The sequence below is a fragment of the Gemmatimonadota bacterium genome (genome assembly GCA_009838645.1).
In the GTDB taxonomy this organism is placed as follows: domain Bacteria; phylum JAAXHH01; class JAAXHH01; order JAAXHH01; family JAAXHH01; genus JAAXHH01.
Genome location: VXRC01000048.1, coordinates 1 through 57,671, shown reverse-complemented (window position 1 = coordinate 57,671; position 57,671 = coordinate 1). Strand labels below are relative to the sequence as shown.

Annotated in this window: 52 protein-coding genes (1 of these 52 running past the window's edge); 34 read left to right on the top strand and 18 right to left on the bottom strand. The window is 63.4% G+C overall.

Translation table 11 applies throughout. The annotated features are described in order from the left end of the window. The 8 genes from F4Y38_13725 to F4Y38_13690 all read left to right on the top strand — a co-directional run. A protein-coding gene (locus tag F4Y38_13725) for a signal recognition particle protein (protein MXY50343.1) crosses the window boundary here: on the top strand, positions 1-487 show its 3' end. 851 nt of this gene lie to the left of the window's left edge; the window shows 487 of its 1,338 coding nt (coding positions 852-1,338); the start codon falls outside the window, past its left edge; it ends in the stop codon at positions 485-487. Positions 488-502: 15 nt separating this feature from the next. Next, entirely contained in the window at positions 503-787 is a 285-nt protein-coding gene (gene rpsP, locus F4Y38_13720) for a 30S ribosomal protein S16 (protein ID MXY50342.1), read from the top strand. A gap of 85 nt (positions 788-872) precedes the next feature. Next, positions 873-1,385 (top strand): 16S rRNA processing protein RimM, encoded by a 513-nt coding sequence (gene rimM, locus F4Y38_13715; GenBank protein ID MXY50341.1) that lies wholly within the window; start codon positions 873-875, stop codon positions 1,383-1,385. An 11-nt stretch (positions 1,386-1,396) separates the two neighbouring features. After that, on the top strand, positions 1,397-2,197 hold the full coding sequence (trmD, locus tag F4Y38_13710) for a tRNA (guanosine(37)-N1)-methyltransferase TrmD (protein ID MXY50340.1): 801 nt from the start codon (positions 1,397-1,399) through the stop codon (positions 2,195-2,197). A 38-nt stretch (positions 2,198-2,235) separates the two neighbouring features. Beyond that, complete coding sequence (locus F4Y38_13705) at positions 2,236-2,580, top strand: 50S ribosomal protein L19 (GenBank protein MXY50339.1); 345 nt, start codon at positions 2,236-2,238, stop codon at positions 2,578-2,580. Positions 2,581-2,582: 2 nt separating this feature from the next. Further along, entirely contained in the window at positions 2,583-3,227 is a 645-nt protein-coding gene (locus tag F4Y38_13700; GenBank protein ID MXY50338.1) for a ribonuclease HII, read from the top strand. Between the two features lie 126 nt (positions 3,228-3,353). Next, the gene (locus F4Y38_13695) at positions 3,354-3,728 is read left to right on the top strand and encodes a YraN family protein (protein MXY50337.1); all 375 of its coding nucleotides are present in this window, start codon (positions 3,354-3,356) and stop codon (positions 3,726-3,728) included. Positions 3,729-3,813: 85 nt separating this feature from the next. Continuing rightward, on the top strand, positions 3,814-5,013 hold the full coding sequence (locus tag F4Y38_13690) for a hypothetical protein (GenBank protein ID MXY50336.1): 1,200 nt from the start codon (positions 3,814-3,816) through the stop codon (positions 5,011-5,013). Between the two features lie 46 nt (positions 5,014-5,059). Here F4Y38_13690 and pyrC read toward each other — a convergent pair whose 3' ends face one another. Together pyrC and F4Y38_13680 are read right to left on the bottom strand one after the other, a co-directional pair. Beyond that, on the bottom strand, positions 5,060-6,067 hold the full coding sequence (pyrC, locus tag F4Y38_13685; GenBank protein MXY50335.1) for a dihydroorotase: 1,008 nt from the start codon (positions 6,065-6,067) through the stop codon (positions 5,060-5,062). Positions 6,068-6,145: 78 nt separating this feature from the next. Next, positions 6,146-7,228: an aminomethyl transferase family protein gene (locus F4Y38_13680; protein MXY50334.1), complete on the bottom strand. Its 1,083-nt coding sequence runs from the start codon at positions 7,226-7,228 to the stop codon at positions 6,146-6,148. A 232-nt stretch (positions 7,229-7,460) separates the two neighbouring features. On the opposite strand from F4Y38_13680, the gene F4Y38_13675 reads away from it, so the two are divergent. The 4 genes from F4Y38_13675 (at position 7,461) to F4Y38_13660 (ending at position 13,210) form a co-directional block, all read left to right on the top strand. Further along, complete coding sequence (locus F4Y38_13675) at positions 7,461-9,059, top strand: glycine--tRNA ligase (GenBank protein MXY50333.1); 1,599 nt, start codon at positions 7,461-7,463, stop codon at positions 9,057-9,059. Between the two features lie 86 nt (positions 9,060-9,145). Continuing rightward, positions 9,146-10,318 (top strand): Gfo/Idh/MocA family oxidoreductase, encoded by a 1,173-nt coding sequence (locus tag F4Y38_13670; protein ID MXY50332.1) that lies wholly within the window; start codon positions 9,146-9,148, stop codon positions 10,316-10,318. A 47-nt stretch (positions 10,319-10,365) separates the two neighbouring features. After that, positions 10,366-11,367, top strand: coding sequence for a sugar phosphate isomerase/epimerase (locus tag F4Y38_13665; GenBank protein ID MXY50331.1), 1,002 nt, complete (start codon positions 10,366-10,368; stop codon positions 11,365-11,367). A 106-nt stretch (positions 11,368-11,473) separates the two neighbouring features. Continuing rightward, positions 11,474-13,210, top strand: a complete 1,737-nt coding sequence (locus F4Y38_13660) for a peptide ABC transporter substrate-binding protein (GenBank protein MXY50330.1) — start codon at positions 11,474-11,476, stop codon at positions 13,208-13,210. Positions 13,211-13,312: 102 nt separating this feature from the next. Here the strand turns inward: F4Y38_13660 and F4Y38_13655 are convergent, their stop codons facing one another. The 10 genes from F4Y38_13655 to F4Y38_13610 form a co-directional block, all read right to left on the bottom strand. Continuing rightward, on the bottom strand, positions 13,313-14,179 hold the full coding sequence (locus tag F4Y38_13655; protein ID MXY50329.1) for a phytanoyl-CoA dioxygenase family protein: 867 nt from the start codon (positions 14,177-14,179) through the stop codon (positions 13,313-13,315). 27 nt (positions 14,180-14,206) lie between these two features. Then, positions 14,207-16,090, bottom strand: a complete 1,884-nt coding sequence (locus F4Y38_13650) for a hypothetical protein (protein MXY50328.1) — start codon at positions 16,088-16,090, stop codon at positions 14,207-14,209. A 3-nt stretch (positions 16,091-16,093) separates the two neighbouring features. Beyond that, positions 16,094-16,990, bottom strand: coding sequence for a tyrosine recombinase XerC (locus F4Y38_13645; protein MXY50327.1), 897 nt, complete (start codon positions 16,988-16,990; stop codon positions 16,094-16,096). Positions 16,991-16,996: 6 nt separating this feature from the next. Next, positions 16,997-19,318: a type I DNA topoisomerase gene (topA, locus tag F4Y38_13640; protein MXY50326.1), complete on the bottom strand. Its 2,322-nt coding sequence runs from the start codon at positions 19,316-19,318 to the stop codon at positions 16,997-16,999. Positions 19,319-19,373: 55 nt separating this feature from the next. Continuing rightward, a complete protein-coding gene (locus F4Y38_13635) occupies positions 19,374-19,844 on the bottom strand; it encodes a DUF494 domain-containing protein (protein ID MXY50325.1) in 471 nt (156 codons plus the stop codon). A 147-nt stretch (positions 19,845-19,991) separates the two neighbouring features. Next, complete coding sequence (locus F4Y38_13630; GenBank protein MXY50324.1) at positions 19,992-21,014, bottom strand: hydrogenase expression/formation protein; 1,023 nt, start codon at positions 21,012-21,014, stop codon at positions 19,992-19,994. Between the two features lie 46 nt (positions 21,015-21,060). Continuing rightward, on the bottom strand, positions 21,061-21,363 hold the full coding sequence (locus F4Y38_13625; protein ID MXY50323.1) for an HU family DNA-binding protein: 303 nt from the start codon (positions 21,361-21,363) through the stop codon (positions 21,061-21,063). Then, the gene (locus tag F4Y38_13620; GenBank protein MXY50322.1) at positions 21,360-21,989 is read right to left on the bottom strand and encodes a class II aldolase/adducin family protein; all 630 of its coding nucleotides are present in this window, start codon (positions 21,987-21,989) and stop codon (positions 21,360-21,362) included. Before F4Y38_13620 ends, F4Y38_13625 begins: the two co-directional genes overlap by 4 nt. Positions 21,990-22,149: 160 nt before the next feature. Then, positions 22,150-23,613 carry a hypothetical protein gene (locus F4Y38_13615; protein ID MXY50321.1) on the bottom strand — a complete coding sequence of 488 codons (1,464 nt, stop codon included), beginning with the start codon at positions 23,611-23,613 and terminating at the stop codon, positions 22,150-22,152. Next, positions 23,562-24,434, bottom strand: coding sequence for a glycosyltransferase (locus F4Y38_13610; protein MXY50320.1), 873 nt, complete (start codon positions 24,432-24,434; stop codon positions 23,562-23,564). The genes F4Y38_13615 and F4Y38_13610 overlap by 52 nt, the downstream gene beginning before the upstream one ends. A 251-nt stretch (positions 24,435-24,685) precedes the next feature. On the opposite strand from F4Y38_13610, the gene F4Y38_13605 reads away from it, so the two are divergent. The 14 genes from F4Y38_13605 to F4Y38_13540 all read left to right on the top strand — a co-directional run bounded on the left by F4Y38_13605 (position 24,686) and on the right by F4Y38_13540 (position 39,877). Next, on the top strand, positions 24,686-25,777 hold the full coding sequence (locus F4Y38_13605) for a bifunctional oligoribonuclease/PAP phosphatase NrnA (protein MXY50319.1): 1,092 nt from the start codon (positions 24,686-24,688) through the stop codon (positions 25,775-25,777). A 69-nt stretch (positions 25,778-25,846) separates the two neighbouring features. Beyond that, complete coding sequence (locus F4Y38_13600) at positions 25,847-26,671, top strand: 6-pyruvoyl tetrahydropterin synthase (GenBank protein MXY50318.1); 825 nt, start codon at positions 25,847-25,849, stop codon at positions 26,669-26,671. Positions 26,672-26,676: 5 nt separating this feature from the next. Continuing rightward, positions 26,677-27,228, top strand: a complete 552-nt coding sequence (gene folE / locus F4Y38_13595; GenBank protein MXY50317.1) for a GTP cyclohydrolase I FolE — start codon at positions 26,677-26,679, stop codon at positions 27,226-27,228. Between the two features lie 77 nt (positions 27,229-27,305). After that, on the top strand, positions 27,306-28,751 hold the full coding sequence (locus F4Y38_13590) for an FAD-binding protein (GenBank protein ID MXY50316.1): 1,446 nt from the start codon (positions 27,306-27,308) through the stop codon (positions 28,749-28,751). Between the two features lie 24 nt (positions 28,752-28,775). Then, positions 28,776-30,140 (top strand): FAD-binding oxidoreductase, encoded by a 1,365-nt coding sequence (locus F4Y38_13585; GenBank protein ID MXY50315.1) that lies wholly within the window; start codon positions 28,776-28,778, stop codon positions 30,138-30,140. An 18-nt stretch (positions 30,141-30,158) separates the two neighbouring features. Continuing rightward, positions 30,159-31,418 (top strand): DUF362 domain-containing protein, encoded by a 1,260-nt coding sequence (locus F4Y38_13580; protein ID MXY50314.1) that lies wholly within the window; start codon positions 30,159-30,161, stop codon positions 31,416-31,418. 48 nt (positions 31,419-31,466) lie between these two features. Further along, positions 31,467-32,474 carry an RNA polymerase sigma factor RpoD/SigA gene (locus tag F4Y38_13575; GenBank protein MXY50313.1) on the top strand — a complete coding sequence of 336 codons (1,008 nt, stop codon included), beginning with the start codon at positions 31,467-31,469 and terminating at the stop codon, positions 32,472-32,474. A gap of 99 nt (positions 32,475-32,573) precedes the next feature. Beyond that, complete coding sequence (locus F4Y38_13570) at positions 32,574-33,500, top strand: M23 family metallopeptidase (protein ID MXY50312.1); 927 nt, start codon at positions 32,574-32,576, stop codon at positions 33,498-33,500. 160 nt (positions 33,501-33,660) lie between these two features. Beyond that, positions 33,661-34,539: a M23 family metallopeptidase gene (locus tag F4Y38_13565; protein MXY50311.1), complete on the top strand. Its 879-nt coding sequence runs from the start codon at positions 33,661-33,663 to the stop codon at positions 34,537-34,539. Positions 34,540-34,781: 242 nt separating this feature from the next. Then, positions 34,782-35,507 carry a hypothetical protein gene (locus F4Y38_13560; GenBank protein ID MXY50310.1) on the top strand — a complete coding sequence of 242 codons (726 nt, stop codon included), beginning with the start codon at positions 34,782-34,784 and terminating at the stop codon, positions 35,505-35,507. A 65-nt stretch (positions 35,508-35,572) separates the two neighbouring features. Continuing rightward, on the top strand, positions 35,573-36,979 hold the full coding sequence (gene miaB, locus F4Y38_13555; protein MXY50309.1) for a tRNA (N6-isopentenyl adenosine(37)-C2)-methylthiotransferase MiaB: 1,407 nt from the start codon (positions 35,573-35,575) through the stop codon (positions 36,977-36,979). Positions 36,980-37,299: 320 nt separating this feature from the next. Next, on the top strand, positions 37,300-37,908 hold the full coding sequence (locus tag F4Y38_13550; GenBank protein ID MXY50308.1) for a superoxide dismutase: 609 nt from the start codon (positions 37,300-37,302) through the stop codon (positions 37,906-37,908). Between the two features lie 59 nt (positions 37,909-37,967). Then, positions 37,968-39,095, top strand: coding sequence for an alcohol dehydrogenase catalytic domain-containing protein (locus F4Y38_13545; protein ID MXY50307.1), 1,128 nt, complete (start codon positions 37,968-37,970; stop codon positions 39,093-39,095). Further along, a complete protein-coding gene (locus F4Y38_13540; protein ID MXY50306.1) occupies positions 39,092-39,877 on the top strand; it encodes a sugar phosphate isomerase/epimerase in 786 nt (261 codons plus the stop codon). Before F4Y38_13545 ends, F4Y38_13540 begins: the two co-directional genes overlap by 4 nt. Before the next feature lie 35 nt (positions 39,878-39,912). Here F4Y38_13540 and thiD read toward each other — a convergent pair whose 3' ends face one another. The 6 genes from thiD to F4Y38_13510 form a co-directional block, all read right to left on the bottom strand. Beyond that, complete coding sequence (gene thiD / locus F4Y38_13535; GenBank protein ID MXY50305.1) at positions 39,913-41,259, bottom strand: bifunctional hydroxymethylpyrimidine kinase/phosphomethylpyrimidine kinase; 1,347 nt, start codon at positions 41,257-41,259, stop codon at positions 39,913-39,915. Between the two features lie 25 nt (positions 41,260-41,284). Next, complete coding sequence (locus tag F4Y38_13530) at positions 41,285-42,796, bottom strand: AAA domain-containing protein (GenBank protein MXY50304.1); 1,512 nt, start codon at positions 42,794-42,796, stop codon at positions 41,285-41,287. A gap of 240 nt (positions 42,797-43,036) precedes the next feature. After that, positions 43,037-45,037 carry a hypothetical protein gene (locus F4Y38_13525; protein MXY50303.1) on the bottom strand — a complete coding sequence of 667 codons (2,001 nt, stop codon included), beginning with the start codon at positions 45,035-45,037 and terminating at the stop codon, positions 43,037-43,039. 84 nt (positions 45,038-45,121) lie between these two features. Then, entirely contained in the window at positions 45,122-46,051 is a 930-nt protein-coding gene (locus F4Y38_13520) for a sugar phosphate isomerase/epimerase (protein ID MXY50302.1), read from the bottom strand. A gap of 2 nt (positions 46,052-46,053) precedes the next feature. After that, positions 46,054-46,380 (bottom strand): hypothetical protein, encoded by a 327-nt coding sequence (locus F4Y38_13515; GenBank protein ID MXY50301.1) that lies wholly within the window; start codon positions 46,378-46,380, stop codon positions 46,054-46,056. 109 nt (positions 46,381-46,489) lie between these two features. Continuing rightward, positions 46,490-46,846 carry a cupin domain-containing protein gene (locus F4Y38_13510; protein MXY50300.1) on the bottom strand — a complete coding sequence of 119 codons (357 nt, stop codon included), beginning with the start codon at positions 46,844-46,846 and terminating at the stop codon, positions 46,490-46,492. Between the two features lie 470 nt (positions 46,847-47,316). On the opposite strand from F4Y38_13510, the gene F4Y38_13505 reads away from it, so the two are divergent. The 8 genes from F4Y38_13505 to F4Y38_13470 form a co-directional block, all read left to right on the top strand. Further along, positions 47,317-49,794: a hypothetical protein gene (locus F4Y38_13505; GenBank protein ID MXY50299.1), complete on the top strand. Its 2,478-nt coding sequence runs from the start codon at positions 47,317-47,319 to the stop codon at positions 49,792-49,794. Between the two features lie 67 nt (positions 49,795-49,861). Then, positions 49,862-50,725, top strand: a complete 864-nt coding sequence (locus tag F4Y38_13500) for a carbon-nitrogen hydrolase family protein (protein MXY50298.1) — start codon at positions 49,862-49,864, stop codon at positions 50,723-50,725. 104 nt (positions 50,726-50,829) lie between these two features. Continuing rightward, a complete protein-coding gene (locus F4Y38_13495; protein MXY50297.1) occupies positions 50,830-51,327 on the top strand; it encodes a histidine phosphatase family protein in 498 nt (165 codons plus the stop codon). Between the two features lie 114 nt (positions 51,328-51,441). After that, the gene (locus tag F4Y38_13490; GenBank protein MXY50296.1) at positions 51,442-52,143 is read left to right on the top strand and encodes an alpha/beta hydrolase; all 702 of its coding nucleotides are present in this window, start codon (positions 51,442-51,444) and stop codon (positions 52,141-52,143) included. A gap of 64 nt (positions 52,144-52,207) precedes the next feature. Next, a complete protein-coding gene (gene rmuC, locus F4Y38_13485; protein ID MXY50295.1) occupies positions 52,208-53,635 on the top strand; it encodes a DNA recombination protein RmuC in 1,428 nt (475 codons plus the stop codon). A gap of 258 nt (positions 53,636-53,893) precedes the next feature. Next, positions 53,894-55,147, top strand: a complete 1,254-nt coding sequence (locus F4Y38_13480; protein MXY50294.1) for an ATP-binding protein — start codon at positions 53,894-53,896, stop codon at positions 55,145-55,147. Between the two features lie 308 nt (positions 55,148-55,455). After that, positions 55,456-57,021 carry a type I restriction-modification system subunit M gene (locus F4Y38_13475; GenBank protein ID MXY50293.1) on the top strand — a complete coding sequence of 522 codons (1,566 nt, stop codon included), beginning with the start codon at positions 55,456-55,458 and terminating at the stop codon, positions 57,019-57,021. Continuing rightward, positions 57,018-57,671 (top strand): restriction endonuclease subunit S (locus F4Y38_13470; GenBank protein ID MXY50292.1); only part of this gene is annotated, 654 nt, incomplete at its 3' end. The genes F4Y38_13475 and F4Y38_13470, both read left to right, overlap by 4 nt.

Sequence of the window (57,671 nt, the reverse complement as noted above, 5' to 3'; positions counted from 1 at the left end):
GTTCCACCCCGAACGGATGGCGTCCCGGATCCTGGGGATGGGCGACGTGGTCTCCCTGGTCGAGCGCGCGCAGGCCGCCATCGACGTGGAGGAAGCGCGCAAGCTCGAAACGAAACTGCGCAAGCAGACCTTCGACCTCGAGGATTTCCGGTCGCAGCTCCAGCAACTGGGCAAAATGGGTTCCATGCAGGAACTGGTCGAGATGATGCCGGGTTTGAACAAGAAGGCGATGAAGGATATGGACATGGATGAGAAAGCGCTCGTTCGCATGGACGCCATTCTGAGTTCCATGACCAAACACGAAAGGGCGCGCCCCGTGGTCATCAACGGCAGCAGGCGCCGCCGGATTGCGCGGGGAAGCGGCACGAGCGTACAGGAGGTGAACCAGTTACTGAAACAGTACAACATGATGCAGAAGATGATGAAGCAGTTGAACCGGCCGGGCGCCCTCGAGCGGCTCGGCCAGAGTATGCTGCCTTTCAGGTAGCCTAAGGAGCGGAACATGGCAGTGGCCATACGGCTTCGCCGCACGGGAGCCAAGAAGAGACCCTTTTACCGGATCGTCGTTACGGACAACCGGACCCGCCTGGGTGGTAAGTACATCGAGAGCCTGGGTTACTACAACCCCATTTCGCCGGAACAGCTGGAGATGGACGTGGACAAGGCCGTCGACTGGCTCAACCGCGGCGCCAGGCCGAGCGAAACGGTGCGGTCTCTCCTGGTGAAGAGCGGCGCGATTCAGAAGTGGCGCGGCGACAACGAGGAGACGGCCGAAACGGCCGAGTGACCTGAAGCGGATCGGCCGCCGGTACGCCAGTGCGACCGAGAGCGTCGAAGCGGATCGGCCGCCGGTACGCCAGGGCGGGGTGTAATTGAGCGAAGACCGGATCAATATCGGATTCATCCGCAAACCCCACGGCCTCAAGGGCTACGTCCGCGTGGAAGGTTTGTCGGACGCTCCAGACCGGTTCGCGGACCTGGACCGGATCGGCGTGGAACTGCAGGACGGCCGGCGGGAGTCGCTGGAGATCGAACGCTGCAGCCGCGACGGGAACGGCTGGCGGATGAAATTCCGCGGGATCGATACGACGGAGCACGCGGAACGGCTCCGCGGCGCGTACATCCAGGTGCCCGAAGAAGCCGTCGCCCCGTTGCCCCGTGACGCGTACTATGTCTTCGAACTCGAAGGCTGCGCAGTCGTTTCCGACGAGGGCGAAGAGATCGGAATCCTTCGCGAGGTGATGTCCATGCCCGCGAACGACGTGTTTGTGGTGGACACGCCAAACGGGGAAGCGATGATCCCGGCGGTCCGGGAGATCGTGGTGGAACTCGATCCCGGCGAAGACAGGGTGGTCATTCGGAAGATCCCGGGGTTGATCTCGTAGCGGAACAGACCATGCGTATCGACATTCTTACGGCTTTCCCGGGTGTATTCGCGGGACCCTTCGGGGAGAGTATAGTGGGCCGGGCGTGCCGGCGGGACCTGGTGGACGTCTTCGTCCACGACCTGCGGGCGTTTACGACGGACCGCCACAAGACCGTCGATGACTATGCCTACGGCGGAAGTCCCGGCATGGTGCTCAAGGCGGAGCCCGTATTCAGGGGCGTAAGACATCTCCGGCGACAGGTTGACGCGTCGTCCCGGGCGTCCCGGGCTGACCAGGCTGACCAGGTTGACACGTCGTCCCGGACTGACCGCTCCCGTACCGTGCTGTTGTCGGCCGGGGGCAGGCCCTTCGTGCAGGATACGGCCAGGTCCTTCGCGGAACTGGACCAGCTGGTCCTCATCTGCGGGCATTACAAGGGCGTCGACGAACGGGTGGCCACGGGCCTGGGCGCCGAGGAGTACTCTGTGGGCGATTTCGTCGTCACCGGCGGCGAGATACCGGCCATGATGATCGCGGACGCCGTGATCCGTCTCCTGCCGGGGGTCCTGGGCGAAATGGCTTCCGCGGTCACGGATTCGCACTACGAAGGACTGCTGGGCAACGCCGTGTACACGCGGCCGGAGAACTACCAGGAGTGGCGCGTGCCCGAGGTGCTGCTTTCCGGGCACCATGGACGCATCGAACGATGGGAAAGGCAGGACGCCCTGAAGAAGACGTACCAGCACCGTCCCGAGTTGCTGGAAACCGTGGAATTGACCGGAGAGGATCTGACCTATCTGAGAACCCTTCAACGGAACGAAAACGGGTAGCACACCCGTGGTCGTTCGAAAGGACGGAAGTTTCAAACATGAACGCACTAGACACGATCACCCAGGACCAGTTGAGGACCGACCTGCCGGAGTTCCGTGCCGGAGACACCATACGGATGGAGGTCAAGGTCCGCGAAGGCGACAAGGAACGCGTACAGCTCTTCCAGGGCGTTGTTATCCAGCGGTCCGGCCACGGCATCGGCGAGACCGTCACGGTCCGCAAGATCTCGCAGGGGATCGGCGTCGAGCGCATCTTCCCCCTGCATTCGCCGTCGGTTGGTAAAATCCAGGTGTTGCGCAAGGGCAAGGTACGGCAATCACGAATCTACTACCTGAGGAAGCTCAAGGGCAAAGCCGCCCGGATCGCCGAGCGGCGCAACTGAGCATGGACAAGGGCGACGCGGAGCGGGAGAGACTCCGGGCCATGGCCCGCTTTGAACGGTCCCTCCTCGGTCATGACGCGCGGTCCGCGGCCGGTGTCGACGAAGCCGGACGGGGCGCGCTGGCCGGCCCCGTGATCGCGGCCGCCGTGATGTTGCCGGATGATGCCGTGATTCCGGGCCTGGACGATTCGAAACGCCTTACGCCCGCCAGGAGGGATGTCCTCTACGAAAGGATCACGGCCATTGCCACGGCCATCGGCGTCGGCCGGTCCGACCCGGCCGCGATCGACACCGTGAACATCCGCCGGGCGAATCTACTCGCCATGAAAGCAGCCGTGGAGGCCCTCTCGCCGCCTCCTGGCCATCTGCTCGTCGACGGGATAGACCCCATCGACTGGCAGGGCCCCCAGACTACAGTGGTGGGAGGCGATGCACGCAGCCTCTGCATCGCGGCCGCGTCCGTCATCGCGAAGGTTACGCGGGACCGGATCATGATCGCGTGCGACCCGGACTTTCCCGAATACGGCTTCGCCCGTCACAAGGGTTACGGCACGGCGGCGCACCTGGCCGCGCTCGAGGACCATGGTCCGTCGGCCGTGCATCGCCGCTCCTTCCTGCGGAAGAGATTCGATTTCACCTCCGTCTGACCACCGGCCCGCTTCATATGTACGGCAGGTCATCCCGCATAGCTTCCGCGTAGATCCCGCGTAGATCCCGTGTAGATCCCGCGTAGATCCAGGGCATTCATCCCAGGCATTCATTCCGAAGGCATTATGACCGCATCGAAGCAAGTCCTGGGCTCACACGGCGAGTCCATCGCGGAGACATTCCTGCGCCGGAAGGGCCACGCCGTGCTGGCCAGGAATTACCGGGACCCCGTCTCCCGGTGCGAAATCGACCTCATCACCCGGGACGGCGACGAACTCGTCTTCGTGGAGGTCAAGGCCGGAACCGGACACCGGTTCGGCGATCCTCATTCCTGGGTGGACGGGAGGAAACAGCGACATATCGCGCGGACCGCCCGCCGATTCCTGCAGGAAAGGAACTGGTACGAGACGCCATGCCGTTACGACGTCATCGGAATCGACCTCTCGCAGAATCCTCCCGGGGTAACGCACCTGGAGCACGCGTTCTGGAGTGCCGTCTGATGTGTTGCGACCACCTTGGGGCGAATCTGAGGCGGTGGTCCTCTCTTTGCGGGCGACCGGGCCTTGAAACTCCGGACGGGTTGTTATGCTGAGTTTACGCAAATCGCTGAAAATCCTCGTCGCGGCCGGCTTCCTGCTTTGGATCGCCGATGGATACCTGCTCATGCGGTCCGAGTCTCCCCGCCCTGCGCCGGACCCAGCGGCCGGCACCGCGGCCTCGACCGGACCAGGCGGCGGCGCGCGCTATTCCGGCGCCATTCACATGCATTCCACCTACTCCGACGGCGGAGGCTCGGTCGCGGATATCGTCCGGGCGGGGCAGAACGCGGGACCGGATTTCCTCGTTCTGACCGATCACGACACCATGCAACCCCTGCTCGACGGCCACCAGGGGTATCATGACGGCCTGCTCCTGCTGGTGGGTGAAGAGGTCAACACCAGCGCGGGCCACCTGCTCTCCCTCGGTGTGGGCAGAGATGTGAGTCAGGACGGCCCTCTGGGGCTCCCGGCGCTCGTCGAGGAAATCTCCGAATCGGGCGGCGTGTCCATCGCGGCCCATCCCACGGGCCGCCGGCCCTGGACCGACTGGACCCTGGAAGAGATGGACGGCCTGGAAGTGCTCAACGGGAACAGTGAATGGCGCGACGACAGTGTGCTGGAACTGTTGCGGGCCGTAGTTTTCCTGCCGTTCATGCCCGACGAGGTCTTCAACAGCCTCATCGACCGTCCCGACGAGGCCATCCGCCTCTGGATGCATCGCGTGCGGCGTCAGCCGGTGACCGTGATCGGCAGCCTGGATGCCCACGAGCGCATTAAGCTCTGGGGAGATCGCCACCTGTCCTTCCCCACCTATGAACGCATGTTCGGACTGATCCGGACTTACGTGATCACCGGCACGGAATTGACCGGCGACGCCGGGGTCGACGAGGAGATCCTGGTGAACGCGATCCACCGCGGCAGCTGCTACGTGGTGCTGGAAGGATACGAACCGGCTCCCGGTTTTTCCTTCGAGCTTACGATGGGGCCGGAGACAAAGTCCATGGGGGCCAGTGTCGCGTACCAGGAGGGTGGCCGTTTGCACGTGAACGCGCCGTCATCGGGACCGGTGCGCATACGTTTGTACAGAGACGGGGTGCCACTGATCGAGACGGAAGGTCATGAGTTGTTCGTGGAGGTCCCCGGTCCGGGGGTCTATCACACCGAGGTCTACCAGTTGCGCGGCACCCTGTTGCGCGGCGAGCGTCAGAGGCTCTGGATCATATCGAACGCCATCCGGGTGGAGTAGACTGCGGCGATCCTGCCTGCGGCCAGGCTCACACTTCCCGGTCCTTCTATCGTACCTCCGCCACATTCCAGTCCAGTTCCCGCCCAGGATACATGGGGATGACGTCGCCGTACCGCTCTGGGATGACCGCCCCGGCCTTCTCGAACACCACGGTTTTTACCGGCGGCTCGACACCGTAGATCCGCTTCGCGTTGTCCGAGACGAAGGCCTGCAGCCGGTCCAGCGCGCCGTGTTCTTCGAAGAGTCCGACGAGCATCTGCAGGGCGATGGGCGCGGTGAAGACCCCCGCGGCGCAGCCGGCGCACTCCTTTTTGTCGACCGGGTGGGGCGCGGAGTCGCTGCCGAAGACGAGCCCGGGGTGGGCATCGAGGGCCAGCGCGAGGAGCGCGTCGCGGTCTTCCGGCCGCTTGGCGATGGGCTTGCAGAAGAGATGGGGGTTGAGCAGACCGCCCGCCACGTCGTCCAGGGTGATCAGCAGGTGCTGCAGGGTGACGGTGGCGGACAGATTCTCGTGACGGTCCAGCAGTACGGCGGCTTCCCGGGTCGTGATGTGTTCCATGACGATGTGCAACCGGGGAAAGCGCGTGGCCAGGTCTTCGTAGACGGGTAGAAACGCCCGTTCCCGGTCCATCACGAAATCCGTCGTTTCGCCGTGCACCATCAGCCGGATACCCAGGTCCTGCATCAGGGCCAGGGTATCCTCCACGTCGCGGAGTTCGCCGACTCCATCCTCGCTGTGGGTGGTGACGCCCTCCGGGTACAGCTTGACGCCGATGATTCGGTCCTTCATCGAAGCCAGTTCGCTTTCGGTGTAGGGCCGCATGAACAGGGTCATGTAGGGTTCGAAGGCGTGGCGTTCCACGACCTCCCTGACTTCCCGTTCGTATCTGTCCAGCCGGTCGGGGTTGTCCACGGGGGGCACCAGGTTGGGCATGATGACGCCCCCGGAGAAGGTCTCCGCGCTCAGTGGCGCCACGCGCCTCAGCATGGCGCCTTCGCGGAAGTGGATGTGCATGTCCAGGGGGGAATGCAGGGAGAAGGTGGTGTTCGACATGGGATGTGGCTGGGATTCCGGTGTAACGCCTTCCGCAATTAAGGGCCGGGATCGTGCCTCAATATCCGGGGTCGTGCCTCAAGGATCGGGATCGTAGAAAGGCAGGTCCGCGATTTCGGCGCGGGCCGGGGCGCCGTCCACCTCGACTTCAAACGGTCCGCCCGACGCCATGGATCTCCGCCGGACGAATCCCAGCGCGATGATCCCGTCGACCGCCCGTCCGTGGACCGCCGTGGTGATCCACCCGGCTTCCTTCCCGTCCTTCCGGATCACGGCATTCCGCCCGGGCAGCGTTTCTCCTTCGACGACCATTCCCGACAGCAGGCGATTGGGACGGCCCCGGTGCTCCATCATCACGACGGGTTCCTGCCCGATGTAGCATCCCTTGGTGAAACTGACTGCCCGGTCCTTCACCGCCTCGTTGGGTATGATCCGGTCGTCCAGTTCCGCCGTGCAGCGGGGGATGCCCGCTTCCACGCGCAGGACCTCCAGGGTCTCGTATCCGATGGGCATGCAGGGGACGCCGTCTCCCTCGCCGGCGAGTAACGCCTTCCAGATTTCGTCCGCGCTATCGGCGGGGACGTAGATATCGTAGTCCCGTTCGCCGGTACGATGCGTCCGCGCAACGGTCGCGGGCACGCCGTTCCATTCGATCTCCGCGTGTCCGCCGGGTGTCAGCGGCGGCAGGGGGTCGGCCAGGCCGTGGATGCAGTCGTCCGCCCGCCTGCCGGACACGCCGATTAATCCGTACCGCTCGGTGACGTCCGTGATCTCGACGTCGTCCATGAGGGCGTACCGGTCGAGCGTATCCCGGAGCACGTCCGCCATCCCCGGTTCCACGTCGATGAGCAGGTCTTCACCGCGGACGTGGACCGTCATATCCGAGATGATCTTCCCCTGGGGCGTCAGCATGCACGCATAGACGCCATCTCCGGCACCGAGCTGCTCCACGTCGTTGGTCACCACGCGGTGCAGGAAGCGCTGCCGGTCCGCGCCGGTCATGCGCAGCTTGCCGCGGCCGGAGAGGTCGCTCAGGCCGGCGGCGGTCCGGACCGCGCGGTATTCGGCGGCGGCGTCCCCGTAGTGCAGCACGGCCGGCCGGCCCTGGAAGTCGCCGGCGACCGCGCCGAGATCGTCGTGGCTTATGGCCGTTTCATGCATCGACAGCACCGGGTGTCGGATCGGGGTTTTCGAAGCAGGGCGAAACAACCCTAAAACGCTATGTATCAATGCGCGGGGGCCCGGTTCCTGTCAATCTATATTTTAGGTGCGGCGAGGCCTTTTGGGTTGACACCGCACGAGGTTTTCGTTATGGTGAACGCGTTGTTTGCGGCGTGCCGGAAGCGCCGCGACGCCTGTCATCTCCGCATTGTACAAACCGGAAAGGACCGCGGTGGCCGCTGTCTCGCTGGAACAACTCGTCTCGCTCTGCAAGCGCCGCGGAATCATCTACCCGGGCTCGGAAATCTACGGCGGCCTGCAGGGTCTGTACGATTACGGCCCGGTGGGCGTCGAACTGAAGAACAACATCGTGGACTCCTGGTGGCGGCGCAACGTCTATGAGCGGGATGACATGGAGGGGCTCGACAGCGCCATCCTGATGAATCCGCTGACCTGGAAGTATTCGGGTCACGAGGAGACCTTCGTCGACCCCCTGGTGGACTGCCGCAAGTGCCAGGGACGGTGGCGCGCCGACCAGGCAGGGGATTCCTGCCCCGCCTGCGGGTCCACGGACCTGACCGAGCCGCGGCCCTTCAACCTGATGTTCAAGACGCAGGTGGGTCCGGTATCGGAAGAAGGGGCTTTTGCCTACCTGCGCCCTGAGACGGCCCAGGGCATCTTCGTCAATTTCAACAACGTCCTGACCACGACGGCGCGCAAGCTTCCCTTCGGCATCGCCCAGGTTGGCAAGGGGTTCCGCAACGAGATCAATCCCCGCAACTTCCTGTTCCGCGTCCGGGAATTCGACATGCTGGAGATCGAGTTCTTCGTCCATCCCGGTACCGAGGACGAATGGCAGGATCGCTGGCTGGAGGACCGGCTCGCGTGGTGGGAACACATCGGCGTCAGCCGGAACAACATCCGGATCCTCGACGTGCCGCGGGAGGATCTCGCCCATTACTCGAAGAAAACATATGACCTTATGTACCGGTATCCATCCCTCGGCTTCGAGGAGCTGGAGGGCATTGCGAGCCGGACGGACTTCGACCTGGGCTGCCACACGCGGTACCAGGAACAGTACGATCTCACGGCGCAGGTCGCGGAAAATCCGTCCAGCACGACGAGGCTTTCCTATTTCGATCCGCATGCGAACCGCCACTTGATCCCCTTCGTGGTCGAACCGTCGGCGGGGGTCGGCCGCTGCCTGCTGGCCGTGCTCAGCGAAGCCTACGACGAATCCATGGTGAAAGCGCCGCCCGAAGACAAGCTTGCCGGCGCCAAGGGAGGGCTTGACACCTTCAACGCTTCGGTCGCGAAGAACAGCAAAATGCCGGACGAAACGCGGGAATCCCTGCTGGCCTTCGGGGAGGCGATCGCCGGCGAGCTGCCCGAAAGCATGCCGCGCATCGACGCGCTCCTGGCCATGACGGGCGCGGACCGGATCAAGGAGGGCAAGACGCTGCGGAACCTGTCGCAGAAGGTCATCGGCGACCACTACCGGACGGTATTGCGGCTCAGGCCCCACCTGGCCCCGGTCAAGGTGGCGGTCTTCCCGCTGAAGCGGACCGACGACCGGCTCGCCGAAACAGCCCGGGACATCCGAAGGTCGCTGCAGTCCGGGGGCAGGATTCGGACGGTGTACGACGACACGGGCGCCATCGGTAAGCTCTACCGGCGCCAGGACGAAATCGGCACGCCGCTCTGTGTCACGGTCGACTTCCAGACCCTCGACGACCAGGCGGTTACGGTCCGAGACCGGGATACCATGGCGCAGGACCGGGTGGCCATCGGTGAGCTGAAAGATTACGTAGAAGAAAAGCTGGCTTCCTGAACCGGACCGCCCCGGCGGAGGACGTGACCGCCCCGGCGGAGGACGTGACCGCCCCGGCGGCGCTAGAGACGAGAAAGGAGCATTGCATGGCAAGCAACATCAACGTGGGCCTGGTAGGTTATTCGTTCATGGGCAAGGCGCACAGCCACGCCTTCAAGGACATGTCTTTCTTCTTCCCGGACGCGGCCGGCGTGCCGGTCATGAAGGCCATTTGCGGGCGGAACGAGGAGAACGTGAAAGGCGCCGCCGCCGAGTTCGGCTGGGAAGGATACGAGACCGACTGGAAGACGCTGATCGCCCGCGACGACATTGATCTCGTCGACGTTTCGACACCGGGCGACAGCCACGCGGAGATCGCCATCGCCGCCGCCGAAGCGGGCAAGCACGTCTTCTGCGAAAAACCGCTGGCCAACAGCCTCGAGGAGGCCCGCGCCATGGCCGAAGCCGTGAACCGGGCGGGCGTGAAGAGCATGGTGGCCTACAACTACCGCCGGGTGCCCGCCGTCGCGCTGGCGAAGCGGCTCATAGAGGAAGGCCGCATCGGCCAGGTGTACCATTGGCGCGCCGTCTACCTGCAGGACTGGATCATGGACCCCGATTTCCCTCTGGTGTGGCGGCTGCAGAAGGAGAAGGCCGGCTCGGGTCCCCACGGCGACCTGAACGCCCACATCATCGACCTGGCCCGGTATCTCATCGGCGAGATCACCGAAGTGACCGGCATGCAGGAGACTTTCATCAAGGAGCGTCCCATCGTGGACGAGATCGATTCGGCCCTCGGCGCGAGCGCCGGCGGTTCCACGCGGACGGGACCGGTGACCGTGGACGACACGACCCTGGCGCTGGCCCGATTCGAGAACGGCGCCGTGGGCTCCTTCGAGGCCACGCGCTTCGCCGGAGGACGGCGGAACGGAAACCGATTCGAGATCAACGGCAGCAAGGGTTCCATCGCCTTCAACCTTGAGAAGATGAACGAACTCCAGTATTACAACCGGGAAGACGAGGACCACGTGCAGGGATTCCGCGAGATCATCGTGACCGAAGGCGCCCACCCCTACATGGACCGGTGGTGGCCGCCCGGACACATCATCGGATGGGAACACACCTTCATCCACGAGGTGTACGATCTCATGCAGGCCATCGCCGGCGCCGACGACAATCTCCATCCGGATTTCGACGAAGGCGTCCGGGACCAGGCCGTGCTGGAAGCCGTTTCGCTGTCGGCCGAGAACGGCAGCTGGGTCCGGATCGCCGACCTGTAGGCCTCCGACCAGTAGGCCGACTATGAAACCGAAAGGAGCAGTCAATCATGTCTCGTCCCGTAACGCTTTTTACCGGCCAGTGGGCGGACCTCACCCTCGACACGCTCGCCGGGAAGGCGGCGAGCTGGGGATTCGACGGTCTCGAACTGGCCTGCTGGGGTGACCACTTCGATGTGAATCAGGGCGCCGAGAGCAAGGCGTATTGCGAGGACCGCCGGGCGCTGCTGGACAAGCACGGTCTGCAGGTGTTTTCCATCAGCAACCATCTCGCCGGTCAGGCGGTCTGCGACCTGATCGATGCCCGCCACGAGGCGATCCTGCCCCCCCATGTCTGGGGGGACGGGGACCCGGAAGGCGTACGCCGGCGCGCGGCCGAGGAGATGAAGCAGACCGCCCGGGCCGCCGCGAACATGGGCCTCGACGTGGCCAACGGGTTCACCGGCTCGTCGATCTGGCACCTGCTCTACTCCTTCCCGCCCGTGGACCCTTCTTCCATCGATGCGGGATACGAAGACTTCGCGGCGCGCTGGAATCCGATCCTGGACGTGTTCGACGAGGTGGGCGTGAAGTTCGGCCTGGAGGTGCATCCCACGGAGATCGCCTTCGACATCTCCTCGGCACAGCGGGCGCTGGACGCCCTGGACCATCGCGAGGCCTTCGGATTCAACTACGACCCCAGCCACTTCGGCTACCAGGGGGTGGACTACGTCGAGTTCATCCGGACCTTCAGGGACCGCATCTACCACGTGCACATGAAGGACGTCTGGTGGTCGGAACGCCCGACCCGTGCCGGCGTCTTCGGCGGACACGTGAACTTCGGCCATTCCGACCGGTACTGGGATTTCCGGTCCCTCGGCCGCGGCAGCATCGATTTCGAGGAGATCATCCGCGCGCTGAACGAGATCGGGTACCAGGGTCCCCTCTCCATCGAGTGGGAGGACAGCGGCATGGACCGCGAACACGGCGCCGAGGAAGCCTGTGCCTTTACGAAGGGCGTCGATTTTCCTCCTTCCGACGTGGCCTTCGATGCCGCCTTCGCCGAAGAATGACCAATCAGCCCGCGGCGACCGGCAGCACCGGACCGCGTGGCAGGTGGGCGTTCCGCTGCAAAGCGGCGTACGCTTCGAGGCGTAGCGACGAGCGCGTCATGACGCAATGGCCCGCGGCGACCGGGAGGGCACGATGGGAGGACGGAACTACGCCTTGATCTGCGCCGCCGCGCTTGTCGCGACGGCCTGCGGGTCACCGGGCGACGAGTCCGGCGACGGGACGCAGACCTCGCGCGTCAATTCGGTGGGGCGGGAACTGCCGGCGGACGCCGCCCCGCTCAGCGAGCAGTACATCCGGCTGAGCATGCTGGAACCGTCCACCCTGGACGTGGGCATCTCCCTCTTCGACGCCCAGTTCAACGCCTTCCTCTTCGAATCCCTGCTGGTCTTCGACGAAGACATGGAGATCAGGGGCGCGGCCGCCGAGTCCTGGTCCGTGGCGGACGACCACGTGACCTGGACTTTCAGGATCCGCGCGGGCGCGAAGTGGAGCGACGGCCGGCCGGTGACCGCCCACGATTTCGAATGGTCCTTCCGCCGGCTGCTCGATCCCGCGCACGCCAACATCTTCGCCTACTTCTACTACCCGATCAAGGGCGCCCGGGCGTTCAACACGGGACTGACGAGCGATCCGTCGACCGTCGGCGTCCGGGCCGTGGACGACCGCACGCTGGTGATCGAGACCGAAGAACCGTGCTCACACTTCCCCTACATCCTCACCTTTTTTACTTCCGTACCGGCACCCCGGTGGCAGGTGGAGAAATACGGGTTAAGGTGGTCCGAGCCGGAGTACTGCGTGTCCAATTCCACCTGGCGCCTCGCGTCCTGGGACAAGAACGTCAGCATGACCTACGCGCTGAATCCCCATTACAACGGACCGTGGAAGGGATACCTCGAACGCATCGAGTTCACCTTCATCCTTCCGGGCTGGCGGGGACTGCCGGCCTATGAAAACGGCGAGTTCGACCGGATCGGCGTCATGGGTCCCGACTACCATCACGCGCGCATGGATCCCGTCCTGAGCCGCGAGTTGATTACCTATCCGAACTTCGGTACGTACTATACGATCTTCAGGACCCGCGAGCCGCCCTTCGACAACATCCGGCTGCGCCAGGCCCTGGCCCACGCCATCGACCGTGAATCCATCTGCAACGTCGTTCTCGGCGGCGCCGCCACGCCGGCCTACGGCATGCTGCCGAAGGGCTTCCCGGGGTACCAGGCGGACCGGATCCGTACGTACCAGACCTTCGATCCGGAACTGGCCCGGCAGCGACTGGCGCAGGCCGGCTACCCCGGCGGCAAGGGGCTTCCCCCGCTCGAACTCTGGGTGCGGGGCCAGCCGCCGACGCCCGATGAATGGAACGTGGTCGTCGCCATGCAGCAGATGTTCGAGGACCACCTGGACATCGAGGTGAACCTGCGGCAGCAGTCCACCAACGCCTTCAACGCCTTCATGCGCGACCACGAGATCCCGTGGGGTTTCCTCTGGTTCAACATGGACTACCCGGACCCCAGCGACATGATCGCCGTTCCCTGGCGCTCCCAGCCCGCGGGATCGGGCCGTCAGGACTGGAAACACGACGGGTTCGACCGCCTGGTAGATGCCGCCGCACGGGAATTCGACGAGGAGAAGCGCGTCGCCATGTACCAGGACGCCGAGGTGATCCTGGCCGAGCAGGCCGCGGGCGTGTTCCTGCACAACATGGTCAACGCGACCCTTAGCAAGCCGTGGGTCCTGGGTATCGAGGAAAACCGGTTCGGCGACCGGCGGTGGAGCGGTTTCGCGCCGGCATTCTCCACCCTGTACATCGGTGAACTTGGGCTGGAATCCGGCCGGCGTTAGGGTTCGGTGCTCCGGCAGGGCTTGGTGTTTGAGATCGGCGCCCCGGCAGGGCTCGGTGCTGGAGGATTCGGCGCGAAGTGGGAGTTCGGCGTACCGGCGGAATCAGGCGAACGGGTCCAGATCGAATCCCGTTTCCGGCCGGATCCGTTCTGCGCCTTCGGGCCAGTCCGAGGGCCAGTCCCAGCCCGGGATCTGCAGGCTTTCCGCGCGAACCCGGTGCGCGGCCGCCCGCCGGTGCACGCCGGGCGGCGCCGTGCTGACCTCCGAACTGTGGAGCATGGTGGGATAGTAGAAGGTGACGCTTCCCTCGCCCGCCGTGCAGTTGATAGCCTCGTGCTCGTGGCTTGTGACATAGGCCTCAGGACCGCCTTTCAGTTCAAGAGGTCCTTCGAGATAGGAGCCGGGGAGGACCTTCATGGCGCCGTTCTCGATGGTCTGAATGTCCACGTTGATGCGGACGATGATGGTCTTCCGGAAAAGGTCTTCCTTCCATTCGATGTCGGCCGGCCTGATGTGTATGTGGCCGAACTGGTTCCAGTGGCCGGAAAGATCGAGGTCCCGGGGCGGATCCACGATGAAGAAGGTGTCCTGGTGCCATCCGATCTCCGCGTCGCCGCCGGCCACCTTGTCGAACATGGTACCGATGCTGGCGTGTTTGACCGGCTCGCCCAGGGCGCGTTCCAGCACGCTGACGATGGCGGGATGCCGGGAGAACCGGAGTCCGCCTTCGCAAACGGCGTAGAGTTCCCACAGCAGCCAGACCGTGTCCTTCGATTTCCCGAGGAGCTTGTCGGTCGGTCGACCCTTGTATTCCTCTACGCGGCTCGCCTCCGCGATGGTCTGGTCCAGCAGTCCGCGGAACGTATTCATCTCTTCCGCGGAGAATACGCCTTCGACGGTCACGATGCCCTGCGTCTTCAACGCATCCACCGTTTCCTGCAGATCCAGAGCACTTTTGCCGTTACTCATGAGTTACTCCCCTGACGCGCCGGTCCGCTAACGGTTCAGCCTGAGTGTTATGTCTTCCGTCTCCCATCCCACCCGTACTTCCAGGGTGTCCGGATGGACCATGGACCGTTCGGCGGGAACGAATGGCAAGGCGTTGCCGTAATCGAATTTACCGTTTCCATTTGCGTCGCGATAGGCTTGAAGGATATACCGGCCCGGCAGTACGTTGTCAAACCGAAAATCCCCGGGACCGTCCAGTTCGATCTCCGATGCGGGCTCCGAGTCCCGCAACTGGTAAAGGGAGATCCCCACGGCTCCCGCCCCCGCGGTGTATTCGTCCTCGAACCGTCCCGACAGCGAACCGTATTCCTCGGGATCGATGGTCGAGAAGGCGTACGCGAGCGTATCCGAACGGTCGCCCGTGGCCTGCAGCGGCTGGTCGAACCCGTTCTTGACCAGGCCGGCCAGTACGAGAATCTCGTAGTCGGCACTCGGCTGCAGCAGGCTATCGGGCCGCATCGCGGCGACCGTGGCGTCGATCCACCGGAGATCCCCGCCGACCTCCTGGTCCGTGGAATCCCGAAGGACCACGGCCCCCTCCTCCAGGGAAACGGGTTCGCTGAACGAGAACCGGAGCTCGACGGACTGCGCTACGTCCCGCGAACGGTTGCCGGGTTGAACTTCCAGCAGCCTCGGAGCCGGCGGGTTCTCTATGGACGAACCCGTGAACTCGGCGGTGTTCTCCGTCGTGTCGATCGGTTCCGACCAGGTATTTTCCAGGCCGGTAACGATCAGGCGATAGACCCGGTCGCGGACCTGGGGCGCCGTGATGAGCACGATGGTCGCCGGATCCGCCGGATCCTGGTACGCCGACGTGACCTCGAGACTTTCGCCCGCCTCCACGCCGGCGATGGCATAGGCGCCCGTGTCCCGGACCATGTCCGCGTGCGGCGCTTCGCTCAGGAAGACACTCAGTGCACGTCGGTGGGACACCCGGGCGGACATCACGTGCATGGCGGCGGTATCGTTCACGGCCATCCGAAACCACATGGGACCGTCCGTCATGCCCTCATCCGACATGCCCTCATCCGACATGGCCTCGTCCGTCATGCCCTCATCCGACAGCACGACGTCCCGGGTAGGCACGCCGATGGGGTCCACGTCCGCGTCGTAGAGACGGTCTCTGCCCTGGTCCAGGAAGGCGAAGAGACGGTAACGGCCGGCCGAGAGATGGGTGAAGGTAAAGGTACCGTCCCGGCCGGCCTGGGTCAGGTAGTCCGGGGTCGTGCCGGCCGGATCCGGGTCGGGCTTCCCGGCAAGGTCGTATGCCCAGACATAGGTGTTCCTTGCGGGCCGGCCGTCGTGGACCGTCAGTCCGTTGACCTCCCCCTCTTCGATGCTGGGGCCGGTCGACAGCGCGTATACGAAAGTCGAATCCATGCGGTTACTCCGCATGTCCCTGAAGCCGGTGCCCACCGTAATGATATAGGTTCTGTCGACCAGCAGGGGCTCCTCGAACCGGACCGTGATCTCGTTGCCCCGCCAGCTCGCTTCGGCTTCGAATTCGACGATCGGAGCGATGAACAGGTTGCCTTCGATGGAACGGGGCTGGATGCGTTCGCTGAAGGTCAGTTTCGGGGAGACGTCCAGAGGCACGTGGGTCGAACCCGCCGGGGGATCGGTTTCTACCACCCAGGGTGGGATACGGTCGCGCGGGCCGCCGGGCGGCATGCCTTCGCGGGCGCAGGCCACGGCGACCAGGCCGACCAGGCAGGCCATGGCGACCAGGCAGGCCAGGCCGATCAGGCGGGTCAGGCCGATCATACGAGTCAGGACGACCAGGCAGGCCAGGCCGATCAGGCCGACTAGGCTGACCAGGCTGGCCAGGCTGACCGGAATCTTCAGCGCGGAGTGGTCCGGCGTCCCGTTCATAGATCAGGCGCGGGGATGCGCATCTTCGTACGTTTTCTTGAGGCGGTCGAGGGCGACGTGGGTATAGACCTGCGTGGTCGAAAGCTGTTCGTGGCCGAGTAGTTCCTTGACTGCCATCAAGTCCGCTCCGGCGTCGAGCAGGTGCGTGGCGGTCGTATGGCGGAGCATGTGGGGCGTCAGTCCCTGCTGGCTGATCCGGAGACCGTATCTACCCAGGATGTACTGGACCCCGCGTCCCGTCAGCCTGCGGCCGTGTTGATTCAGCAGGAGCGCCGCCGTATCTTCCCGCCCTGTTTTGATCAGCAGGGGGCGGACGTCCATATAGGCCGCCAGCGCGGACAGCGCCGGCCCGCCCAGCGGCACGATGCGTTCCCTGTCCCCCTTCCCGATCACGCGGATCCGTTCCTCCGTCATTTCGATCGCGCCGACGTCGAGCCCGACGAGCTCCGACAACCGCATGCCCGCTCCGTAAAGCAGCTCCAGGATGACCACGTCCCGCAGCCCGAGCAGCCGGCCGCGGTCGGGCTGACCGAGCAGGGCTTCCACCTGGCTCTTGTCCAGGAACCGGGGCAGGTGGCGGTCCCATTTCGGTGTGGTCAGGTAGACGCACGGGTTGGAGGAAACGACCCCTTCCCGGCAGAGGTAGTGGAAGAAGGACCGCACGGCCGCGAAACGTCGCGCGATGGTCCGCCTGCTGAAGCCTTCCCGGTGCAGGTGGTGCAGGAACCCCCGCACCACGGACTTGTCGATGGATTCCGGGTCCGGCGGATCGCCGCCGCCGTCTTCGGAGAGGAAAGACTGGAATTGGCCCAGATCGCCGGCATAGGCCGACCGGGTATGCCGGGAGTAATTGCGCTCGATCTCGAGATGATCGAGAAATTCACTGACCAGTTTCTCCATGATCGGTCAAGCCTCCTGAAGGGTCGGACCGGCCTGTCCCGCCTGGTCCGCCCGGCCAACCTGGTCTGTCTGGTCCTCCTGCCCGGTACCGTCGGGCTGCGACTCGGCGGCCCGGACGCGATGCTTGCATGACGGGCACTGGAGCGCTTCACGGCCGGACCGTTCTTGTTTCTCGACCATGAGGGGATAATCGCACCGGGGACAGCGGCGGTCGACCGGCTTGTCCCACACCACGAAACGGCATTTGGGGTAGTTGCTGCATCCGTAGAAGTTCCGGCCCTTCTGCGACCGGCGCGCCGTGAGGAACCCGCCGCAGCCTCCTTCCGGGCAGTCGACCCCGAGGTTGACCGGCCGCGTCTCACGGCAGCGGGGATATCCGCTGCACGCCAGGAACGGGCCGTACCGGCCGGTCTTCACGACCATTTTCTCGCCGCACTTCCCGCATACTTCATCGGTGTTCAGGTCGGCGTTCTCTTCGCCGTTCATCGGCCGGGTGTTCCGGCATGCCGGAAACCCTCCGCACGCCATGAACCGGCCGTTGCGGCCCCATCGGATGACCATGGGCTTGCCGCATTTCTCGCATTTCTCGTCCGTCTCCTCAGTCAGCGTGCTCTTCAGCTCCGACCGCTGGGCGTTTACGGACTGCAGCCGCTCGTTGAAGGGCTGGTAGAAGTCCACCAGGGTGCCGGTCCAGTCCAGTTCCCCGGTTTCGATGCGGTCCAGCGCGTCCTCCATCTTCGCGGTGAACGCCACGTCGAACAGGTCCGGGAAGGCCATGACCAGGATCCGGTTTACGGCCATGCCGAGGTCCGTCGGCGTGAACCGGCCCGCTTTCATGGCCGCGTACTTTCGCATGCGCAGCGTGCTGATGATCTGGGCATAGGTGCTCGGCCGGCCGATTTGCCGGACTTCGAGTTCCTTGACGAGACTCGCTTCGGTGTACCTGGGCGGGGGCTGGGTGAAGTGCTGCCTGGGTTCGAGCTTCTCCAGGGCGAGTTTCTCGTCCTTCCGCAGCTCGGGCAGGGATTTCTCGTCGTCCTTGCCTTCCGCGTCCTCGTCGACCGGCTCTTCATAAGCCTTCAGGAACCCCGCGAAGGTCGGCACGGTACCAGTGGCGCGGAACTGGTACTTCCCGGACCGGATGTCCACGGTGGTCACGTCGAACCGGGCCGGACGCATCTGGGACGCCACGAAGCGCAGCCAGACCAGTTCATACAGCCTGTACTGGTCCTTCGTCAGGAAGGGCTTCATCTTCTCCGGGCTGCGGTCCACCGCCGTGGGCCGGATCGCCTCGTGGGCGTCCTGGACGCCCGGCTTGGTCTTGAACCTCCGCGGCTTGGGGGGGACGTATTCGTCGCCATAGACCTGGCCGATCAGTTCCCGGACGGCCGCGATCGCCTCGTCCACGATCCGGGTCGAATCCGTCCTCATGTAGGTGATCAGCCCGATGGCCCCCTCGTCGCCCAGCTCGATGCCTTCGTACAGCTGCTGGGCGATCATCATGGTCTTCTGGGTGGTGAACCGGAGGCGCCTGGCCGCGTCCTGCTGCAGGGTGCTGGTGATGAAGGGCGGATAGGGATTGCGCTGCGTGCGCTTCCGCGTGATGCCCTCGATTTCGAAGGTCTTCCCACGCAGGTCCTCGATCAGTGCCCGGGCCGACTTCTCGTCGGGCAGGTTGAACTTCTCTCCGTCCACGCGGATCAGCTTGACCGGGAACACGACGTCCCCCTCCGACCGGAGGTGGGCCGTAATGGACCAGTATTCCTCGACCTTGAACTTCTCGATTTCCACTTCCCGTTCACAGATCAGCCGCAGCGCCACCGACTGTACCCGGCCCGCGCTCAGTCCGCCGGTGATCGTCTTCCAGAGGAAGGGACTGACCTGGTACCCGACGAGACGGTCCATGACGCGGCGCGCCTGCTGGGCGTTGACTTTCTGCATGTCGATCGACACGGGCCTGTCAATCGCCGTCCGCACCGCCCCCGGGGTTATCTCGTGGAAGAGCACCCGCCCCACTTCCTTCTTGCTGTTGCCCAACTGGCTGGCCACGTGCCATGCGATGGCCTCGCCCTCCCGGTCGGGGTCGGTCGCGAGGAAGATCTGATCGGCCGTCCGTGCCGCGCTGCGGAGGTCTTTCACGACCTTTTCCTTCCCCGGGATCGTTACGTATTCGGGTTGGAAACCGTTCTGGACGTCGACGCCCAGGCTCTTGGGCGGCAGGTCCCGGACATGGCCCACGGACGCCATGATCTCGAAATCCTTGCCCAGGTATTTCTTGATCGTACGGGCCTTGGCCGGGGACTCCACGATAACGAGTGATTTGGACATGTTTGAAAGTAGTTGCGTGAAAGTAGTCGCGCTGGAGATGAAGGAGAGTCGGACTTCAGTTCCCGATGATGCCCTCTTCGAGGTCGTCGGGCAGCCAGATCATGACCTGGCCGGATTCCGACTCGAGCAGGATCGGTGCGGCGATGGTTTTGATATCATCCCGGGTGACGAAACGGGCGCCCGTCAGCATGGCCCGTTCGATGATCAGTTCGGTCTGGGTATCGGTGATCAGGTCCAGTTCGCGAAGCTCCAGCAGGTAGCCGTACGCGTCCGGCTGGATCATCAGTTGTTCCACGGCGTGCAGAATCCGGTTGGGTTTAGGCTGGAGCGGCTTGGTCGGATCGACCACGACTTCCGCCTGCGCCTGGAGGCGGTCGAACAGCCAGGCGAAGGCCGTGTTGACCTCCTGCTGGGTATAGCCGTGGCCGACCAGGGTCTGGGAGACGTCGGCGATATCGTTGAATCGGCCTTTTTCATCCTGCATGTGCTTCATGAGGAAAACGATGATTTCCATCACTTTTTCCATGATGCGCTCCTGAAGGAATGCGAAGATGTGATTGGAACCGGGCCGAAGAACGACCCTTGGCCGTATACCGTACTTTTCGGTTTTCGCTGTCCAAATCTAAGCTTCCGGGGGTCCGCATGCAAGTGTTTTTAGCGGTCCCGGACGGCGTTACGTCGCTTCGAACACCTTGCCGATTTCATCCCGGTCGAAGGCCGGGAGATCGGTGATTTCACCCTTGCTCCTGATCCGGATTCCGAACCCGGGAGGCTGTATGGACCCGATCTCGGCGACCGGGATGCCGGCTTCGCCAAGGCGGGCCGCCAGGGGCTCCGCACGGTCCGCCTCCACCACGATGAGCAGGGCGCCGGACGCGATGACGCCCAGGGGATCCAGGCCATAGAACGCGCAGAGGGCCTCCGATTCGGGCAGCAACGGAAGCCGGTCTTCCTCGATGAGCAGGCCTACCCCGGAAGCGACCGCGATCTCCCGCAGTCCCGACGCGAGTCCGCCCTCCGTGGGATCGTGCATGGCGTGGACCCCGCCGGTCTCCATGGCGAGGCGGGCTTCCCTGACCACGCTGAGGCCGGGCTGCCTGAGGTACCGCCTGCAGGTCTCGAGAAACCCGTCGGAAAATCGCGTCCGGACCTCGTCGCTTTTTTCCATGGCGATCAGCGCCGTCGCCTCGATGGCGATCCCCTTGGTCAGCAGGATCCGGTCGCCCACCCGGGCACCGTCGCCCGAGACATAGCCGTCGGCCGTCGTTTCCCCCAGCATCTGCCCGATGAGCAGCGGCCGGTCCAGGCCGTGGGTGATTTCGGTGTGTCCGCCGCAGAGGGTGATGCCAAGTTCGCGGCAGGCGTCGCCCAGGCCGGAGAAAATGCGGTCCACCAGGCCGGCGTCGGTTTTATCTTCCGGAAGCAGTATGGTCGAGAGAAACCACCGGGGCGCCGCGCCCATGGCGGCGACGTCGTTGGCGTTGATGTTGACGGCGTACCAGCCGATTTCCTCGGTGGCGAAGGTGATGGGGTCGGTTTTCGAGACGAGTACGCTGGAACCGAATGAGATGACCGCCGCGTCCCGGCCGATGCCCGGGCCCACGAGCAGTCTCGGGTCGGAGCTGGAAGCATAGCGGCGCAGGATGCGGTCCAGGTCTTCCGCGGGCAGCTTGCCGACCGGGTAATAGGGAGGCATGTCTCGCTGATTGGCGTGGGTGCGTCGATTCCCGCGCGTCGGCCGGTTATTCCCGACGCTTCCGCTGGGCGCGCAAGGCTTCTTTCAGGATCTTGCCGGGTTTGAACTTGGCTTTCCGGCGGGCCGGAACCTCGATGGTGTAGCCGGTCCGGGGATTGCGGGCCGCCGGCTTGGGGCGGGTATTCCTGATCTCCAGCGCGCCGAATCCCCTGATCTCGATCCGGTTGCCCTCGACCAGGTTCTCCCGCATGATTTCGAAGAGCGCGTCGATCACGGGATAGATCTGCGTCTTTTTCAGTCCCAGCGTCTCGCTGATTTCATTGACCAGTTCTCTGCGCGTTGTCGTCATGTACGTTCCTCGGTCCGGTATCCTTCGTTTCCGCCGGATGAACAGGGCCGGCCGTACAGGCGGTGCAGCTTGTCCACGTTCTCCTGGTCGATGGAGTTGACCTGGCCGAGCATGCGCGCCACGAGGGCGATCTGCGCGCAGTGCTCCATGGTTTCCATCTTGTGATAGGCCGAAACGATGTCCGGACCCAGGGTCAGTGCGCCGTGGTTTTCCAGCAGAACCGCGTCGTGGTTCCGCACGAATCCCCGGAGCGATTCGACCAGTTCCATGGTCCCCGGTGTCCCGTAGGGCGCGATGGGTACGAAACCCAGGGAGACGATCACCTCGGGCAGCAGGGCGTCGGGAAGATGCACGCCGGCCACCGAGAATCCTGTCGCGGCCGGGGGATGGGCGTGGGCCACGGCGTGCACGTCCGGACGCTCCCGGTACACCATCAGGTGCATCTTCATCTCTGACGACGGCTCGTGCATCCCCGAGATCACCGCGCCGTCGTAGTCGACGATCACGAATTTGTCCGGGTCCAGGAAACCCTTGCTCACCCCGGTCATCGTGATCAGCAATCGGTCTTCGGACAGTCGAACGCTCAGGTTTCCGTCGTTCGAGGCTACGTATCCCCGGTCATACATCCGCTTGCCGACATGGATTACGTCGGATACGACTTGCTCTGTTTGCAAAATCACGTTGTTCCGGTTGAAAGATTGCGGATTGCGGTGGTACGGTTCGAATATATCCGGACCGCCGTTCCCTTACAAGTATTATTATATCCATAAGTTATAAACCGGAAAGTTACAGGCCGGACCGCACGATTCGCGCCACGTCGGCGATGCGGTGCCGCGCCACGCCCCGCATGTCGATCCGGACCCGGTCCCGGCCGCATTCGGCCAGCAGCGGCGGGGTGCCCTTCAGCCACCGGGCCGCCAGGCCGCCGGGATTGCCGCCCGGTCGGCGTATGCAGACGGCGTAACCGGGCAAGCCGTCGGCGGGGAGGCGATACGCCGTGAGATACGCCCGGCTTTCGATCACGGCACACACCCCGCGGATCCGGCCGTCTTCCGAAAGGCGATCGAACAGTTGGCGGGCGCGGGCGCCTACCTCCTCCCCGGACGAGGCGAGCATGTGGGCCGCCGGATGGCATGCGAGGTCGCAGGAGCCTTCGGCCAGTTCCGCCAGCCGCGCGTCGAATCCCGCCCTTACGTGGCGGGAGGCCTGCGCCGACGGCCAGGTGCCGTGCGCTTTCAATCGCGCGATGACCCGTCGCGTCCCGATCAGCAGTCCGCAGGGCGGGCCTCCGATCAGGCCGCCGCCGGCCGCGATAGTCAGCGGCATGCCGGACCGCACGGCATCGGCGACCGAGCTCCTGGCCGCGAACGGGGCGGAAGGGACCGGGCGCAACGTCGTATCGCCGGCCAGATGCAGCACCGTCGCACCGGAGTCCGCTCCGGCCCGGACGATCTCCTCCGGAGCCGATTCCTCGGTGAAACCTCGAAGGGCGCAGGTGGACGGACGGGCCGTGACGATCAGTGCGGTCCGGTCTCCCACCGCGCGCCGGTAGTCGGACAGTCGGGTCTTGTTGGTCGCGCCGGTCTCGACCATCGTGGCGCCGGCGAGCGCGCAGAGCGACACCGGGTTCACGGGCCGATCCTCGTAAGGCGCGTCGATCAATCCCGCCTGGCTGCGGCCGATGACCACTTCCGCCCGTCCCGCGAGCGCCCGGACGGCCAGGAGGAAGGCGTCGGCGACGGACCGGCAGACCAGTACGTCTTCGGCGCCGGTCAAATCGCGCACGAGTCCGGCGGTACGGCCGTCCTCTTCGTAAGCCGCGAGGGTGAGGGCCAGCCTCGAGGCGCTCCCGGCGGCCGTTCCGGCGTAGGGGTCCCGCGCAAGCGGAAGGAAGAGGATGCCGGAGGCGTTGATCAGTACCCCATCCGCCGAATGGGCTTCACTCTCCAGGCACGCGGCGGCCCGTTCGGCGAAGCGCTCCGGCGCGAATCCGTCCCCTTCCACGAATCCGTCCCCTTCTTTCGCCGGGGGACGATGCCGGATCCGGTCCCGCGCGTCGCGCAGCGCCTTCCGGATCGCGGCGTCGATCTGTCCCGTCTCGTACCGGCCGCGCAGCGCCTCGATGCGGGATTCGCCTTGCACCAGGCGCACGGAAGGCAGACGGGCAAAAAGACGTTGCTGTGTTTCCCGGCCGGGGCTCATCGGTCCTTCCCTTCCCTGCTCACCGCGGCGAGCGCGGTTTCCGTGCATCGGCCGGTCAGGTGGTCGCCGCCGGCGCGCAGCATCCGTATTTCCCGAGCGAGCCGGTCCAGGTCAGCGGGACGGTCCACGTCGTGCCAGGCCGGGAGTTCGTGGCATGAAAAACCGCTTGCCCGGATGGCCGCCCGGGTCTGACCCAGCACGCGGCCGGTGCCCCAGTGTATGGATTCGAACAGTCGGTCGTACCGGTCCGAGACGTTTTTCCGGCGTCCCGGACCGTCAGGACTGCCTGGTCCGCCTGGTCCGCCTGGTCCGCCTGGCCCGCCTGGTATGCCCGATCCGCCCAGTCCGATCAGGTAATAACCTCCATCGTCGGCGGGACCGAGCACGACGTCGTGCCGGTCCAGTGCCTCGGAAGCCTCTTCGACGTAATCCCGGGGGAGGAGGGGACTGTCACCACCCAGCACGACGGTCTTTTTCCATCCGTCTTGCCGGAAGGATGCGAAGGCGTTCGACAACCGTTCCCCCAGATGGCTGCCACGCTGACGAAGCCAGTTCACGTCGGGATCTCCCAGGGCGGATCCGAGTTCCGCCCGTCCGTCGTCGGGCGTCCAGGCCACGAAGAGGGAAGCGGCGTCGGTCCGCTGGGCCAGGTGCAGCGTGTCCAGGATGAAGGCGCGGTAGAGTTCCGCGGCCTCGTTCATCGTTACCCGCGGCGTCAACCGGGTTTTCACGGTCCCCGGTCTCGGAGCTTTCATGAACAGGACAAGTGCGTACGACATGGGCGTTTGCCGATCGGAAGGCTGTGGGGAAGGCCTGGTCCGCCCGGAAGGCGGCAATACGTTGAAGCCGGGCGTTTCCCCGGATCCCATGCATACTACCGGCCGGCCGTCGGCGTGTCAATTAAAACACTTATTTATCAACTATTTAACCCGATTTCGATCCGCTCAGGATCAACAATAAACCTTGACATGAAAAGCGGCCGATCTTTATTATCGGGGTTTCCTACCGGCACGCCGGATCACCCGATACGGCGGACCCAGGCGGAATCAGGGCGCGCATTGCGGACCGAAACCCGGCGTAGGGTGTCACGCGACGACGCGGACCGAATACCGGCGAAAAGGTGCCACGCGACGCCGCGGACCGAAGCCCGGCAAAGAGGCGTCACGGACACCGGGCGGACCGGGCGTCCGGCGAAGAAGCGCTGCGCGACGTCGACCGGACCGATCCATGGAAGATCGCCATGTGGGATGAAGTCAAGGCAGTCATCGCATCGAACCAGTCCTTCGTGATCTCCAGCCACGTCAATCCCGACGGGGATTCGGTCGGATCGGCCCTGGGGGTCTACGAGTGTCTGAAGGCGCTGGGGAAGGACGCCGTCGTCGCCATGAACGACGCCATTCCCGCCGCCTATACCTGGCTCGACCCCGACGGTGAAATCCTCGCACCCGCTTCGGAGGATGAATCTGAGCGCCTCGCCGCCGCGGACGTGGTCGTCATCGTGGACGCCAACGGCTGGGACCGGCTGGGGAGGTTGCGGAAGCCGCTGGAGGAATCGTCGGCGGTCAAGATCGTGATCGACCACCATCCCTACACTGAACTGATCACGCCTTTGTCGGTGATCGACACGAAGGCATCCTCAACGGCTGAACTGGTTTACGATCTGATAGACTCGATCGGCGCGCCGCTCACGCCGAGGGCGGCGGACGCGCTGTACACGGGCATCCTGACCGATACCGTGTCGTTCCGCTTCGCCAGGAGCGCGCCGTGCGCCCATATCGTCGCGGCCAAACTCCTCTCCACGGGCGTCGACCCGTCCCGGGTCTACGACCAGATCTACAACCGGAACACGGGCGCCCGTACCCGGCTCATGGGCCGCGCGCTTTCGAACATTCAGTTCACCGGACGCGGCCGCGTCGCCTGGCTGACCGTTACGCGGTCCATGATCGAGGAAACCGGCGCCCGGTCGTCGGACACGAGCGGGTTCGTGGACGTGACCATGACCATCGCCGGCGTCGAGATCGGGATCATATTCGTGGAAGGCAAGGAAGGTACGGTCCAGATCAGCTTGCGGTCCCGGCCGGAAACCGACGTCAACCAGGTCGCCGTGGCCCTGGGCGGCGGCGGCCACAAGAACGCCGCGGGCGTAACGTACAACGGCACGCTCCAAGAAGCCGTCCGGACCGTGACGGAGGCGGCTGTCAAAGCGTTGTAACTCATCGGCCGTCGCGTGCCGACAGGGCAGTCGAAGTGTTGTAACCCGTCGGCCGCCGCACCCGACCGCATGATGCTCATTACGCGAAAAACCCGGTTCTCGGCGGCGCACCTGTGCCGCAACCCGGGGTGGACGGAGGCCAGGAACCGGCGGGTGTACGGCTCCTGCGCCGTCGGCTCGGGCCACGGTCACGACTACGAAGCCGAATTCACCTTCGGGGGGCCGGTCGATCCCCGGACCGGCGTGGTCCTGAACCTGACCGAGGTCAAGCGGTTGCTGCGCGCCGTGATCGAACCGCTGGACCTGAGCCACCTGAACCACGATCACGGTGCCCTGGAAGGTCCGGCGCCGACCAGCGAAAGGCTCGTCCGATACCTCTGGCACGCGCTGGAAGGCGGTACCGGACCGTGCGAACTCAAGCGCGTCCTGCTGCGCGAGAGCCGCACGAGAAACATTGCATACACCGGAGACGACAGCATGGTCCACGTCACGAGATCCGTCGAGTTCAACGCTGCCCACCGCCTGCACAGTATAAGGTTGAGCGACGAAGAAAACGTGCGTATATTCGGTAAGTGCAACAATCCCCACGGCCACGGACACAACTATGAGCTGGAGGTGACGGTCCGCGGCCCGGTGGACGAGAAGACCGGGACGGTCATCGACATGGGGCTTTTCGATGACGTCCTGCAAAAGGAAGTCGTGGATCGCTACGACCATCGCCACCTGAACCGTGACCTGGAGGAATTCAGGACGGTCAATCCAACTTCGGAGGAACTGCTCAGGGTGATCTGGAAGCGGCTCCTTCCATTCTTCGATACCCCCTCGCTCTACCGGATTCGCCTGGTGGAGACGTCCAAGAACGCTTTCGAGTACTATGGCGAGGAGGACCGGTAACCACGATGGACCCGATCGAGGGATTGACGAGGTCGCTGCTCGCGGAGATCGGCGAGGACCCGGACCGGGACGGTCTCAGGCGCACGCCCCTGCGCGTGGCGCAGTCCCTGCGGTTTCTGACCCAGGGTTATGATAAAAGCATTGAATCCGTCATAAACGGCGCTATCTACGAAGAGGATTACGACGAGATGGTGCTGGTGAAGGACATCGAGTTCTTTTCGCTGTGCGAGCACCATCTGCTGCCCTTCTTCGGCCAGTGCCATATCGCTTACATTCCCAACGGCAAAATCATCGGGTTGGGCAAGATCCCCCGTATCGTGGACGTCTTCGCGCGGAGGCTTCAGTTGCAGGAACGCCTGACCTCCCAGATCGCCCAGACCCTGCAGACCTGTCTCGATCCCCAGGGGGTGGCCGTTGTCATGGAAGCCGGCCACCTCTGCATGATGATGCGCGGCGTGGAGAAACAGCACTCCAAGGCGACGACGAGCGCCATGCTCGGCGTGTTCAGGGACGATCGCAGTACCCGGATGGAGTTCCTCGACCTGACACGGTCGTAGCGTTGGGGGCAACCTGACCCGGTGCGCGGCTTCGCGGCCGCCGGGTGCCGCGCAGGCACGGGGCACGGAGGCGACCGATGAACAAAGACCAGCTCGTTGAAAGGCTCGCGGCCGTGCTGGGCCGGGAGAACGTCATCGACGCACCGGACCAGTTGATCGTCTACGAATGCGACGGGCTGACCATCGACCGGAACGTCCCGCACGCCGTCGTCTACCCCACCACGACGGAGGACGTCGCCGCCGTGGTCCGGATTCTCCACGAAGCGCGGATTCCCTTCGTGGCGCGCGGCGCGGGCACCGGCCTGAGCGGCGGGAGCCTGCCGCCCGACGGCGGGGTCATGATCGCGTTGACCAAAATGAACCGCATCGTGGAGGTCGACTTCCGCAACCAGCGTGCGCTGGTGGAAGCCGGCGTGGTCAACCTGCACCTGTCGAAGGAGACCGGAAAGCAGGGCTATCACTTCGTGCCGGACCCCTCGAGCCAGTACGCCTGTACCATCGGAGGCAACATCGCCGAGAACTCGGGCGGTCCGCACACCCTGAAGTACGGGGTCACGACCAATCACACCCTGGGCGTGGAAGTGGTGCTGCCGGACGGGCGGATCACCTGGTTCGGCGGCAAGGCGGAGGACGCCGTGGGTTACGACCTGCGCGGTCTCCTGATCGGATCCGAGGGTATGCTGGGCATCGTTACGCGGGCGTGGGTCAAGCTGACCCGCCTTCCCCAGGCCTGGCGGACGTTCCTGGTGGTGTTCGACCAGGTGGAAGACGCATCGCGCGCCGTCGCCGGCGTCGTCGCCCGAGGGATCGTCCCGTCGGCCCTCGAAATGATCGACAAGGTCGCCATCGGCGCCATCGAGGCGGCCTACCATTTCGGATTTCCCCTGGACGCCGAAGCCGTGCTGATCATCGAACTCGAGGGGCACGAGGCGGGCCTGGACACCCAGGCCGAAGCGGTGGCCGAAGTCTGCCGGGAGAACCAGGCCCGCGATATCCGCACCGCGGAGGACGACAAGGAACGCGCCCTGCTGTGGATGAGCCGCAAGCGTGCCTTCGGTGCCATGGGGCGCCTGAGTCCCAGCTACTACGTGCAGGACGGCGTGGTCCCGCGCACGAAGATCCCGGACATCATGCGGGTCATCCAGGCGACGGCCGGGAAATACGAACTGCTGATCGGCAATGTATTCCACGCAGGGGACGGCAACATCCATCCCTGTATCGCGTACGACGACCGCGACGAGGAGCAGGCGCGGAAGACCGTGGAGGCCAGTAACGAGATACTGCGGGCCTGCGTCGACCTGGGCGGGTCCATAACCGGGGAACACGGCATCGGATACGAAAAAGTCGACCTGATGCCCCTGATTTTCAATGAAACGGATATCGAGGCCATGGAGACCGTCAAAGCGGTGTTCGACGAGGAGAACCTCAGCAACCCCGGCAAGATGTTTCCCACGAACCGCTCCTGCATCGGATGCGGAACGGCAGAGCTGAAATACACCAACCGCCAGGCGGCACTGCTATAGACTCGATGGCACACAGGTTCCCCCATGCCCGATGAGGTGCTGCACTGCAGACTCGGATCTCTCGTGGACGGCTATGCACCGGCGAGCCGGGAAGCGCTGGCCTCCTATGCCGTGGAAGGGGTCGTGCCCTCGGCCGTCGTGGCCCCGGGAAGCCTGGAATCCCTCGCGGCCACCGTGCAGATGGCCTCGGAACTGGGTTACGCCGTGATCCCGCGGGGCGGCGGCACCAAGATGGACTTCGGCCATCCGCCCTCCCGCGCGGATATCGTGGTGTCCCTGGAACGCCTGAACCGGATCGTCGCGCACGAACCCGCGGACCAGACGGCCACGGTGGAGGCCGGCATCACCATGGCCGGACTGCAGGCCGGGCTGGGGGAACGAGGCCAGTACCTGCCGCTGGACCCGCCCCACGGCGACGCGGGGACTCTGGGCGGGGTGCTCGCCACCAATGCCTCGGGCGTGCTCCGGACAGCCTTCGGCACGGCCAGGGACCTGGTCATCGGCGCCCGGGTGGTCCAGGCGGACGGCACTGTCGTCCGGTCCGGGGGGCAGGTCGTCAAGAACGTGGCGGGTTACGACCTGAACAAGATGTACATCGGTTCGCTCGGTACGCTCGGCATCCTGGCGGAAGTAAACCTGAAGCTGCAGCCCCTGCCGGCGTCGGGTAGACTGCTCATCGGAACCATGGCGGGGATCGGGGAAGCGGCCGAATGCGCCTTCCGGGTCATGGATTCGGAGGTCATGCCCTCCTTCCTGGAAGTGGCCAGTCCCGCCACCTGCACCCTTCTCGCCGGGAACGGCACCCTCCGAGACGATCGGGACTTCGCGGTCGTCGCGGGCATGATCGGCACGGATGAGACGGTGGACTGGCAGGCCGGGGAATGCGAGCGGATCTTCCGGGATTCGGGGGCGGCCGCAGTTAAGACCGTGGACGGAGACGGATACCGACGGGTGCTGGACGGGTTGCGGGCTTTTCCAGGAGGCGGTCTTCTACCCCAGGGCATGGGGCCCGGGGTGACCTGCCGGGCCGGCGTCACGCCGGACGGGGTGGAAGCGCTCTTCCGGCTGGCGGACGAAGGCTGCCGGCGCCTGTCCATCGGCTGCGGCCTGCTTTCTCACTTCGCGAGCGGTCACGTGGCCTTCGTCTTCTACCGGGACGGGACGTTCCGGGAATCGGATTACGATGGGCTGGCGAGCTTGATCGAGACCCTGCGGAACGCTTCGGAAGAACAGGGCGTCTTCGTGGTGGAACACGCTCCCGCCGCCCTGAAGGAACGGGTCGGCGTCTGGGGTTCGACCCGCGGGAACCGGCACATCATGGAAGTGCTCAAAAACCGTTTCGACCCGAAGGGCACGCTGAACCCCGGACGGTTCGTCGACGGAATCTGACCAAACGGAGGACTCCACATGAAACTGCCCGCATTCAGGGAGATACGCCAGCGGTTCGACGCACCCTTCGTCGAGGACATCACCGGAACGGCCGAAGGGGAGGTCGCCCGCATGATCGAGGAGACGGGCCTGCGCGCCGGGTCCACGGTGGCCGTCGCCACCGGCAGCCGGGGGATCGGCAACATCGCGACCATCGTGAAGAGTGTGGTCGCCGCCCTGGCAAAGGCCGGCCTGAAACCCTTCGTCGTGCCGGCCATGGGCAGCCACGGCGGGGCGACATCGGAAGGCCAGCGCCGGGTACTGGAGAACTACGGCATACACGAAGCGGCGACGGGATGTCCCATCCGCTCCGACATCGAGCCGGCGAGTCTCGGCGAGACCGCGGACGGTCTTCCGGTCTACCTGGACCGAAACGCCCTCGACGCCGACCACATCGTGGTGGTCAACCGCGTAAAACCCCACACGGACTTCAAGGGCTCGGTCGGCAGCGGCCTCATGAAGATGCTGGCCATCGGTCTGGGCAAGCAGAAAGGCGCCAGCTACTATCACGGCGCGGTCTTCGAATACGGATTCGAACACATGATCACGACCGTGTCGCAGCACGTGCTCGAGCACGCGCCCGTGACCTTCGGGCTGGCCATCATCGAGAACGCCTACGACCAGACCGCGCACCTCATCGGCGTCCCGGCGGGTGTCCTGCAGCAGGAAGAACGGCGGCTGTTCCAAGAGGCGCAGCGCCTCATGCCCCGCCTGCCTTCCGACGACATCGACATCCTGATCGTCGACGAGATGGGCAAGAATATCAGCGGGACTGGAATGGACACGAACATCATCGGCCGGCGCATGCAGAATTTCGAGACCGAGCCCGCGAACCCGCGGATCCTGCGGATCGTTGTCCGCGACCTGACGCCCGAGAGCGAGGGCAACGCCGTGGGCATCGGGCTGGCCGATTTCACCACCCGCCGCCTGGTGGACAAGATCAACCACCGGTATACCTACGTTAACTCCATCACGGGCATGAGTCCGCAGAAATCCCGCATCCCCGTGTTCCTGGACACGGACCGCGAGGTCATCGAGGCCGCTTTCTCCACCATCGGCATGAAACCGCCCGGCGAGGGACGCGCCGTCCGTATCCGGAACACGCTTTCACTCGGACGCGTCGAGGTTTCCGAGGCCCTGTCCGACGAACTGGCCGATCGGGAGGACATCGAAATCACGGACCGCCGCGGTCCGCTGGAGTTCGACGAGCAGGGCACCCTGGCGGCCCTGCCCGGTTGACGCGGCGACCTCTGCCCGCCTGTTTTTTGTTGACAACTTTCCTATTTTATGTATATTAGTAAACTTGCCGGTTTTTCGGCAGCGTGTGCCGGACCGCCTGGATCGCCCGGAACGTCCGATCGGGCGGGGATTCCGGTTAAGTGGGGACGGAAACGGCCCCGAAGTCAAACGGATAAACAGGAGTTGTCACAGCACGTGAGTACTATTACGAAAACCCATACGGCGGCGACGGAAGACCGGTCTCTCGATCTCTACCTGCAGGAGATCGGCAACGTGCCGCTTCTGATGGCCGAAGAAGAATCCGAACTGGCCCGGTCGGTCCGGGCCGGCGACCAGAAGGCGCTGGAGAAGCTTACGTCCTCCAATCTCCGGTTCGTGGTCAGCGTGGCCAAGCAGTACCAGAACCAGGGCCTTTCCCTGTCCGACCTGATCAATGAAGGCAATATCGGGCTGATCAAGGCGGCCAAGCGGTTCGACGAGACCAAGGGATTCAAGTTCATTTCCTACGCGGTCTGGTGGATCCGGCAGTCCATACTCCAGGCGCTCGCCGAGCAGTCCCGCATCGTGCGGCTTCCGCTGAGCCGGGTCGGCACGCTCCACAAGATAGGCCGGCTTTCCAGTGAATTCGAGCAGGAGTTTGGACGCGAGCCCAGCACCGAGGAGATCGCCGAGGAGCTGGACATGAATCCCGGCGACGTGAAGGACACGATGCGCATCGCGAGCCGCCACGTGTCGCTGGACGCGCCGCTCAAGGCGGGTGAAGACAACCGGTTGCTGGACCTCATCGAGGACGACGACCAGGATGCACCGGACGAAACGCTCATGGTGGATGCGCTCAAAGATGAGATCTTCAGGGCGCTCGGGTCTCTGACCAAGCGGGAGGCGGCCGTGATCGCGTTGTATTACGGCATAAACATGGAAAGATCCTATACCCTCGAGGAAATCGGGACGCGGTTCAGTCTTACGAGGGAGCGTGTGCGCCAGATCAAGGAAAAGGCGCTGCGCAGGCTTCGCCACGTCTCCCGAAGCCAGAAGCTCCGGGCCTATCTGAACTGATCGATCCCCATCTCCGGCGCGGCGGGATCCACCCCGGACACCCCGCCGCATATCCGCCCGCGGCAGCGCCGTACCGGCCGACGGGGCGCGGAGAACGATATGCTGCGAAGAAAGTTCGTTTCATTCATACATTTGCCGGCCAATGCCCGGGACGAAGCCCGGGAGTACGGCCTCCTTTCGGTCCTGGCCGGTCTCGCCGTCCTCGTGCTTCTGATGCTGGCCGGATGGCATATCGGCGCGTCCTACCTGACGACCCTGATGGACGACGGCGCCCTGACGGAACGGGAGCGGGAGAACAACCGGCTGCGGGAGCAGTTGAGCGCCCTGCATGAGTTGGACGGTACGCTCGAATCGCGGATTGAGAACCTGTCGGAACGCGCGGCGGATATCGACAAGATCGTCCACGGCCCCGATGCGCCCGATCCGCTTGGTCAGCATGGCCCGGTTGCCGGCAACGAAGAGTTCCCGCCGGCCCCGGCATCCATCGAGAGGTCCGAATCCCCCGACGCGGCCATAGACCGGATCGACGGACGTATCGATCGGTTACTGGACGAAACCCGCGCGGAGTTGGCCAGCCTGCGGTCCGTCGAAGCGGCGTCCAGGGCCGACGAAACCTACTGGCGCGACATCCCCATCATCTCGCCGGTGCAGGGACCGGTATCGAGACCCTTCGGTACGACGCGTAACCTGCTGAGCGACGAGGTGCGCGTGCACGGCGGACTGGACATCGCCGCGAACAAGGACGAGCCGGTTCGGGCCACGGCGTACGGCGTGGTCTCACGGACCGGCGTGAACGCGAGCCTCGGCAGGTACGTGGACATCAACCATCAGAACGGGTACGTGACGCGATACGGCCACCTCTCCGAAGTGCTGGTCGAACGCCGGAAACGGGTGGAACGCGGGGAGATCATCGGGCTGGTCGGAATGACCGGAAAGACCAGCGGATACCACATACATTACGAGGTCCACTACGAGGGTCGCATCCTCGATCCGTCAAACTGGTTCTTCCCGGAAAGGGGCCTGTGAGCCGGCGTCCGGTTGACGGAAAAACCTCAAAAAAAGTTTGACACGAGGCGCGGTACGCTTCATTTTAGGTGACATATAGTCGCGATAAGTGGTTTAATCGCATAGACTAAGATTTGTCCGGCAACTATTTTGCCTGGCAATAGTTTCAGGAATCGAAGTTTTGATAAAACGCCGAATGCCGACCGGGCTGCTGGTCTTGCACTTCGGGGATAGAACGGTTCATATATCCGAACTGCCGATCGCCGTCATGCTGGGCACGTTGCTCATGGTAACGGGCGTCGTGTACTCCGGTGCGCGGTCATGGCTTGCCGAATACCGACACGGCAGCATGCACGAAGAGATCAGGATCCTGGAGCAGTCCAGCCAGTCGAACAAGACCAGGCTGGAATCGCTCATCGCATCGGAAGAGAACGCCCGGCTCATCGCGGGACTTCCAAGCATCCATCCGGATATCCGCCAGGTGGGTGTGGGTGGACCAGCCCCGTCGCCGGATCCGGGATTCGCGCCCGATTCGCCCTATTACCGGGCTACCAGGCTGCACTCCGAGATGGAAACTTCCCGGCGCAGATCGAGTCTTTCGCTCAGGAGCATGGAGGATATCGAGCAGCAGATCCGCGAGGTCGACGACCGCTGGCAGTTCGTTCCCTCGATCACTCCGGTGACCGGCGTGATTACCAGCCGGTACGGCCTGCGGACCGACCCCTTCACCGGTCTCTACACCATGCACCACGGGATCGATATCGCCGCGGCCCCCGGGACCCCGGTCAAGTCGCCGGCAGGCGGCGTCGTGGCCCGGACCGGCGTGGACCCCCGGTACGGCCTGTACCTCGACGTGGACCACCTGAACGGATACAAGACCCGCTTCGGTCATCTTTCCGCCATCCTGGTGAAGAAGGGCGAGGAACTTAAGCGCGGCGATATCATCGGACGTGTGGGCATGACGGGGAGAACCACTGGAAACCACCTGCACTACGAGGTCCATAAGGACCGCAGGCGCGTCAATCCCATGCAGTACATCCGGTCGGAAAACGGCTGCTGATCCATAACGACCGCTAAACAGCATCAGAGAGGCAGGGGCTTCGTTCATTCCCTGCCGTTTTTTTATCTGTGCCTCAGCCGTCCTCCGCACGTCTCTCCCATTACGTAGGCATTCCAGCCCTACACCGAATACGGCTTGCTTCCGTCCTGGACCTCCTACCACTGGATCTCCGCCGGCGGTACGCTGACGCGTATCGACCGGGAAGGATTGAGAGCCGGTTCCCTCAAGTGAGGATCCGTTCGATGTTCAGACAGGATTACATCATGAGGACGATCCGCGTTTTCATCGATGCGCTGATCCTGTTGATCCGGGCACGCCGCGACCAGGACTACCACCGCGCCCGTTCGATCATCGCCCAGACCTGGGAGGACATCTTCGGCCTGTCGACGGCATCCGTCATGGCGCTGTCGGAACGCACCCTGCTCTCCATGCTTATGAAACGGAGCGGAGGGGCCGTGGACACCGCGCTCATGGCCGCCCGCCTGTTCAAGGAGGACGGAACGCTGGCCGTGGCGGACGGGCAGGAGGAGGACGGCCGCCGCCTGTACCTGAAAGCCCTCAACTGCTATCTGGAAATCGCCGTGGAACCGTCCATCGGAACGGAGGACTTTCGCTGGATCAGCGAAGATATCAGCACCACCGGTCTCGTTACGGATCCCCACGAAGCGATCGGCGAATTACTCGGCCTTCTCGAGAACGTTGAACTGCCCGTGTCGACTTCGATGCTGCTGTTCACCTACTACGAACGGTACGGCCGGTACGCCAGCGCCGAGGACATCCTGTTTCACGCCATGGACGATCACCCGGCCGAGCCCGAATTTGCCCGGCTCGGGATGGCGTTCTACGAACGGCTCGAATCCGCGGGGGACGACCGCCTGGAACGGGGTGGACTGCCCCGCGACGAAGTCCGCGAAGGACGGGAACAACTGAGGCTCCGGATGCGCCGCGCAGGGCATGTTTTTGATTGACGGTACCTGGCCGGACTTTTAGATTAGCGGAATCAAAAAAAAAACTCGAAATCTCACGGAGATGCATGGTGGCAGTCAGCCTGGTCAGCCTGGACAGCATGGAAAGCACGGACAGCACGGTTCTCGATCCGCCTGCGGCATCTGTCACGGTACAGGTACGGTCCCTGTACGTGGAGACCTACGGCTGCCAGATGAACAAGGCGGATTCCGAGTTGATCGTGGGGCTGCTCGCCCGCGAGGGCTACCGGGTCACCGACCGGGTCGACCGGGCCGATGTGATCCTGGTGAATACCTGCGCCATCCGCGAGAACGCGGAGCAACGGGTACTCGGGCGCATGTCCGAACTGAACCGGTTCAAAACGGCCAACCCCGACCTGATCCTGGGGCTGTGCGGGTGCATGTCCCAGCACCTCGGCGACCGGATCATCGAGCGCGCGCCCTACATCGACCTGGTCGCGGGTCCCGACAGCTACCGGCGACTGCCGGCCATGCTCCGCGCGCTGGACGCGGAAAGCGAACCGGCGCTGAGCCTGACCTGGGACCGTGCGGAACACTATCTCGACATCGACCCCGTCAGGGAAGCCGGCGTTAACGGCTGGGTCACGATCATGCGCGGCTGCGACAAGATGTGCTCATTCTGTATCGTGCCCTTCGTGCGCGGCCGGGAGCGCAGCACGCCCCACGGCGAGGTGATCCGCCAGGTCGAGCGCCTTGCGGCGGAAGGCTACCGGGAAGTGACCCTGCTCGGGCAGACGGTGAACAAGTACCGGGACGGCGAGGTCGATTTCGCGGGCCTGCTTTCCAGGACGTCGGAAGTCGACGGCATCGAGCGCATCCGTTTCACTTCGCCCCATCCGGCGCATTTCCCGGACCGGCTGATCGAGGTCATGGCGGCTTCCCCGAAGATCTGTCCCCACACGCACCTTCCGCTGCAGTCCGGCGCGCCTGCGACCCTTTCCCGCATGCGCAGGGACTATACTCCGGAGGTGTTTCTCGACGTCGTCCGGCGGCTCCGGGAACGCATTCCCCGGATCGCTTTGACGACGGATATCATCGTGGGCTTCTGCGGAGAGACTGAATCGGAATTCGAGGCGACCTGCGAGATGATGCGGACCGTGCGGTTCGACAGCGCCTTCATGTTCAAGTATTCCCCCAGGCCCGGGACCGCTTCCCACAAACGGCTGGCCGACGACGTGCCGGAAGAAGTGAAGGGCCGGCGCCTGACCGCCGTCATCGAGATGCAGAAGTCGATCTCCGAAACCCGGAACCGCGCGTACCGGGGAGAGACCGTGAACGTGCTCGTCGAGGGCCGCTCCAGGCGGGACGCCGACAAGCTCTTCGGAAAGACGGACGCCTTCAAGACCGTCGTGTTTCCGGAGCGGGAGGACATCGAGTCCAACACGATCGTGCCCGTGCGCGTGAGCGGTTCAACGCCCTTCACGCTGTTCGGAGACGTCGTGGCACCGGTGTAGCAATGCCAAGTGCCGGAGTTCAGGTCGATGCGCGCGTACACCAGACCGGGATCGAACCACCGGCGCAGCAACATACAAGCACAGAGAAAGGCTCAATTATGAAACCAACCAGCCCGGAAGCGCATTCGTTCCCCGAAGCGGATATGAACGCCGAAGCGCATTCGTTCCCCGAAGCGGATACGAACGCCGAAGCGGAAAGCGCCGGCTCCGGCCTTTCCCGTCGTGGTTTTATCGGTAAAATAGCAGGCGGCGCCCTGGCCGGACTGGCCGGCACCGCGATTCTCAACAGTTGTGCGGAACCATCCCCAAAGGAGAGTGCCATGTCATTCACGCTGCCCGATCTGCCCTATGCCCATGATGCGCTCGAACCCCACATCGACGCGCGCACCATGGAAATCCATCACGGCAAGCACCACAACACCTACATCACCAACCTGAACAACGCCCTGGCGGACCACGGCGACCTGGCCGACAAGAGCCTGGACGAACTGCTGGCGGACAACTGCGCCATCGTGCCGGACGCCATCAAGACCGCCGTGCGCAACAACGGCGGCGGCCACGCCAACCACACGCAGTTCTGGACGATCATGAGCGGCAGCGGCGGCGGAAACCCCTCGGGCAACCTGGCTGCGGCGATCGACAGTACCTTCGGCGGTCTCGACGCGATGAAGGAGCAGTTCGCTGCCGCGGGCGCGACGCGCTTCGGATCCGGCTGGGCCTGGCTCGCGAAGGACGGGGCGGGCAATCTCGAGGTCTATTCCACGGCCAACCAGGACAGCCCGATCATGGAAGGCAAGACGGCCATCCTGGGACTGGACGTATGGGAGCACGCCTACTACCTGAATTACCAGAACCTGCGTCCCGCCTACATCGAGGCCTGGTGGAACGTCGTGGACTGGGCGGAAGCGGAACGACGCTTCAACGGCTAAAGGCAATCTGATCCGGCCCGGCGGTCTCGGCAGCGGCCGGCAAGCATCCTGGAGGCTGAATGGCGCGAACGGGAAGAGCGGCGATCCTGAGCGGGGAAAAGGGCACGTTCACCGTCGGCGAGGCGGTGGTCCCCGACCCCGGTCCGGGAGAGGTGCTCGTAAGACAGTCCATGTGCGGCGTCTGCGGCACGGACGTGCACGTCTATCAAGGCCACGCGCGGCGCAAGGCCTTCCCGTTGGTGCTCGGCCATGAGATCGTGGGCGTCATCGAGAAGCTGGGATCGGGCGTCGATTCGGACGCCATGGACAAGCCGGTCAGGGAGGGCGATCTCATCGCCATCATCCCGGGGCAGCAGTGCGGGACCTGCTACTTCTGCGCGGTGGTGCGGGAGCCCGGGCTCTGTCCCAACGTGCTGGCCTACGGATTCCGGCCCTATGCCGACATCAAGCCCCACTTCCAGGGTGGGTACGCGGAATACGTCCTGCTGAACATACCCCGCAGCAAGTTTCTCAAGGTTCAGAGTTCCCCCGAAGTCGCCGTGCTGCTCGAACCCTTCACCGTCGGCCTGCACTTCGCCGAAAAGGCCCAGATGAAACTCGGGTCCACCGCGGTCATCCAGGGCGCCGGCGCAATCGGACTGTTCAGCCTGGCCGCGGCCATCGAGGCCGGCGCGCACCGCACCATCGTGGTCGGAGCGCCCGCATCGCGCCTGGAACTGGCGAAGGCCTTCGGCGCCGACGTGACCATCAACATCGAGGAAGTGCCGGACGCGCAGGAACGCATCGAAGCGGTCAAGGCGGAGACGCCGGGCGGTTACGGCGCCGACGTGGTCTTCGAATGCACGGGCGTGCCGCCGGCCATTCCGGAGGGCGTGGAGATGCTGCGGCGGGGCGGGACCTACGTTGAAGGCGGTCATTTCACCGACGCGGGCGACGTTTCCATGAACCCCTTCAACCACTTCGTGTTCCGCCACATCACCCTCGTCGGGGTCTGGGCCAGCACCATCACGCATTTCGTGCGTGGCCTGCCCATCCTCGAATCGGGCCGCTACCCCTTCGAGGAAATGGTCTCCCACACCCTGCCGCTGAGCCGGGTCGGCGAGGCCATCGACGCGCTGTCGACCAACTACCGGCTCGACGGCGAAGAGGTCCGCAAGATCGCCATATCGGGTGAAGTGGCCGGATAAAGGCGCAGCGAAAAGGAGCCGCTTTGAAATTCAAACTGGGATTCAGCGGACTGCGGTGGCAGACCCCGGACCTGGACGAGATCCTCGGGCAGCTTAAGGAAACCGGCTGGGACGGCTGGGAGATCCGGCAGTCGCTGGACTGGCTGGGTTCGGCCAGTCGGGTGAGGGCCATTTCGGACCGCGCGGGCGTGCAGGTCGCCGTGGTTACCGGCGGCGGCATCTCCCTCGACGGGGACCACGAGATGAAGGAACGGAACAAGCGCCGCATCGATTTCGCCGCCGACGTGGAGGCGGACACCTTCATGTTCATGGGCGCCGGCCGTCCCTACGGACGCTCCTCGACGCCGGACGACATCCGGGCCCTGGCGGACCTGTCCGACGAATTCGCCGACTACGCATCCCAGTACGACCTGGACGTGTGCTACCACATCCATACGAGCACCACGGTCGATTCCCGGGAGGAATGGGAACTGCTCATGCGCCTGATGAAGCGGGCGCAACTATGCATCGACGTCTCCCATTCGGCTTTCTGGCACTACGATCCCGCCCAGTCCATCCGGGACTTCAGGGACCGGCTGGTGTACGTGCACCTGCAGGATTACAAGGATTACCGCTTCGTCGAGCTCGGTGACGGTGGATTGCTCGATTTCGGCGCCGCCATGAAGGCGCTGGAGGAGATCGGTTACGACCGGTGGGTGACCGTGTGCCCCAGCCAGTCGGACCTGCCCGATCTGGAGAAGATGAAGCGGGAACGCGCCTACATGCACAAACTGGGGTATTGACCGGGTTGGCGGGCGGCAGGCTGTGCGCGGCCGATCTACTTCCCTCTGGACTTTTCCAGCACGGCCAGTGCGATATCCACGACCCGCTTCGGGGTCTCGGCGATGACCCGGATCATGGGTTCCTTCCCCTCGTCCCCCAGGTCATAGACGATATCCGGCACGAACCCCTGCTCCTCGATGACCCGGGCCGTTCCCCACTCTAACGTCGAACCTTCCCGCCTTTTGGATTCGAGCGGCTCCTCGTGCCGGTCGAAGGAGGCGATCGAGAGTCCCAGTCCCCGGCAGGCGCCGAGGATCGATTCATCGTACCGGATGTTCATCACGGACCTTTTGGCCGGGTCCTTCCGCATGGCGGTAAGGATGATCCGGGCCACGTGGGAGGACGCGCCGAACTCGGGGGGCGCCACGGAGCGGATATCGCGGCGCACGCGGATGAGCCGTCCTGGGAAGGCGGCCACGTCGTCCGCCGACTGGGCGCCGGCCAGTCCCATGCCCAGGTTGCACTGTACTTCCGGGACGAGATCCCCCGCGTGGGCGCTTTCAAGACGGTGCGCCGCGGCCGACAACTGGTCCAGGACCGAGAGGCGCTCGGTGTCGCGGTAGAGTTCGTGGAAATGATGGACCGGACCGTGCCCCCCGCCCAGGGGTTCGGCGTGGCGCAGGGCACCGGTGAGGTAGGCCTTCGCGGACTCCACGGCTTCGGCCACCCCGGCCCCTTTGGCCAGTCCGGCGGCAATGGCGGACGCGAAGGTGCATCCCGTCCCGTGGGTGCTCCGGGTGTCGATACGTTCGGCCTCAAAGGTCCGGAATTCCGCGCCGTCGAACATCACGTCGACGGCCGGTCCCTCGAGGTGGCCGCCTTTGACGACCACGTGGCGCGGCCCCATCTCGTGGAGCTTCCGGGCGATAGTCTTCATCCCGTCCACGTCCGACGCCTCGATGCCCGTCAGCGCCTTCGCCTCGTCCAGGTTCGGCGTGACGACGGCGGCGAGAGGGACGAGCCGCTTGATCAGCGTGGAGACCGCCTCCGGTTCCAGCAGCGCGTCGCCGCTTTTGGCGAGCATCACCGGATCCACCACCAGGGGGACATCGCCATACGCCCGCAGCGCGTCCGCCACGGCGGCGATGATCTCCGCGTTGGCCAGCATGCCCGTCTTGATGGCCCGGGCGCCGATGTCTGAAAGGACGGATTCGATCTGTGCCGCCACCGCCTCGGGCGGCAGGTTGTGGACGGCCTGCACGCCGAGGGTGTTCTGGGCGGTCACGGACGTTACGGCCGACATGCCGTACACGCCGTGGGCCGAGAATGTCTTGAGGTCGGCCTGGATGCCGGCGCCGCCTCCGGAGTCGGAACCCGCGATGGTGAGGGCTACCGGGATCATGAAAGGGGATTCGGGTGGATGATCGTCAGGTCGTCTTGGGTTGGTTTTCGTAGAACTTCTTGATCAGGCGGTCCAGGTACGCTCCGGGGTTCTCGATCGCTGCCTTGGTGATCTTCAGTTCCCTGGCCTGGATCAGCTTCAGCCCGTGGACGTAGTCCTTGAACAGTTCCAGCCCCATTTCCTCGGTGGTCCGCCCCTGTTGCGCCGCCAGGTCTTCCAGCGCGGCGGCCGCGGCTGCGTCCAGCGTGAGCGTGATGTCGTGTTCCGCGTAGTACACCTGCACCAGTTCGGCCGGTTCGGGCGGCGCTTCCGCGAGGATCCGTTCGAGTTCGCTTTCCGGGTTTTCCACCACCGTGGCCGTCACGCTGAACTGCTTCACCGTGCTGGACGGCAGTTTCTTCTCGAACCGGATCAGGATCCGCTCCATCGCGCCGATGAGACCGCGGGCGCCCGTACCCGACCGGTGGGCCTGTTCGGCGATCAGGCGCAGCGACTTCTCGTCGAAGTCCACGTCGATGCCGTAGGCCTTGAAGTCCAGTTTCTTGGCGATGATGACCGGGCTGTTCGGGTTCCGGAGGATCTGGAACAGGTCGTCGACGCTGAGCTTGTGGAGCACGGCGGTTACCGGCAGGCGTCCGATGAATTCCGACTCGAAGCCGTACTTGATCAGGTCCTCCGCGGTCACGTGCGGGAACCATTCGCCGTCGTCGGGCTTTTCCGCGCCTTCGCCCTGCTCGAAGCCCATCGTCTGCACGCTCATGCGCTTCTTGATGATCTCTTCCAGGTTGGCGAAGGCCCCGCTGACGATGAACAGGATGTTCCGCGTGTTGATGCGTTTTCTTTCCACCTTGCCAGTCTTCTGGAACTGGAGGGCGTTCTCCATCTGGGACGTCAGGTCGTGGGGCGCCTGCAGGTCCACGTCCGTCTCCTCCATCAGCTTGAGGAGCGTGCGCTGCACCCCGGTCCGCGACACGTCGGGCCCCACGATGTTGCCGGACGAGGCGATCTTGTCGATCTCGTCGATGTAGATGATGCCGTATTCCGCCAGCTTGATGTTGCCGTCGGCCTCGTGGACCAGCGAGCGGACCAGCTCGTCCACGTCCCCGCCCACGTAGCCCGTCTCGCTGAACCGCGTGGCGTCGCCCTTGACGAAGGGCACGCCGATCCTGCTGGCGATGAGCTTGATGAGGTAGGTCTTCCCCACCCCGGTCGGGCCGATCAGGATGATGTTGTTCTTGATGTTGCCTACCGGTTCCTGCTCTTCCTGGAGCCGGATGCGGTTGAAGTGGGTGCAGATCTTGGTGGCCAGGATCTCCTTGGCCTCGTCCTGGCGGATGACGTACTCGTTCAGGTAGGCTTCCAGCTCCTCCGGCTTCATGTCGAACCGGATTTCCGGCAGCGGGGCTTCTTCCGCGGGCGGATCCGCCGGGACGCCTTCCTTCTCCGGCTGGGCGAACTGGACCTGCGCGCCGTACTTGGTCGAGAAGAACTCCTTGAGGTCCTTCTGTATGTCACCCATGTCGGGGGTCTTGGCCATAGGGGATCGGTCCTTGTCGCTTGGTGTAGTATAGCCCTTTTACAAAATAGTCCGTAGCGAAAGGTCCTGCGGTGCGTAACCGTCCGCTTGGTACGGTGTTACAGCCAGTTAATATACGAAATACCAGTCTGTCGGGCAATCGTAATTGTCTTAGACCACGGTTATGAACAGGTACCCACTCCTAACCATTCTCGCTCTTGACCACTTCCTGCGCATGCGTTGCCTCAACGAGCAATTCGACTACGGACCTTCGTCGATCCACGCGACGACCTGGGGCATATCCGCGGGAGTACGCTGGGTTCTGAGGCGGTCCAGCGCGTCCGCGGCGCGGTAGGCGGCTTCTATTTCATCGGTTTCGAACGAATGGCCAGTATGGTGCAGATACAACTCGGCCGGGGTCGCGAGGGCCGCGGCCGCGGACAGCCCGCCCAGGCGCCGCAACACCGGAATAAACAGCCTGTTTTCGTACGCCTCATCGCTGTCCGTCTCGAATCGGTCGGCGTCGATCACGGCGCGGTCGATGTGGGGCGAAAGACCGCAGGCCAGCAGGCACCACGGACCGGCCGCGCCGATGCCGACCAGGGACACCGAGGCAACGCCACCGGTTCGCCGGAGCCAGGCGACGGCCGTAAGGATGTCCTGCACGCGGTTCGCAGTCGCGGTCCGGTTGTAGGTCGAGAAGTAGGCGTGTTCCCCGGAGGCCGGCTCACGGTCCGCCGGCTCACCGTCTGCCAGGCCCGTGATAAAGACGTCCGCCGACAGGACGAGCAGGCCCTTGCCCAGCAGTTGCTGAACAAACGGACCGGGATCCCGCCCGTTATCCTGCGCCAGTGCCGATACGCCATCGGGATGGACCACCAGGACGGCGCCACGGGGAGGGTACGGCGGGCGGAATTCGGTGAAGGGGACCCGGTCGCCGACGTTCCGCCATCCCATGAATCCCGACTGGATCGTACAGGTGTCGGACCGGTGCATGCCCAGGCGGGTCGCGACCAGGTCGCCGTCGGCCGCGCCGGGCGATCCGATGATCGATCGGAATCCGGCCGACATGACCTGCCGGAACCTGCGCAGCGACCTGGCGTCGGAGGGCTTCATCTTGTTGAGCTGCTTCCGGGCACGATCGATCCATACGTCCGTCAACCCCTCTTCGTCAACCCAGTCTTCGGGCCGGTTTTCGGCCGTAACCGCCAGCATCGATTCCGGTGATTCCGGTTCGACGGGCCGCTCTGAAAATCGATCCCCGCTTTCGCTGTTCAGCATCCACTGGCCGAACCAGGCGTATACGGCTTCTCTGCTGGCGGCATTGTAATTATGGCCCGCGTCGATCTGCACCTCCGCCAGATGATCCTCCGCGTCGTAGAGCGCGTAGACCGCCCGGATGGCCGGGTACTCCAGCTCGGGCGTATTGACCGTCCAGTCCCCCGTGGCGGACACCAGCAGCAACGGCCGCGGCGCGGCCAGGGCGGCGATTTCCATGTTGTTCGTTTCGATGCGGAGATTGGGGCCGTTCTCGCAGATGCATCCGCCCTGCATGTGCGCCGATACCATGTTCACGGGCGCGGCAACCCGAACGCGGTCGTCCACGGCGGTGAGCATGAAGGTCTGCGTGCCGCCGCCCGAGGCCCCGGTGCAGGCGATGCGGCTGTTGTCCACGTCCGGCAGCGACTGGAGGAAATCGACGGAGCGCATGCCATTCCAGACCTGCAGCCCCATGAGGCTGAGCCCCCAGAGCTGCTTCCGGTCGTCGCCGTACGTCCGGTGGTCAAGCTGTGTGCTGTCGTTGTAGCCGGCCATGGACCATGCGAAGGCCACGTAACCCTGTAGGGCGAAGTTGATGCACCGGGCGGGTATGGACCCGGCGGGCTCGTTGGCCAGCCTGCCCTCCTTCCAGTGGCCGTGGGGATTCAGGATGGCCGGGCGGAGGCCGTTGCCGCTGGAGCCTTCGTCCCCGGCGGGACGGTACAGGTTCCCGGTCACGTAGAATCCCGGCAGGCTTTGGAACCGGACGTTCTCGATGCTGTACCCCTCGCGTTCGACCCGGTGGGTGATCTCCGCGTTCAGCGGGCTGCGGGAGGGGTTCGGCCAGAGTCCCATGCTGACCAGGATATGCTCCCGAAGCGACCGCGCGCGCTTCTCCCAGGCTTCCTTCGTGGAAGGTGCGACGAACTCGCAGGGCAGGTTCAGGTGGCGTATCTCGGTCCTGCGGCGGTCGACGGGAGGCAGAGGGTCTTGGCTGTACATGGAGGGCTCCGAAGGGTGAAACCAGGCGGTGCGCCGCGAGCGTGCTGCCGCGAGTGATCTTCACGCGACGCGCGCGCGAATCGCTCAGGATACGTTCCAGGGCCCGGCCGGCCGTTGGTACTCCGCGCCGGCGGGCGGTAGGAACTGGCGAAGATGGCGTCCGCCCAGGGCGAATCCGGCCAGTCCCGGCATGCCGCGGTCCTCGTTCTCGACGCAGAGCACGTAGTCATAGCCCGACTCGACCAGGGCGCCGATGACGGTGCCCCAGTTGAGCTGTCCCCGGCCCGGCACGCGGTACTGCCACCACCAGTTGCCGATGATGCCCTGGCGGAACAGCATGGCGGGACTCACCTCGGCGTCCTTCACGTCCGCGTAGACCCATCTGCCCGCGAACATGCGGATGGCGTCCTCGGCGGGCAGGATCATCATCCACAGCCAGTGGGAGGGATCACAGGAAAGGCCCAGGTGATCGGACGGCACCGCGTCGAGCACCCGCTCCCACATCTCCGGATTGCAGGCGATGTTCCCCATGCGCACCGCGCCGTCCAGGGCGATGGTAATGCCGTGGTCTTCGGCCAGTTTCACGATGGCCGTATAACGCGCCTTAAACCGTTCCACCAGTTCCACGGACCGGTCGCCCGGATTGCCGGGGGTCGACGAGAACTGCCCGTAGAAATGCCAGCCCACGGGACTGCCCGCATGGGTGACGACCACGGGAACGCCCAGGGCCGAGGCCGCCAGGATGGCCTTTCGCAGCCGGTCTTCCGCCGCGTCCGCCTGCGCCACGTCGTCGTCCAGCAGGTTGTTGTGGGCCGACAGCGCGGCCAGGTAAATGCCGTGCGACTTCAGGGTGTCGTTGACTTCGCCGGGTCCGTCGGCGAGGATGCGGTCCGGATCGACGGCCCCGCCGGCCGAAAGCCGCACCGCGTCAAACCCGTTCTCTTTCGCCCAGCCGGCGCATTCCTCCAGGGACCAGGCGTCCCCTCCCGCGCTCGTGAAAAAACTGAGGTCCATGGTCACCCGCCCGAGCGCTGCGCGTTCACCGCCAGTCTGTTCAGCCGGACGTACCAGGCGCCCGATTCAGGCTTGCGATACTTGTCGCCGATTTCGTCGAGGGCCACTTCGTCCGATTCCAGGACCGCGTTCAGCGCCGCCCTCCAGTCCACGGCGCCCCGGTTCTTCCGGTAGCGGACGCTGAGCAACCTGCCGCTGCGTCCTTCTTCCGGCGTGAGGTCCAGCAGCGCTTTGCGCGCCGCGTCGAGATCGGCCCTGGCGGCCTCGAGCCGGTTCAGGCATTGCACGTAGTCGTGTTCGGCGCGCTCCCACTCGTCCCTGAAATCCATGTAGATGTTCCTTGTCGATGTTTCCTGAATACGGGTGCTGAAGTAGATAGATTGTTCATCGGCGCCGGTCCAGGCCGGTCCAGGCCAGTCCAGGCATGGCCATACCCACCTAAACCGATCCGTACCGGTCCGTCGGTGTCTTGATCAGTTTAAACGAGGGGATGTAGCCTTCTTTTTCGATGTAGTAATGAGCGTGATCATGGCACCCGGGCGGCTTCGTCCCGTCGAAGACGCTGATCGTGAAGTCTTCGCTGTTCGTCCCGGCGCAACCGTGTTCGAAACCCGCGGGGATCATCCAGACGTCGCCCGCTTCCAGGACGAAATCCTCCCGGTTGCCGTCGTGATCGATCCAGAATCCAGTCCCGCTTCCTTTCAGGATCAGCCAGGTCTCGTCATGGTCGTGGAAGTGCTTCTCGCACATGGGCAGGAGGAAGCCGCCCTTCATCAGGGCCTTGTGGTGGGCCATCGGAGGTTCCTTTCGGATTTGCGTGGCGTTGCGTCAAGTGAACGGATCATCGAAAGTCGCAGTTGTTCGTACAACGAAAGCGGCGGTAAACAGACTATAAAAAGTCGTGGGAATCCGACCGTCTGTAATCGCGGCCATTATTCGAATGACTTTACAGAAGTGTATTATAAGACCCCCTTAACGATACATCAAGGATCAATGGGAGGGGGTGTGTGATCCCATTCCGTGCAATGGGCGGGACTTACCGTCGCATTAAATATCCGAAATCCGTCAACCTCCCGAGGTTAATCATTTGCCTGAAGTCGTGCTTGTTGTAAGTTTGACAGTAACTGCGGTAAAGTCGAGTCAGATTTGCGTTTCCGTTCTGTAATTCTGTACAATTTTCAAGTTCAATTTGAAATTTGTACAAAAACACGCTTCAAAATACCACGAGCGTCACCTTAAGTCACATTCGAAAAAGAGGCGCCCACATGCCAGACTACCAGCCCCTCGACCTGTCCGCCCTGTGTAACGCGGGACTCGACGTCCTGGATGAGAAGCCCAACACGCCCATCGGCGAACAACTGTGCCGCGGCCTGCCCTTCCGGGTAAACGACGATCCCGCGAAGTGTTTCATCGCCTTCGACAAGGCCTCCGGCAGCGTGACCATTCCGGTCAACAGCCGGGCCACGGGGCTGATCCTGGCCCATCGCCTGCTGAAGTCCGACCTGATGGAAGGCGGTCCGCTGGGGATCCCCGTGGCGGACTACGTGTTCCGCCTGGAGGGCGGCGAGGAGGTCCGCGTACCCATCCGCGAACGCTTTGAAATCGGCCATATCTCCCAGGGCGGCAAACCATTTCTCGCCCTCCCGGACCGGGGCCAGGTGAAGATGCGGCGTTACGCGGGGGACAACTGGGGCGACTCGGGCAAGCGTCAGACGGAAGTCACGGGAGACTATTCCAGGGGATACTACCTCTGGGCCTGGCGGAACCCCCATCCCGACCTCGAGATCGAATCGCTGGAGGTCATTCCGGCCGGTCCGCCATTCATCATCGCCGGACTGACGATTTCGCAGGCCAACGAGCATCCCTTCGTCCGCCAGGGCAAACGCGAGGCGCGCCTTACGCTGACCGATCCCGAGGACGCCGAAAAGCCCTTCGACCTGCGCGTGGACGTGGACCGGGGCGTCGCCTCCTACGTCCATCCCCTGCCCGAGGCCTCGGTCGATGACTTCGTCGACGACGATTTCGCCGGCTGGGGCGAGACGCAGAACCCGAAGTCGAGCCCGGCCTACGTCGAAGTGGCGGCCATACCGTCCGCGACGCTGTCGGTGAAGCGGGGCGAGGAAACCGTCGGCGAGGTCAAATGGGGCGACGTCGAGCAGAAGAAGGTGGTCGAGACGCCGCGCATGCGCGTGGAACTCCTGGACCGCGGGCGGAACTGGGTGAACGTCACCGTCCTCGATGACGACACGGGGAGGCCAGTCCCCTGCCGCGTGCATTTCCGCTCGCCCGAAGGCATCCCCTACCAGCCCTACGGCCACCACAACCAGGTCAATTCCAACCTGGACACCTGGCACATCGACATCGGCGGGGACCTCCGGTTGGGACAGATCACCTATGCGTACATCGACGGCAAGTGCCAGGGATGGCTGCCCCGCGGCGAGGTGATCGTGGACGTGGCGCGGGGGTTCGAGTACGAGCCGCTGCGGACCCGGTTGAAGATCGAACCGGGCCAGCAGGAACTGACCCTGCGGCTCAAGCGCTGGGTGAATATGAACGCGCAAGGCTGGTACAGCGGAGATTCGCACGTACACTTCCTCTCCACGCAGGGCAGCCACACCGAATCCCAGGGGGAGGACTTGAACATCGTGAACCTGCTGCCCTCGCAGTGGGGCAATCTCTTCACGAACACAGAGGATTTCACGGGCCGACCGAGCGTCTCGCAGGACGGGAACAACATCGTCTACGTGGGGCAGGAGAACAGGCAGCACTTCCTGGGCCACCTCATCCTCTGGGGCCTGAAGGAGCCGGTCATGCCCTGGTGCACGGACGGCCCGGGCGAGGCGGAACTGGGCGGCACGCTGGAGATCACGATGAGCGACTGGGCGGACCAGTGCCACGCCCAAGGCGGCTCGGTCATCATCCCCCATCTCCCCAACCCGAACGGAGAGCCCGCGGCGCTCATCGCCACGGGCCGCGTGGACGGCGTGGAAATGCTGCGCCACCAGCCGTTCAACCACATCGAGTACTACCGTTATCTCAACTGCGGATACAAGTTGCCGCTGGTGGGCGGCACGGACAAGATGAGCAGCGACGTACCCGTCGGCCTGTACCGCACCTACGCCTACATGCCCGACCAGGACTTCACCTACGACAACTGGTGCAACGCCGTCTCGCAGGGGCGTACGTTCCACAGCGGCGGCCCCATCATCCACCTGTCCGTGGACGGGCACCAGGTGGGCGACACCGTGCAGGTGTCGGGCCCCGGATCGGTGGAGGTCCAGGCCTGGTCGGAAAGCATCTTTCCGATCCACACGCTGGAAATCGTCCAGGGCGGACGCGTCGTGGCCTCCACGGAGGACCGCAACGGAACGCGCCGCCTGGAACTGAAGGCGCACGTGAAGGTGGACGGACATACGTGGCTGGCAGCCCGGTGCGCGGGGCCGGATTATAGCAGCGTGCCCCATCACGACGGCTGGGGACGGGGGATCTTCGCCCACACCTCGCCGGTCTACGTCGCCTGCGGGGGCGAGTGGTGGATGTTCGACAAGGACGCCGCCCAGTACATGCTCACCCTCATCGACGGCGACCTGCAGTACATCCGCCGCACCGCGGCGCGGCACGAACCCGGCACGGCCACGCACCATCACGGCGAGGAAGACCACCTGGCCTACCTGGAACGGCCCTTTGTCGAGGCGCGGGAGGCGATTCACCGCAGGATGCATCAGTTGGGGATACCGCATTAATGGTCTGGGTGACGCCCGGCGGTCAATCATAGTGGATGAACAGGAAGTAATCACAGGAGAGCAAGCCATGAATGCAAACAGCGAAGTACGTATCGGTTGTGTGCAGACGCCCGCCACGGCGACCTTCGAAGAGGCCATTGAAGTCGCCTGCCGCCTGGCGGGCGACGCGGTGGCGAAAGGCGCCGAGTTGGTTTGCCTGCCCGAGTTCTGCGGCGGCCTCAGAACCGACAACGACATGATCTGTCCGCCCTCGGCGCCGGAGGCGGACCATCCCGTGGTCGCGGCCCTGCGGGATTTCACGCGGAACGCCGGCGTGTGGACGCTCATCGGCTCCGTGGCGGTGGACGGGCTGGACGGCCGGCTCATCAACCGCGGTTTCCTGGTGGACGACCAGGGGGAGATCCGCGCGCGCTACGACAAGATCCACCTCTTCGACGTGGACCTCTCCCGGGACGAGCAGTACCGCGAATCGGACGTCGTATCGCCCGGCGAGACGGCCGTGGTGGCGGACACGCCCTGGGGCCGGCTCGGTATGACCACTTGTTACGACCTGCGCTTTCCCCAGCTCTACCGTACGCTGGCACAGGCCGGCGCCGAGATGCTCGCCGTGCCGGCGGCGTTCACGAAGACGACGGGACAGGCCCACTGGCACGTGCTGAACCGCGCCCGGGCCATCGAGAACGGCGCCGTAGTGGTGGCCCCCTGCGCCGCGGGTTCGATTCCGGGCGGCGGCGAAGTGTACGGCCATTCGCTCATCATTTCCCCCTGGGGCGAGGTCCTGGCCGACGGCGGCGAAGACGTGGGCGTCATCGTCGCAACGGTGGACCTGGGCAGCGTCGCCAGCGCGCGCGGCCGCGTGCCGAGTCTCCGCCACGACCGCCCGTTCAGCCTGCCCGCGAAAGCCAAAGCGGATCGGCGCTCGGTGGCGTGAGTCGTCGGTGGCGTGAGTCGTCGGTGGCGTGAGTCGTCGGTGGCGTGAGTCGTCGGTGGCATGAGTCGGCGTTCGACGGAACTCGTCCATGGGAGCGCTTCCAGGTGAAAGAACTCATTCTGGTACGGCACGCCAAGTCGAGTTGGAAAGATCCCGCCCTCCACGATCATGAGCGGCCGCTGAACAAGCGCGGGAAGCGGGACGCGCCGGTGATGGGCGAGCGGCTGTCACGGAGCGTGTGCGAACCGGATCTGATCGTCTCGAGTTCCGCGGTCCGGGCGCTGGACACGGCGCGGACCATAGCCGGGAAGCTCGGGTACCCCCGCGAGAGCATCGCGGTGGAGGAGCGCTTCTTTCACGCGGGCGTTGCCGAACTGCTCCGTGTGATCCGGGGCACGGATGATTCGGTGGATAGCCTGATGCTGTTCGGGCACAATCCCGGTTTGACGGATCTTGCGAATCACATCGGGCCGCGAGAGATCTTCAATATGCCGACCTGTGCCGTGCTGCACCTGCGGTTCCAGGCTGACACCTGGTCCACCGTGGGCGATGCGCCCGGCGACGAAGTGCGGTACGACTATCCGAAGCGCGCGGCGAAGTAGCGCGACGCATTAGCACAACGCAGGAGAAGATCATTTTGTGTGGACGGTCCGCAGGGAGATATATGAGGAATTCCGGAGCAAAATATACGCGTAATGCTGGAGGGTTGAATGCCCATTGATACGAGAGAATTGAAGTTCATCGCGACTGAAGAGAAAGGCGAGGTTTCGGCCATCCTTGCGAGGCCGGCCGGCTCATCCGTCGCAGGCGGCTCCGACGGTCCAACCGCCGCACGAGCCCTGCTCGTGCTCGGACACGGATCGGGCACGAACATGCGCCATCGGTTCATGGAGGAACTGAGCGAAGCGCTGAACGATGCGGGGGTCGCCACCTTTCGATTCAACTATCCCTATTCCGAAAAGGGCGGCGGGGGGATGGACGGCGAGAAGGTGCGCCTGGCTACGGTGTGGGCGGCCATCGAGACGGCCAAGGAAAACGCCGACGGGCTGCCGGTCTTCGCCGGCGGACATTCCATGAGCGGCCGCATGGTGTCAATGGCGTGTGCCCGGGAACCGGTCGAAGGGCTGAGGGGCATCGTGTTTTACGCCTTTCCGCTTCACGCGAGCAAGAAGAACACGGAGCGCGCCGAACACCTGAAGGCGGTCGAGGTACCCATGTTGTTCCTGTCCGGCCAGCGGGACTCGATGGCGGACCTGGATCTTCTGCAGCCGGTCGCGGACGACCTGCCAACCGCGACGCTGCACGTCGTGGATACCGCGGATCATGGATTCAAGGTACTGAAGCGTCGGAATACAGACGAACCCGTCATGGAGGAGCTGGCCAGGGTCTCGGCCGAATGGATGGCGGAACCGCGGTAGCCGGACTATGCTGACCATGCTGACCGCTTGACTACGGCACTTCCTTCATGTCTTATTATCCCACATGGACACATTGACGATCATATTGCTCATCGCGCTCCTGGCATGCCTGGCTTTGGCGGCCAGCGTGCTGGTCTGGAGCTTCAGAAACAGCAGCCGGATCAACGCGCTCAGCGGCGAGAAGGCGGCCATGGAGACCGAACTGGGCGTGGTGCGCGAGCAACTGGCCGAAGCGGGAAAGTCGCTGGAGGAAGTCCGGAAGCTGGAAGTCGAACGGGCCGGCCTGCTTCAGAAACTCTCCAACGCGGAGGAACGCCTCGGCGAACGGGACGAGGTGGAGAAGCGGTTCAAGGACACCTTCAAGGCCCTGTCGTCGGAAGTCCTTAAGTCGCAGCAGGAATCGTTCAAGGCAAACGCCGAGGAAACGCTGAAAGCGCGCCAGGAAGCCGTCGAGAAACTGGTCAAGCCCCTGTCGGAGAAAATCGAGTCGCTGGACAAGGCACGGGCCAAGAATGCGGGCGAATTTCAAACTCAGATATCGAACCTCATGCAGGCCAACAGGGAACTCGCCAGCGAGGCCCAGACGCTTTCCAACGCGTTGAAGCGGCCCGACGTGCGCGGCCGGTGGGGGGAGACCCAGCTTGAGCGGGTCCTTGAGCTTTCGGGCCTTCGGAAGGACATCGATTTCACGGTGCAGGACAGCTTCGACAGCGAAGGGGAACGGATTCGAACCGACGTGATCGTCCATCTGCCGCAGGACCGGACGGTGATTCTCGATTCCAAGGTGTCGCTGACGGCGCTCATGGAAGCCTTCGAGACGGACGATGACGAAACTCGGTCGGCCGCAATCGACCGCCATGTCAGCCAGGTGAAGAGCCACGTGGACTCCCTGGCCAAAAAGGAGTACTGGAGCGTCCTGGCCTCGACGCCGGACATGGTGGTGATGGTCCTGCCCGAGTTCGCCTTTCTCCCCGCCATCGAACGGGAACCCGGGCTGACGGAACGGGCCCTCGAGAAGAACGTGGTCATCGTCACGCCGCCCGCCCTGCTGGCGTTGCTAAAGGCCGTGGAGATGTCCTGGCAGCAGATCCGCGTCGCGGAGACTGCCCGGCAGATCAGCGACCTGGGCAAGGAGATGTACGACCGGCTGGCCGTGTTCGCGGGCCACTACGTCAACGTCGGCAATTCGCTTCGGCAGGCGATCGAACGGTACAATCGCAGCGTCGGATCATGGGATACCCGGGTTGCCACGTCCGCCCAACGTTTCACCGACTTGAACGTCCCCATTACACGGGAATTGCCGGAGGTTCCGCCGGTCGATGCCGTTCCCGGATCGATCCAGAAACTGACGGACGGCAAGCCGGAAGCCGGGAAGCTGGCGGACGGGAAGCTGGCGGACGGGAAGTCGGCGGACGGTAACCTGACGGACGGGAAGCCGGGGGAAGGCCAGGCTGAAAACGCAGACGGCCGCGTCGTTGACAATGATGAATAACTTGAATAACTGATCACCGATCACCGCCAGAAGTCGATCTCTTCGATTCCAAAAAAACGCAATTCCGTTCTCCCACGGAACACCCAGGCACGCATCCCCCGGTACCAAAATCCATTTTCCAGGCTTGAATATCCCTCCCACCGGCGGCATCCTGCTGCCACACAACTCGTTTTAACGTAAAATTATATTGCTTTATCGCAATAATGGCGTATAATTTATCATAAAGAGCATAATATTACGCCCAAATGAGGTTGTAATATGAAAAACCGGACTGTGCTGTCCTTGATGAAACAGAAGTCGGGTACCCGGCTGGGACGACTGATCGCATTGACAGGTGCCCGTCAGACCGGCAAGACCACCCTGGTGCAGGCCGGGTTTCCTGAATACGACTTCGTCTCGCTCGAAGACCCGATCGTACGCCCGGACTATACCGCGCTTTCAGCGGCACAGTGGTACCAACGTTATCCCAGGGTCATTCTGGACGAAATACAGAAGGCGCCTTCGATAGTCGAATCTGTCAAGGCGGTGTATGACCGGTATCCCGACACCCGTTCCATACTGCTTGGATCCAGCCAGATCCTGTTGATGGATCAGATCCGGGAGAGCCTGGCCGGACGCGTCACCATATTGGAACTGTATCCGCTTACGATACCGGAGATGATGACCGATTCCTGGCACGATCCGGTCGTGGAATCCCGCCTGGTCCGGTTCCTTGAATCCGGGGATCCTGATATGCTTGTATCAGGAATACCCCAACAAAGCGACAGGTACGCCAGAGCGGTTGATCACCTCGATCACTACCTGAACTTCGGGGGCATGCCGGTCGTTACCGATGTTACGCTGTCCCGGGAGGACCGGTACGGTTGGCTACAGGACTACCTGCGAACGTATCTGCAAAGAGATCTACGTGATCTGGCCAATCTTCGGGACCTGGTTCCCTATGTACGCATGTTGCGGGCATTGGGCGGCTTGGCTGGCGGTTTGCTGAATACCAGCGAACTGGCTCGTCTCGCCGGCGTGACGCACAGGACGATTAATCGTTTCGTCACTTACCTCGAAATCAGTTACCAGGTCGTTCAGTTACAACCATGGTTCAGAAATCGAAACAAACGCCTTTCCAAGGCAGCGAAAATACACTTCCTCGATCCGGGCATCCAGCGCGCGTTGCTCAACCGCAGGGGTCGGCCCTCGGGGACCGAATTCGAAGGCGCCATCGTCGCGGAGATCTTCAAACAGGCGCGGAACCTGAGGTTGCCCGTTGATTTCTATCATCTGCGAACGGTCGACGGTCGGGAAGTCGATCTGCTGATCGAGACCGAAAGTGGCTATGTGCCTGTCGAGGTTAAATACAAAGACAGGGTCTCGCACAGGGACGCGCGCCACCTGCGTCGTTTGGATGAGATCCTGGACAAACCCGTCCTGCAGGCGCTGGTGCTATCCAACGACCCACATATCCGAGACCTGGGTGACGGCGTGATGGGGATACCCGCGGGATGGGCGCTCGGTGGGTGATAGGCCACGTGAGCGATGGAAATCGATGTAATGTGAACCGAATTTTCTAACTGGTGGTGATCCGCTTCACATAAGTCCATAGGTCTTTTGATTGTCGAGAAGATTGGATACCTCTATATTGTACCCCTTGTAAAACCAGACAGAGTTGCCGGTACCTAGATCCGGTGTTTGTTCGATACGTCACAGGCACGACAGGACTACAATCGACGGTTCGTAGTCGTGAAGACCGCGTGGACAGACAATGACGGTCATAAACACCCCAATGAGATTTCACCAAAGACCAGCATCGAGATGGGATTGGAAGCTGAATGACATACGCTAATCATCAAGACAGGGAAGAACTGCACCGCACGATCTGGCAGATTGCCAACGATCTACGGGGCAGCGTGGACGGTTGGGACTTCAAGCAATACGTGCTGGGGATGTTGTTCTACCGATTCATCAGCGAGAACCTCACCGCCTATATCAACGACGACGAACGTCGAGGGGGCATCTCCGATTTCGATTATGCAGAACTGTCGGACGAAAACGCGGAGTTGGGGCGCGAAGAAACGGTAAAGGAAAAAGGTTTCTACATCCTGCCCTCCGAGTTGTTTGTCAGTGTGGCGGCCTCCGCGCGACACGATCAGGACCTGAACGAAACGCTTGCAAGGGTCTTTAGAAACATCGAGAACTCGGCAAAGGGTACAGCGAGCGAAGACGACCTGCAGGGCCTCTTCGATGACCTGGACGTAAACTCGCCGAAACTCGGAGCCACGGTGGAACAGCGGAATCGAAAGCTGGTCAGACTGCTCGACGCCATTGCCGGACTGAGTTTCCAGGATTACGCCGATTCTACCATAGACGCTTTCGGAGATGCCTACGAATTTCTGATGACGATGTATGCATCGAACGCGGGCAAGTCCGGTGGCGAGTTTTTCACCCCGCAGGAGGTTAGCGAATTGCTCGCGGAAATCTCGACCGTCGGCCGGCATGATGTGAACAAGGTATACGATCCGGCTTGTGGTTCGGGTTCGTTGCTGCTAAAGTTCTCCAAGGTGCTAGGGAAGGAGAAGGTTCGCCAGGGTTTCTTCGGGCAGGAGGTAAACCTCACGACCTATAACCTCTGCCGCATCAACATGTTTCTTCATGACATCAATTACGAGCGGTTCGATATCGCCCTCGGAGACACACTCACCGACCCGGCGCACTGGGACGATGAACCATTTGACGCCATAGTCTCCAATCCGCCCTATTCTATCAAATGGGGCGGCGACGCGAATCCGATCCTCATCAACGATCCGCGGTTTTCTCCAGCAGGCGTTTTAGCGCCAAAAAGCAAGGCCGATCTCGCTTTCGTCATGCACATGCTTTCCTGGCTTTCAACCAGCGGAACAGCTGCCATCGTCGAGTTTCCCGGAGTACTGTATCGCGGCGGAGCCGAAATGAAGATTCGCCGCTATCTCATTGAAAACAACTACATCGACACGGTGATCCAGCTACCCACCGATCTCTTCTTCGGAACCAGCATCGCCACCTGCATCATCGTGCTGAAAAAAAGCAAGGCGGACAACAAGACGCTCTTCATCGACGCATCCTCCGAATTCGTCCGTTCAGGCAACAAGAACAAGCTAGCCGATGATCACCGCGCGAAGATCCTCAAGGCGTACGCTGATCGCGACGACATCGAACACTTCGCCGCCCTGATCGACAACAAGGCTATCGCACAGAACGACTACAATATTTCGGTTGCGAGTTACGTGGAGCCAGAGGACACCCGGGAGACTATCGATATCAAGACGCTCAACGATGAGATCGACCGGATCGTTGTGCACCAGCAGGAACTCCGCGCGGCCATCGACAAAATCGTATTAGAAATAGAAGGAACGAGATGAAAACGCACGTGGGTCGTATCGAGAAACTGATATCCGAATTGTGTCCGGATGGGGTGGAGTTTCGGGCGTTGGGCAGATTGTGCGGATTCGGTAAGGTCGGTGCAGATAAAAAGACCAAGGAAGGGCAGAAACACGCTTTACTTTTGAATTACATGGATGTCGTGAGAAACCAGTTCATTTCTAAGGACATATTGAAAATGAAGGTGACTGCGACAGACGCACAATTCGAAAGCTGCGACATTAAACGCGGTGATGTATTTATTACACCAACTTCTGAAACTAAGGAAGATATAGGCATATCTGCTGTCGCTGTCGAAAACATCCACAACGCCGTGTATAGTTATCATGTAATGAGGCTTCGACCCCATAAATCCAACTATACTACTTCTTGTTACATTGCGTATTTATTTGAATCTGACGAACTACAAAAGCAAATTCAAAAAGCAGCGACGGGGATTACGCGATTTGGACTTACAAAAAGCAAGTGGTCACGTCTCGAAATCCCCATTCCCCCCTTACCAATCCAGTCGGAGATCGTTAAAACCCTGGACACTTTTAGAGAACTGGAAGCAGAACTGGAAGCAGAACTGGAAGCAGAACTGGAAGCAAGAAAAAAGCAGTATGAGTATTACAGAGATAAGTTGTTGAAT

Bases quoted from the DNA above. Each gene is read 5' to 3' on its own strand.
- F4Y38_13525 (MXY50303.1), bottom strand. From the start codon at position 45,037: ATGTACAGCCAAGACCCTCTGCCTCCCGTCGACCGCCGCAGGACCGAG.
- F4Y38_13600 (MXY50318.1), top strand. From the start codon at position 25,847: ATGATGCTCATTACGCGAAAAACCCGGTTCTCGGCGGCGCACCTGTGC.
- F4Y38_13650 (MXY50328.1), bottom strand. From the start codon at position 16,090: ATGAACGGGACGCCGGACCACTCCGCGCTGAAGATTCCGGTCAGCCTG.
- F4Y38_13500 (MXY50298.1), top strand. From the start codon at position 49,862: ATGAATGCAAACAGCGAAGTACGTATCGGTTGTGTGCAGACGCCCGCC.
- F4Y38_13480 (MXY50294.1), top strand. From the start codon at position 53,894: ATGAAAAACCGGACTGTGCTGTCCTTGATGAAACAGAAGTCGGGTACC.
- F4Y38_13580 (MXY50314.1), top strand. From the start codon at position 30,159: ATGAAACTGCCCGCATTCAGGGAGATACGCCAGCGGTTCGACGCACCC.
- F4Y38_13625 (MXY50323.1), bottom strand. From the start codon at position 21,363: ATGACGACAACGCGCAGAGAACTGGTCAATGAAATCAGCGAGACGCTG.
- F4Y38_13660 (MXY50330.1), top strand. From the start codon at position 11,474: ATGGCCCGCGGCGACCGGGAGGGCACGATGGGAGGACGGAACTACGCC.
- F4Y38_13590 (MXY50316.1), top strand. From the start codon at position 27,306: ATGAACAAAGACCAGCTCGTTGAAAGGCTCGCGGCCGTGCTGGGCCGG.
- F4Y38_13705 (MXY50339.1), top strand. From the start codon at position 2,236: ATGAACGCACTAGACACGATCACCCAGGACCAGTTGAGGACCGACCTG.
- rpsP (MXY50342.1), top strand. From the start codon at position 503: ATGGCAGTGGCCATACGGCTTCGCCGCACGGGAGCCAAGAAGAGACCC.
- F4Y38_13620 (MXY50322.1), bottom strand. From the start codon at position 21,989: ATGTATGACCGGGGATACGTAGCCTCGAACGACGGAAACCTGAGCGTT.
- F4Y38_13610 (MXY50320.1), bottom strand. From the start codon at position 24,434: ATGGGATCCGGGGAAACGCCCGGCTTCAACGTATTGCCGCCTTCCGGG.
- F4Y38_13645 (MXY50327.1), bottom strand. From the start codon at position 16,990: ATGGAGAAACTGGTCAGTGAATTTCTCGATCATCTCGAGATCGAGCGC.
- F4Y38_13585 (MXY50315.1), top strand. From the start codon at position 28,776: ATGCCCGATGAGGTGCTGCACTGCAGACTCGGATCTCTCGTGGACGGC.
- F4Y38_13505 (MXY50299.1), top strand. From the start codon at position 47,317: ATGCCAGACTACCAGCCCCTCGACCTGTCCGCCCTGTGTAACGCGGGA.
- F4Y38_13475 (MXY50293.1), top strand. From the start codon at position 55,456: ATGACATACGCTAATCATCAAGACAGGGAAGAACTGCACCGCACGATC.
- F4Y38_13690 (MXY50336.1), top strand. From the start codon at position 3,814: ATGCTGAGTTTACGCAAATCGCTGAAAATCCTCGTCGCGGCCGGCTTC.
- F4Y38_13515 (MXY50301.1), bottom strand. From the start codon at position 46,380: ATGGATTTCAGGGACGAGTGGGAGCGCGCCGAACACGACTACGTGCAA.
- F4Y38_13695 (MXY50337.1), top strand. From the start codon at position 3,354: ATGACCGCATCGAAGCAAGTCCTGGGCTCACACGGCGAGTCCATCGCG.
- F4Y38_13570 (MXY50312.1), top strand. From the start codon at position 32,574: ATGCTGCGAAGAAAGTTCGTTTCATTCATACATTTGCCGGCCAATGCC.
- F4Y38_13680 (MXY50334.1), bottom strand. From the start codon at position 7,228: ATGCATGAAACGGCCATAAGCCACGACGATCTCGGCGCGGTCGCCGGC.
- F4Y38_13615 (MXY50321.1), bottom strand. From the start codon at position 23,613: ATGCACGGAAACCGCGCTCGCCGCGGTGAGCAGGGAAGGGAAGGACCG.
- F4Y38_13520 (MXY50302.1), bottom strand. From the start codon at position 46,051: ATGGACCTCAGTTTTTTCACGAGCGCGGGAGGGGACGCCTGGTCCCTG.
- rmuC (MXY50295.1), top strand. From the start codon at position 52,208: ATGGACACATTGACGATCATATTGCTCATCGCGCTCCTGGCATGCCTG.
- thiD (MXY50305.1), bottom strand. From the start codon at position 41,259: ATGATCCCGGTAGCCCTCACCATCGCGGGTTCCGACTCCGGAGGCGGC.
- F4Y38_13575 (MXY50313.1), top strand. From the start codon at position 31,467: ATGTATATTAGTAAACTTGCCGGTTTTTCGGCAGCGTGTGCCGGACCG.
- F4Y38_13630 (MXY50324.1), bottom strand. From the start codon at position 21,014: ATGCCTCCCTATTACCCGGTCGGCAAGCTGCCCGCGGAAGACCTGGAC.
- F4Y38_13560 (MXY50310.1), top strand. From the start codon at position 34,782: ATGTTCAGACAGGATTACATCATGAGGACGATCCGCGTTTTCATCGAT.
- F4Y38_13545 (MXY50307.1), top strand. From the start codon at position 37,968: ATGGCGCGAACGGGAAGAGCGGCGATCCTGAGCGGGGAAAAGGGCACG.
- F4Y38_13665 (MXY50331.1), top strand. From the start codon at position 10,366: ATGTCTCGTCCCGTAACGCTTTTTACCGGCCAGTGGGCGGACCTCACC.
- F4Y38_13700 (MXY50338.1), top strand. From the start codon at position 2,583: ATGGACAAGGGCGACGCGGAGCGGGAGAGACTCCGGGCCATGGCCCGC.
- trmD (MXY50340.1), top strand. From the start codon at position 1,397: ATGCGTATCGACATTCTTACGGCTTTCCCGGGTGTATTCGCGGGACCC.
- pyrC (MXY50335.1), bottom strand. From the start codon at position 6,067: ATGTCGAACACCACCTTCTCCCTGCATTCCCCCCTGGACATGCACATC.
- topA (MXY50326.1), bottom strand. From the start codon at position 19,318: ATGTCCAAATCACTCGTTATCGTGGAGTCCCCGGCCAAGGCCCGTACG.
- F4Y38_13655 (MXY50329.1), bottom strand. From the start codon at position 14,179: ATGAGTAACGGCAAAAGTGCTCTGGATCTGCAGGAAACGGTGGATGCG.
- F4Y38_13670 (MXY50332.1), top strand. From the start codon at position 9,146: ATGGCAAGCAACATCAACGTGGGCCTGGTAGGTTATTCGTTCATGGGC.
- F4Y38_13510 (MXY50300.1), bottom strand. From the start codon at position 46,846: ATGGCCCACCACAAGGCCCTGATGAAGGGCGGCTTCCTCCTGCCCATG.
- F4Y38_13635 (MXY50325.1), bottom strand. From the start codon at position 19,844: ATGGAAAAAGTGATGGAAATCATCGTTTTCCTCATGAAGCACATGCAG.
- F4Y38_13530 (MXY50304.1), bottom strand. From the start codon at position 42,796: ATGGCCAAGACCCCCGACATGGGTGACATACAGAAGGACCTCAAGGAG.
- F4Y38_13550 (MXY50308.1), top strand. From the start codon at position 37,300: ATGTCATTCACGCTGCCCGATCTGCCCTATGCCCATGATGCGCTCGAA.
- folE (MXY50317.1), top strand. From the start codon at position 26,677: ATGGACCCGATCGAGGGATTGACGAGGTCGCTGCTCGCGGAGATCGGC.
- miaB (MXY50309.1), top strand. From the start codon at position 35,573: ATGGTGGCAGTCAGCCTGGTCAGCCTGGACAGCATGGAAAGCACGGAC.